34 protein-coding genes and 1 other RNA gene (1 of these 35 running past the window's edge) are annotated in these 40,657 nt (G+C 59.6%); 17 read left to right on the forward strand and 18 right to left on the reverse strand.

Annotated elements, in window-relative coordinates; all coding sequences use genetic code 11:
• Positions 1 to 508, reverse strand: the 5' portion of a protein-coding gene (locus ALO80_RS05760; protein WP_055008260.1) for an ABC transporter transmembrane domain-containing protein. The gene continues 1,262 nt to the left of window position 1, outside the view; the window shows 508 of its 1,770 coding nt (coding positions 1-508); it begins with the start codon at positions 506 to 508; the stop codon falls past the left edge of the window.
• Positions 509 to 795: 287 nt separating this feature from the next.
• Between ALO80_RS05760 and ALO80_RS31565 the strand changes: the two genes are divergently transcribed.
• Positions 796 to 966, forward strand: coding sequence for a PA1571 family protein (locus tag ALO80_RS31565; protein ID WP_003378668.1), 171 nt, complete (start codon positions 796 to 798; stop codon positions 964 to 966).
• Between the two features lie 75 nt (positions 967 to 1,041).
• On the opposite strand, the gene pdxB is transcribed toward ALO80_RS31565, so the two are convergent.
• The 4 genes from pdxB to dnaX form a co-directional block, all read right to left on the reverse strand.
• Positions 1,042 to 2,184, reverse strand: a complete 1,143-nt coding sequence (gene pdxB / locus ALO80_RS05770; RefSeq protein ID WP_055008261.1) for a 4-phosphoerythronate dehydrogenase PdxB — start codon at positions 2,182 to 2,184, stop codon at positions 1,042 to 1,044.
• A gap of 89 nt (positions 2,185 to 2,273) precedes the next feature.
• Positions 2,274 to 2,528, reverse strand: coding sequence for a sulfurtransferase TusA (gene tusA / locus ALO80_RS05775; RefSeq protein ID WP_055006227.1), 255 nt, complete (start codon positions 2,526 to 2,528; stop codon positions 2,274 to 2,276).
• A gap of 218 nt (positions 2,529 to 2,746) precedes the next feature.
• Complete coding sequence (locus ALO80_RS05780; protein WP_002552818.1) at positions 2,747 to 3,073, reverse strand: YbaB/EbfC family nucleoid-associated protein; 327 nt, start codon at positions 3,071 to 3,073, stop codon at positions 2,747 to 2,749.
• A gap of 61 nt (positions 3,074 to 3,134) precedes the next feature.
• Entirely contained in the window at positions 3,135 to 5,327 is a 2,193-nt protein-coding gene (gene dnaX / locus ALO80_RS05785) for a DNA polymerase III subunit gamma/tau (protein WP_055008262.1), read from the reverse strand.
• A 100-nt stretch (positions 5,328 to 5,427) separates the two neighbouring features.
• Here dnaX and ALO80_RS05790 point away from each other — a divergent pair, with 100 nt between their 5' ends.
• Together ALO80_RS05790 and acpA are read left to right on the forward strand one after the other, a co-directional pair.
• Positions 5,428 to 6,222, forward strand: a complete 795-nt coding sequence (locus ALO80_RS05790; protein WP_055008263.1) for a substrate-binding periplasmic protein — start codon at positions 5,428 to 5,430, stop codon at positions 6,220 to 6,222.
• Positions 6,223 to 6,315: 93 nt separating this feature from the next.
• Complete coding sequence (gene acpA, locus ALO80_RS05795; RefSeq protein WP_055008264.1) at positions 6,316 to 8,001, forward strand: acid phosphatase; 1,686 nt, start codon at positions 6,316 to 6,318, stop codon at positions 7,999 to 8,001.
• Positions 8,002 to 8,008: 7 nt separating this feature from the next.
• Here acpA and ALO80_RS05800 read toward each other — a convergent pair whose 3' ends face one another.
• A complete protein-coding gene (locus ALO80_RS05800) occupies positions 8,009 to 9,133 on the reverse strand; it encodes a mechanosensitive ion channel family protein (protein ID WP_055008265.1) in 1,125 nt (374 codons plus the stop codon).
• A gap of 332 nt (positions 9,134 to 9,465) precedes the next feature.
• Here ALO80_RS05800 and ALO80_RS05805 point away from each other — a divergent pair, with 332 nt between their 5' ends.
• Positions 9,466 to 10,119, forward strand: coding sequence for a type III effector HopAZ1 (locus ALO80_RS05805; RefSeq protein WP_055008266.1), 654 nt, complete (start codon positions 9,466 to 9,468; stop codon positions 10,117 to 10,119).
• Between the two features lie 181 nt (positions 10,120 to 10,300).
• Here the strand turns inward: ALO80_RS05805 and ffs are convergent.
• Positions 10,301 to 10,397: signal recognition particle sRNA small type (gene ffs / locus ALO80_RS29095), an RNA gene on the reverse strand.
• Positions 10,398 to 10,623: 226 nt separating this feature from the next.
• Here ffs and ALO80_RS05810 point away from each other — a divergent pair.
• A complete protein-coding gene (locus ALO80_RS05810; RefSeq protein ID WP_054985243.1) occupies positions 10,624 to 11,112 on the forward strand; it encodes a GNAT family N-acetyltransferase in 489 nt (162 codons plus the stop codon).
• A 61-nt stretch (positions 11,113 to 11,173) separates the two neighbouring features.
• Here ALO80_RS05810 and ALO80_RS05815 read toward each other — a convergent pair whose 3' ends face one another.
• The 5 genes from ALO80_RS05815 to ALO80_RS05835 form a co-directional block, all read right to left on the reverse strand.
• Positions 11,174 to 12,340: a zinc-binding metallopeptidase family protein gene (locus ALO80_RS05815; protein WP_055008285.1), complete on the reverse strand. Its 1,167-nt coding sequence runs from the start codon at positions 12,338 to 12,340 to the stop codon at positions 11,174 to 11,176.
• 712 nt (positions 12,341 to 13,052) lie between these two features.
• Positions 13,053 to 15,416 carry an NAD-dependent DNA ligase LigA gene (gene ligA / locus ALO80_RS05820; protein ID WP_055008267.1) on the reverse strand — a complete coding sequence of 788 codons (2,364 nt, stop codon included), beginning with the start codon at positions 15,414 to 15,416 and terminating at the stop codon, positions 13,053 to 13,055.
• A gap of 130 nt (positions 15,417 to 15,546) precedes the next feature.
• On the reverse strand, positions 15,547 to 16,416 hold the full coding sequence (gene zipA, locus ALO80_RS05825; protein WP_054985245.1) for a cell division protein ZipA: 870 nt from the start codon (positions 16,414 to 16,416) through the stop codon (positions 15,547 to 15,549).
• 250 nt (positions 16,417 to 16,666) lie between these two features.
• The gene (gene smc, locus ALO80_RS05830; protein ID WP_055008268.1) at positions 16,667 to 20,155 is read right to left on the reverse strand and encodes a chromosome segregation protein SMC; all 3,489 of its coding nucleotides are present in this window, start codon (positions 20,153 to 20,155) and stop codon (positions 16,667 to 16,669) included.
• Positions 20,156 to 20,159: 4 nt separating this feature from the next.
• The gene (locus ALO80_RS05835; RefSeq protein ID WP_054988466.1) at positions 20,160 to 20,819 is read right to left on the reverse strand and encodes a GntR family transcriptional regulator; all 660 of its coding nucleotides are present in this window, start codon (positions 20,817 to 20,819) and stop codon (positions 20,160 to 20,162) included.
• Positions 20,820 to 21,094: 275 nt separating this feature from the next.
• On the opposite strand from ALO80_RS05835, the gene xdhA reads away from it, so the two are divergent.
• The 4 genes from xdhA to guaD are packed head-to-tail and all read left to right on the forward strand — an operon-like array spanning position 21,095 to position 27,189.
• Entirely contained in the window at positions 21,095 to 22,549 is a 1,455-nt protein-coding gene (gene xdhA / locus ALO80_RS05840) for a xanthine dehydrogenase small subunit (RefSeq protein ID WP_055008269.1), read from the forward strand.
• Positions 22,542 to 25,013, forward strand: coding sequence for a xanthine dehydrogenase molybdopterin binding subunit (xdhB, locus tag ALO80_RS05845; protein ID WP_055008270.1), 2,472 nt, complete (start codon positions 22,542 to 22,544; stop codon positions 25,011 to 25,013). The genes xdhA and xdhB overlap by 8 nt, the downstream gene beginning before the upstream one ends.
• Positions 25,010 to 25,879 (forward strand): xanthine dehydrogenase accessory protein XdhC, encoded by an 870-nt coding sequence (gene xdhC / locus ALO80_RS05850; RefSeq protein WP_055008271.1) that lies wholly within the window; start codon positions 25,010 to 25,012, stop codon positions 25,877 to 25,879. Before xdhB ends, xdhC begins: the two co-directional genes overlap by 4 nt.
• Entirely contained in the window at positions 25,876 to 27,189 is a 1,314-nt protein-coding gene (gene guaD, locus ALO80_RS05855; protein WP_055008272.1) for a guanine deaminase, read from the forward strand. Before xdhC ends, guaD begins: the two co-directional genes overlap by 4 nt.
• Before the next feature lie 155 nt (positions 27,190 to 27,344).
• Here the strand turns inward: guaD and ALO80_RS05860 are convergent, their stop codons facing one another.
• Together ALO80_RS05860 and uraH are read right to left on the reverse strand one after the other, a co-directional pair.
• Positions 27,345 to 28,088, reverse strand: coding sequence for a GntR family transcriptional regulator (locus ALO80_RS05860; RefSeq protein WP_055008273.1), 744 nt, complete (start codon positions 28,086 to 28,088; stop codon positions 27,345 to 27,347).
• 111 nt (positions 28,089 to 28,199) lie between these two features.
• The gene (gene uraH, locus ALO80_RS05865) at positions 28,200 to 28,553 is read right to left on the reverse strand and encodes a hydroxyisourate hydrolase (RefSeq protein ID WP_054988472.1); all 354 of its coding nucleotides are present in this window, start codon (positions 28,551 to 28,553) and stop codon (positions 28,200 to 28,202) included.
• Between the two features lie 400 nt (positions 28,554 to 28,953).
• Between uraH and puuE the strand changes: the two genes are divergently transcribed.
• From puuE to ALO80_RS05900, 6 genes are all read left to right on the forward strand, one after another.
• Positions 28,954 to 29,883 carry an allantoinase PuuE gene (gene puuE / locus ALO80_RS05875; RefSeq protein WP_055008275.1) on the forward strand — a complete coding sequence of 310 codons (930 nt, stop codon included), beginning with the start codon at positions 28,954 to 28,956 and terminating at the stop codon, positions 29,881 to 29,883.
• Positions 29,880 to 30,395 (forward strand): 2-oxo-4-hydroxy-4-carboxy-5-ureidoimidazoline decarboxylase, encoded by a 516-nt coding sequence (gene uraD, locus ALO80_RS05880; protein ID WP_055008276.1) that lies wholly within the window; start codon positions 29,880 to 29,882, stop codon positions 30,393 to 30,395. Before puuE ends, uraD begins: the two co-directional genes overlap by 4 nt.
• 41 nt (positions 30,396 to 30,436) lie before the next feature.
• A complete protein-coding gene (gene alc / locus ALO80_RS05885; protein WP_055006241.1) occupies positions 30,437 to 31,432 on the forward strand; it encodes an allantoicase in 996 nt (331 codons plus the stop codon).
• Positions 31,433 to 31,641: 209 nt separating this feature from the next.
• Positions 31,642 to 32,154, forward strand: coding sequence for an ureidoglycolate lyase (locus tag ALO80_RS05890; protein ID WP_055008277.1), 513 nt, complete (start codon positions 31,642 to 31,644; stop codon positions 32,152 to 32,154).
• A gap of 5 nt (positions 32,155 to 32,159) precedes the next feature.
• On the forward strand, positions 32,160 to 33,434 hold the full coding sequence (locus ALO80_RS05895) for a urate hydroxylase PuuD (RefSeq protein ID WP_055008278.1): 1,275 nt from the start codon (positions 32,160 to 32,162) through the stop codon (positions 33,432 to 33,434).
• Between the two features lie 367 nt (positions 33,435 to 33,801).
• A complete protein-coding gene (locus ALO80_RS05900; RefSeq protein ID WP_054988478.1) occupies positions 33,802 to 34,587 on the forward strand; it encodes an outer membrane protein OmpK in 786 nt (261 codons plus the stop codon).
• A 79-nt stretch (positions 34,588 to 34,666) separates the two neighbouring features.
• Here the strand turns inward: ALO80_RS05900 and ALO80_RS05905 are convergent, their stop codons facing one another.
• Positions 34,667 to 35,575 carry a DUF808 domain-containing protein gene (locus ALO80_RS05905; protein WP_055008279.1) on the reverse strand — a complete coding sequence of 303 codons (909 nt, stop codon included), beginning with the start codon at positions 35,573 to 35,575 and terminating at the stop codon, positions 34,667 to 34,669.
• A gap of 145 nt (positions 35,576 to 35,720) precedes the next feature.
• On the reverse strand, positions 35,721 to 36,227 hold the full coding sequence (locus ALO80_RS05910; RefSeq protein ID WP_055008286.1) for an Lrp/AsnC family transcriptional regulator: 507 nt from the start codon (positions 36,225 to 36,227) through the stop codon (positions 35,721 to 35,723).
• A 186-nt stretch (positions 36,228 to 36,413) separates the two neighbouring features.
• Between ALO80_RS05910 and ALO80_RS05915 the strand changes: the two genes are divergently transcribed.
• The gene (locus ALO80_RS05915) at positions 36,414 to 37,430 is read left to right on the forward strand and encodes a 1-aminocyclopropane-1-carboxylate deaminase (protein ID WP_054988481.1); all 1,017 of its coding nucleotides are present in this window, start codon (positions 36,414 to 36,416) and stop codon (positions 37,428 to 37,430) included.
• Positions 37,431 to 37,481: 51 nt separating this feature from the next.
• Here the strand turns inward: ALO80_RS05915 and ALO80_RS05920 are convergent, their stop codons facing one another.
• Complete coding sequence (locus tag ALO80_RS05920; protein WP_055008280.1) at positions 37,482 to 38,336, reverse strand: LysR family transcriptional regulator; 855 nt, start codon at positions 38,334 to 38,336, stop codon at positions 37,482 to 37,484.
• 74 nt (positions 38,337 to 38,410) lie between these two features.
• On the opposite strand from ALO80_RS05920, the gene ALO80_RS05925 reads away from it, so the two are divergent.
• A complete protein-coding gene (locus ALO80_RS05925; protein WP_055008281.1) occupies positions 38,411 to 39,343 on the forward strand; it encodes a DMT family transporter in 933 nt (310 codons plus the stop codon).
• Positions 39,344 to 39,372: 29 nt separating this feature from the next.
• On the opposite strand, the gene ALO80_RS05930 is transcribed toward ALO80_RS05925, so the two are convergent.
• Positions 39,373 to 40,657 (reverse strand): methyl-accepting chemotaxis protein (locus ALO80_RS05930; protein WP_055008282.1); only part of this gene is annotated, 1,285 nt, incomplete at its 5' end.

Here is a 40,657-nt window from a genome sequence, read left to right on the forward strand (position 1 = left end):
TACTGGTGAGCTTGGGGTTGGTGATGAACAACAGCACAATGCCACCGATGACCATCAGTACATTGCGCAGGAACATCGACAACGACGAGCCGATCACCGACTGCAACAGCGTGGTGTCGGCGGTCAGTCGAGACTGGATTTCCGAACTGCGATTGTTTTCATAAAAGCCCGGATGCAGCTCTATCAGGTGATCGAAGACTTTCTTGCGCAGGTCGGCGACCACACGCTCGCCGATCCATGACACCAGATAGAAACGGGCGAACGTTCCGATAGCCAGGCCGACCGTCAAAAGCATGAAGAATCCGATCGAGCGTTCGAGCAGCTGCGGTGAGCGGGTCATGAAACCCTGATCGACCATCAGCTTGATCCCCTGGCCGATCGACAAAGTGATGCCCGCCGTGACGACCAGTGCCAACAATGCCCCGAACGCTGGCCAGCGATACGGTGCAATGAAACTCGCAGCGAGGCGGAGGGCCTGGCGGTGACGTCGGGTAATCCGTGAAATCATCAAAAATGAACCTGCCTGTCTGCACGATCTGTCTGAGTTGCGAAGCCTGCACCTGCAATGCATGGCGCGTTGTGCAGCATTTCGAGTGAACTTGCCACCGGTTTCAGAAGTCATGTTATGACTGCTTTACAGAGGCGGCTATAAGACATCGATCTAAGCGCCTGCTGGCAGAATCGCATCATTTCTGTTGCACTGGAAACGCGTTTGAGCGGCTGACAGAACCTGTCACGGACCGGTCATCAAGCGCGGTTAATTTAACGCCGTTACCTGATGAAAGGAGAAACACCATGAGCCTGCAAGAGCGCAGCAACGAAGTTCAAGTCGTTCGAGCCACGCCCAATCTGCCGGTTGGCGGTGCAATTCTCGACCAGCACGGGCAAGAAGTCCTGATCACTGAAGAAATGGTTCAGGCTGCCTGCCAGGAATGCGACAAGAACTGGGTAACCCCGGAAAAATAAAACCGAGCATTACCGAATGTGTTTTGAAACCCGACCCTGGCGTCGGGTTTTTTATGCCCAACGTATAGCGGCCTCTCAGACCAGCACCGCCCCCAGTGCGCGCACGAGTTGCGCCAGCGCCTGCGACTCACCTTCAAGACGGACCTTCAGCCCTTCGATTTCCCGACGTGGCGGGTAGTGTTTGCGCAGTGCATCGAAGGCCAGACGCTGACTGGCAGTATCGCCGGTCAGGCTGCGACGAAAATCCGCATCGTCACGGCGCGGGTCATACACACCTCGGCATACCATGTTCAACGCCCAGACGGGATCACAGGCAGCGTCAAGGCTGACCTGCGCCAGCCAGGGTTTCGGCAGCAGATCGTCCAGTTTTATCACCGCAGGCTGATCAAGAAAGGCGCACAGTGCCTGATAGATCTGCGCAGTGCCTCGCTGCCTGCCATCCAGGCTGTAGCCGGCGATGTGCGGCGTACCGAGAACACACAGGTCGGCCAGCGGAACGTTGACCTGCGGCTCGCCTTCCCACACATCCAGCACGGCCTGAAGGTCTTCTCGCTCAAGCAGCACGTCGTGCAACGCTGCGTTGTCGACCACCGCACCGCGGCTCGCGTTGATCAGCCAGGCACCCTGCCTGAGCTGACGCAAGCGGGCTTCGTCGAACAGGTGCCAGGTCGGCAACAAGCCGGTTTTGCTCAATGGCGTGTGCAGGCTGATGACATCACAGCGCTGCATGATCTCGTCAAGGCTGACGAAGTCACCGCCCTCGGCAGACTCACGTGGCGGGTCGCAGACCAGCACGTTCCAGCCCAGTGCTTTCAACACCGTGACCAGACGCCCACCCACCTGCCCCGCACCGACCACACCGTAAGTGCGCTGCGTGAGATCCGCACCTTCGATTTCCGCCAGGGTCAGCAGGCTGCCGAGCACGTAATCCACCACTCCGCGGGCATTGCAGCCCGGTGCACTGGCCCACTGGATACCGGCTTGCTGAAGCCAGTCCAGGTCCAGATGATCGGTGCCGATGGTGCAGGTTCCGACAAAGCGCACCGGGCTGCCTTCAAGCATCTCACGGGTCACCGGTGTCACGGAACGCACCAGCAGAATGTCGGCATCGGCCACCGCAGCGCGATCCATAGCGCGCCCCGGCAAGCGGTGAATTTCACCGAAACGGGAAAAAAAAGCGTCGAGCAGGGGGATATTTTCGTCGGCAACAATGCGCATGAAAGGCTCTCAGGGTCTGGCGAACAGGGACCGGTCCCCATCGGGAACAGGCGCGTCGTGAACCGGCGCGGGTTGCAGCGATGTGACAATCAATCAGGCTTTTTACGGATCCAGTACAGGAACGTGCCCTCTTCTGCCCGTTCCGCCACCAGCTCGTGCCCAAGGAAGACACAGAACTTCGGAATATCACGACGAGTGGAAGGATCGGTCGCGATCACTTTGAGCAGCCCGCCCGCAGGCAGATCACGCACCTTTTGGTGCAGCATCATCACCGGTTCCGGGCAAAACAGCCCGACAGCGTCCAGGACGGCGTCGACGGTGAGGTTTTCAGTGGGCTCAGACATGGGGCACTCCAGAGACGGGTGACGATTGTCGCTCAATTCAGTCGATCAGGCCAAACACTGATCGTTACCGAGCCGCGATGTTCGACCATTCAACGCGCGGGGTCATCCGTTCCTGACTGTTGCGTCTCCAGCCCTGAATGCTCAAGGACGACCAGCCAACCGTCAGACAGAAAAATGCCAGGCACATGGCCTGGCATCGATCATCACTCAGGCAATCGTCAGAACGGCAGTTTCATGCCCGGCGGCAGTTGCATGCCTGCGGTCATGGAAGCGGTCTTGTCCTGGCTGGCCTGCTCGATCTTGCGCACGGCGTCGTTGACGGCGGCGGCGATCAGGTCTTCCAGCACTTCCTTGTCTTCCTGCATCAGGCTGTCATCCAGATTGATGCGCTTGACGTCATGACGGCCAGTCATCACGACGCTCACCAGACCGGCACCCGATTGACCGGTGACTTCCGCGTTGGCCAGTTCTTCCTGCATCTTGGCCATTTTTTCCTGCATTTGCTGCGCCTGCTTCATCAGGCCAGCCATGCCACCTTTCATCATGGGATATCTCCTCGGAAATGGATGGTTCGTTTGCGTAGCGCCAATGGCGCCCTGTCTTCAGTTATTGAGCCTGCACCGCAGGCGCGTCCACGGGTTTGATCGTGTCTTCCCGGATTACCGCGCCGAACTGTTGCAGCATCTGCTGGATATACGGATCAGCCTGAATCGAGGCTTCGGCCTGGCGCTGACGCTCGGCACGCAACCGTGAAGCAGCCTGGGCCGGGGTTTCCTGCTCAGGCTTGATCAGTTCGATACTCAGATTGATCGTGCGTCCGTGGTACTGGTTCAACGCATCGTTCAAACGGCGCTGCTGGGTCGAGTTGAACAGCGCACTGTGTGCCGGGTCCAGGTGCAGCAGCCAGTCATCGCCATTGACTGCCATCAAGGTGCAATTGGCCGCAATGCTGCCGGTCATGCCGGAGATCGGCAGTTTGGGGAAGACTTCCAGCCAATCGGCAGCAAGGCCGGTGGCCGGTCTGGCGGCCGGAGCAGGTTCCGGCTCGACCGCCTCGAGCTCGACGACGCTCTCGTGTGCCAGTTCGTCCAGATAGCTGTAGGACGCCGGGTCTATGTCGATATCCGGCTCGACATAATCGTCGTCCGCCGGCGGCTCGTCATCACGCCTCATGGGGCCGGAATCAGAAGACATGGAATCCGTGTGCATGGACAGATACGCGGAATCCGGGATGGCTTCGAGCATCGCCGGGCTGACCTGCTGCACGGCAACCGGTTCCGGTTCTGGCTCCGCAGGCTCGGCCTCCGGTGCGGCTGGCACCGGGCTGGCGGGCGCGGGCGTCGGCATGGGCGTGAGGTCTGGCTGCTCGGAGACAGTCTCCAGCACCGGCTCTGCAAGGGGTTCTGTATCACGTGCAGATTCGGTGGTTTTTTCGGTAATCGATGGCTTCGGCTCATTCCACGGCAGATCGATGTCTTCGACCGGCTCAGGCCGGGCTTCTGACCTGGCTTGCGACGGTGCAGCAGACTGTATCGGAGCGGCTGCAGGCGGCAGTGCCTCGAAGGCCGGATCGGGCGCAGCCATTACCGGCGCCACTGAAACGGCGGGCGCTACCGATGCAACAGGTGTCGCATCGACCACTGCCTTTCGGGAATCAACCGTGGCCTGGCTGATCCCCACCGGCTTTAGCGCTTGCCTCGGCGCGTCATCGCTGTCGGCGGGGCGGAACGCCAGCATCCGCAACAGAACCATCTCGAACCCGCCACGCGGGTCCGGGGCCAGCGGCAGGTCACGGCGACCAATCAGGCCCATCTGGTAGTAAAACTGTACGTCTTCGGCGGGCAAGGCCTGGGCCAGCGCCAATACCCGGTCACGATCGCCATGACCGTTGTCGACACCTTCCGGCAACGCCTGGGCAATCGCCACACGGTGCAGGACATTAAGGATTTCCGAGAGCACGCCATTCCAGTCAGGCCCCTGCTCGGCCAGATGGCGTACGGCCTCCAGCACGCCGCGAGCATCGCCTTCCAGCAATGCAGTCAGCACATCGAATACCTGGCCGTGATCGAGCGTGCCGAGCATGGCGCGCACATCGGCAGCCATGACCTTGCCTTCACCGAAGGCAATGGCCTGATCGGTCAGGCTCATTGCATCACGCATCGAACCGTCAGCGGCACGCCCGAGCAGCCATAGCGCGTCGTCTTCGAACGGTACGTTCTCGACGCCCAGCACGTGGGTCAGGTGTTCGACCACGCGTTCGGGTGTCATGTTTTTCAGCGAGAACTGCAGGCAGCGGGACAGGATGGTCGCGGGCAGCTTCTGCGGATCAGTGGTGGCGAGAATGAACTTGACGTAGGGCGGAGGCTCTTCAAGCGTCTTGAGCAAGGCGTTGAACGAGTGGCTGGACAGCATGTGCACTTCGTCGATCAGGTAGACCTTGAAGCGCCCGCGACTCGGTGCGTACTGCACGTTATCCAGCAGTTCGCGCGTGTCTTCGACCTTGGTCCGGCTGGCGGCGTCGATTTCGATCAGGTCGACGAAACGGCCCTCGTCGATCTCTCTGCACACCGAGCAAGTGCCACAGGGCGTGGAGGTAATCCCGGTTTCGCAGTTCAGGCACTTGGCGATGATCCGCGCGATAGTGGTCTTGCCGACGCCCCGCGTGCCGGTGAACAGATAGGCGTGGTGCAGGCGCTGGCTGTCCAGCGCGTTGATCAGGGCCTTCAACACATGAGCCTGGCCGACCATTTCGCGGAACGAGCGCGGACGCCATTTACGTGCAAGAACCTGATAACTCATTTAAAACCGTCGCAACTGGTAAGCGGAAGACCGCCAATGCTAGCCGAGCAGGGGCAAAATTGCATCTGGTGTCCGTCTCTATTGTGGCTAAGCTGTGCAAATGAATCTATTGACGCGCTTTATCCAGGCTTTTGCGACACCACGGCTGCCTCACGCAGCCGTGGCGTGCATGCTATTGATATCGACGCCAACCGTCGAAGCGGCCAAGGATTCCCTGGACTTTGCGGTCAACGAAGGCTGGACCATGCCGATGATGCACATCACCGACTTTCGACCCGAATCCGGCATTCTGTTCGACATCATGCAAAGCCTTGCGCACCACATAGGCCTCGAAGCCCGCTACCACGTGATGCCGCGCCTGCGTATCCAGTCGGCGCTCGAACGCGGTGAAGTGGACATGCACTGCTACAGCGCCCAGGCGTGGTATCCCGACCTGTCCGGTGATTACCTCTGGAGCCTGCCGATTCTCTATCAGCGCGACTGGCTGGTCGCTTCCGCGGAAACGGCTGCCGGTCCATACCCCGAGCAGTTCGACAATGAGACCGTCGGCACGGTACTGGGCTACAACTACCCTGCCCTGCAGCATCTGTTCGACAACCATCAACTGATACGCGAAGACGCACGCACGCAGAACCAGACACTCGGCAAGCTGATGGCTGGACGCTACAACTACGCCGTGACCAACCAGTTGATCCTTGAATGGACCAATCGAAACCTGCCTGTGGGCAAGAAGCTCAAGCCTATATCACTGGTCGCCGAGCAGCCTGCGGCCTGTCTGGTACGCAACAACCCTGAACTTCCAGTGAGTAAAATTTTGCGCACATTGGTGCAAATGCGTCTGTCGGGTGAAATTCAGCAAATCATCGACCACTACACTGCGCCCATTACTCCTTGACCCTCCACTTAGGGTGTAGCAATAGCGTCATATTCCGTCGCTACCCTCCCTTGAAATCTTTGGTAATACATTAACCAGCGCGAGTATTTGGCGATGAGCGACAGACCAGACGACGAAGACACCAATAACAACCCCAGCCGCCGTCGTTTCCTGGGCGGGATGGCTGCCCTGGGTGCAGGCGTCACGCTGAGCAGCTACGTTTCGGCCCACGAAAAACCGCCTGCCGACAACGAAAGGCACCATCATCTTGCCGGACCGGCGCTGGACCGGGCTCTGCGCGAAAATGTGAAGACCATTGTGGTGATCTACGCCGAGAACCGCAGCTTCAACAACCTGTTCGGCGATTTCCCCGGGGTCGAAAAGCCACTCTCGTCGCTCAGGCCTTCCGAGTACGAGCAGCGCGACCGCGACGGCACGCTGTTGTCAAAACTGCCGCCAGCCTGGGGCGGCGTGCTGCAGGTCGGGCCACAAACGGTTGACGGCGTAACCTACCCGGTCGGCGAACAGTTCCAGAAAGACCTGCCCAACGCGCCCTTCCCGCTCAAGGGGCCAAACGGCGAAGACCTGCCGCTGAGCCTGGTGACTCGCGACCTGTGGCATGTCTTTTATCAGAACCAGATGCAGATCAACGACGGCCGGAATGATCGATTCGTGGCGTGGGCCGACGCTGGTGGCCTGACCATGGGTAACTACGCACAGACTCAGTATTCGCTGCGCCTGTGGGACGTCGCCACAGAGTTCGTGCTGTGCGACAACTTCTTTCAGGGTGCATTTGGCGGTTCGTTCCTCAACCACCAGTACCTGATTTCCGCCACTGCCCCTATCTACCCCAACGCGGCCGAATCACCGGCGAAATCCCAGATCGCAACCCTGCAGAGCTTCAACCCGCAGGATCCGCGCCTCAAGCCTCTCGACAAGTCGCCTGCCAGTGCGATGGAAGGGCCGCCACAGTTCGGCCCCAGCGCAATCACCCCGGATAACTACGCCGTCAACACCATGGCACCGCCGTACTGGCCTACCTGGTTGCGCGACCCGCAGAACCCCGATTACTCGAAACCGGATCTGCCCAACGTGCTGGTGCCGCAAAGCCACGAGCACATCGGTGACAAGCTGTCGAAAAGAAATGTCGACTGGGCATGGTACGCCGGTGCCTGGCAAGTCACGCTGGACGAGTTCAAGGATTCCACCGGTATCCCGAAGATCCCTAACTTTCAATACCACCACCAGCCGTTCAACTACTTCAAGCAGCAAGGCCCGCAGAACCCTGAAGAACGCAAAAAGCGCCTGCGTGACGGCGGTCTGGGTGACGAGTCAAGCACCAACCGCTTCCTCGCCGATGCCGAAGCAGGCAAGTTGCCCGCCGTGACCTTCTACAAACCCCAGGGCAACCTGAACATGCACGCCGGTTACGCAGACGTGGCGGCGGGCGACCGGCATATCGACCGGGTGATCAAGGTGCTGCGTAAAAGCCCGCAGTGGGACAACATGGTAATTGTGGTCACCGTGGACGAGAACGGTGGCTGGTGGGACCACGTCGCGCCTCCCAAAGGGGACCGTTTCGGCCCTGGCACGCGCATTCCGGCACTGGTAATTTCGCCGTTCGCCCGCAAAGGCAAGGTGGACCATACCGTTTATGACACGGCCTCGATCCTGCGCCTGATTACCCGTGTGCATGGCCTGGAAAAGCTCGACGGACTTAAGCGCCGCGACGACGCCATGATTGCGCGCGGACAGGTGCCCATGGGCGACCTGACCAACGCACTGCACTTCCCCGCCTGAGACTGCTTCAGGTACTCGCGTCGGCTGCTTCCAGTGCAGTCGGACGTGAGGTTTTCACCGGTGGCAGGGACGCCACATACACCGTGCGAGACGGGAACGCAAAGCGCACATCCAGCTCGGCGAACGCCTCCATGATCTTCAGATTGATCGCCTGCTGCACATCCATGTAGACGTTGTAGCTGGGGTCGAGAACGATGAAGACGGTCTCGAATTCCAGCGACGTCTCGCCAAAACCGCGAAAATGCGAGCGGTCGAAACGTGCCAGTTCCTGCGCATTGATGATCGCCTCGACTTTTTTTGGCACTTCCCGTATCTGATCGACAGAGCAGTCGTACGTAAGCCGGAATTCGAAGACAATGCGCCGCTCCTGCAGGCGTTTGTAGTTCTGGATCGTATTGTTGATCATGTCGGCGTTGGCCATCACGATCTGCTCGCCGCCCAGGCTGCGGATGCGCGTGGTCTTCAGGCCGACATGCTCGACCGTACCTGACAGCGCACCGACGACGATAAAATCTCCGACCTCGAAAGGCTTGTCCACGGCGATGGACAGCGAGGCAAATACATCCCCGAGAATATTCTGCACCGCCAGCGCAACCGCGATACCTCCCACCCCGAGGCTGGCGACAAACGCGGTGATGTTGACCCCGACGTTAGACAGCATCGCCATCACCACCGTGGCCCACAGCAATACTTTCGCGCCCCACAGGCTCAACGTGGCCAGCGCACTGCCCTGAAAGGTGCCGTTGGCATTATGGCGAATAAAGTAGCGTTGCAATGCCAGCGCAATCGCGCGGTTCGCCCACAACCCGACCTGCAGGGCGGCAACCACGAACCATAGACTGCTGACCCGCCCGAGCCAGCGTTCCGGCAGATCGAGCATGCCGACCCCGATGAGAATCGAGGCCAGCAGCAACAATGTATTACTGGTACCCGACAGCACCTGTACCACGATGTATCGCATATGAGTTGAGGGTGCATCCGCTCGCGAACGCATCTTTCTGAGCACGAATCCGATCACGCCTCTGACCAGGATAAAACTCAGGGTCGACGCGACGATGGCGAGTATCCAGTTAGCGAGCGAAATGCCCAGAAATTGCGAGTCTGTGAAAAATCTGATGATGTCCTGTTCCATCCGGCCCCCGGCTCCACTGCTGCGAGACGCCTGACCGAAAAGCCTGTGACACCCGCAGCGACTTGAATTGCCCCTTGCCGTAAAACGGTTTCAAGCGACGCGTAAGGGGTTAGGGGATGTGTGGGAGTGAGGGTTCAGTTTGATTTGGCTGCGGGCAGGACACTGGAAATCACACCACGCCCTCTCCTGGTTGCCGAGCTGGCCGGCATGGAACCATTCTTCTACTCATCGCCACTCAAAACCCTGCCGTGGCGGAGCCAGAACAACACTCGCCCAACTGGCCACAAGGCTACCCATGGTTAAAGATCACATCACCCCAGAGGAAAATATTCATGACCTTTAGCATCCGTGGCGGAGCCGGACCATCGACGTATTACACCCAACCCCAGCCCTTTGATGAGTTGAAGCTGGAACCCGAGAAAATTCAGCAAAAGACTGCAAAGCTCAAAGAGGAAGGATATTTCAGCGTTCGCATGTCGGAGCACACAAAGAGCTATTTGGTTGAGCAAAGCCGTCTCAGTAACCCTGCCTGGCGAAACGAAACCGTCGGTAAAGTCGTTGACCTGCGGACGACCGAGCATGAGCGTTCGGTAACGGCAGCCGCAAAAGACATCGCCGCCTCGCTCACGGGAAGAAAACAACAATTACGCCCCCACGAATTTCAACTGCGGCGCGCCGACAATCCGCGCTCGGAGCAATGGCATCAAGACAGAGCACCGATGAAGGTCATCTGCATCTCAGCGATAGAAGGCCGCGGCACAGAGTTCGTCACGTCGCCGGAGTCAAAAGCCGTGTTCACGAACGGGGAATATGCAGAAATGAACCCTGTGAGCGCTGAGGTGGTCGCACAAAAGACCAAAGAAGCCAAGCAAGACCGCTTCTATTTCTTTGCTGGCAAAGGCATTACCGAAGAAAGCATTCCCAAACTGGTACATCGCTCACCGAGTGAGACCGGCAGGTCCATATTCATGGCGCGATGGAAGTAAGGCAGTCCACACAGGATTAACCGCCGGGTTAGAGACATGCGGCGGTTTTATCTCCGTGCCGGGCAGACTGTTTTTACAGACGCACGAAGTTCTCGCCAGCGCAGGGCGCAGTCGAAACAGGAACAGGCTGTTGTTTTTACGAGCAGTCCCGTTTAAGAAAGGACCTTGAGACAGGTGGTGCCCCCACCAGCCACACCCCGGCACACAATGTTCCCGCTGTGGCTGCTCCCTTCCGGGCCTGACCAGGTTAACGGGTAATCGTTGCGGGGGGACCGATGGGGTCACCATAACGACGCTCACCAGTTGGCGAGCCGCGCCATTGTACCGGTCTGGCGCGAGTTTACAACCGTTGCTTCGGATAAAAATTTCGAGGAGGCTCAAGCACTTGTGTGCCGGGGCTCAAAGGCAAATGCGCATCGGTCATCGGTGGCGGAAATCCTCGAAAACCCCTCGTTCGATCCTGTACCCTGCCCGCCTTACCAATAATCAGCCGGCAGGTTGCTCATGCAGACTCGATTGGTCGACTACCACGACCTCAGCGCCCCTCAACGCCAGCAGCTCGGACACCTTGAGGTCACGCAGGAACAGACACAGTTCTCCGGCGACATTTACACTGCCCTCAACACCCTTTTGGTCAACCCCAATCCGAATGTCTGCGGTTTTGTACTGTTGGGTGATGACAGGCCTGTAGGGTTTTTCCTGCTCAAACGTGGGGACTGCCTGCCGCATTGGGCACAGGAGGATGGTTCGGCGACACTGCATGCCTTGCAGATCGATCATCGTGAACAGGGCAAGGGGCTGGGCAAGGCTTGCCTGCAGTCACTGCCGGCAGCGCTGCGCCTGAAATGGCCGGACATCAACCAATTGATGCTGTCGGTGGATGCAGACAACTCGGCTGCGATTGGGCTGTATGCAGGCCAGGGCTGGATCGATACCGGTGAAGCGTATCGCGGACGGATCGGTTTCGAGCGCAGGCTGGCCCTGAAGCTGTAAGCCTGTACGTGAGCAGCCACCTGACACGCCGCTGTGCGCATTGTGTCAGGCAGCGCCTGCATTACTGGGCCTGCAACACCTCGTCAGCCTTGCCACCGGCATCCTGAATCACCAGATGGATGAAGTGCAGTTTGGCGATCACCGCAGGAGGCAGCACGAACGGATAGAAGTCCGGTTGCCCCATACTGCGTGACAGCTCGTTGAGCATGCTGGCCAGTTCGATCCAGGCGTTGACGAACGACAGGAACGCCGGACCGCCGGGATGCTGCGGGTCGTAGAGCACTTCCAGCGGAAACGGCTGATAATCGAGTTCCATATCCCGGGCGCTCATGCCAAAACCCAGCGCAGTATCGACCGCATCCATCATGTGCAGGTAGTGAGCCCAGGTTTCGGCCCAGTCTTCCCACGGGTGCATGGTGGCGTAGGCACTGACGAAGCTTTCCTGCCAGTTGTCCGGCGCGCCGTTCTTGTAGTGGTGATCGAGTGCATCGGCGTAACTGGCGCGCTCGTCGCCGAACAGATTGCGGCAGGCGTCCTGCCAGTGAGTATTGGCAATAAGCCGATCCCAATAGTAATGGCCTACTTCATGACGGAAGTGGCCAAGCAAGGTGCGGTAGGGTTCGTGCAGTTGCACACGCATCGCTTCGCGGTGTGCGTCGTCGGCTTCTTCGATGTTCAGGGTGATCAGGCCATTGGCGTGGCCTGTGGTCGGTAAATTGCCTTCCAGATCGACACCGACAAAATCGAAGGCCAGGCCGGTTTCTTCGTCGACTGACTTGGGGATGACTTGCAGCCCCAGAGAAATCAGCTGCGCGACCAGACGCCGTTTGGCGGTCTCGACCTTGCGCCAGCGCTCACCGTTTTCGGCGATAGACAGATCGGGAATGGTGCGATTGAGGCTACACGCAACGCAGAACTCACTGGCGTTGTGCTCCGGAAACAGCCAGTTGCAGGCTGCCGGGGTATCGAGATTGGCGCAACGCCGATACAGACCGGCACCTGGCTCATCGCTCAGACGCCAGGTAGTGGGCTCAGGCCCGGCCTCAAGCGTCGCGATGCGCCCTTGCTCGGGCAGATAGCCCAACGCCGCCGAGCAGGCCAGGCATTGGGTATTGGGGAAAAACACCGACTGGCCGCAGGTGCACTGCCAGACCTTGCTGTTACGTTTGGATTCGCCGACAAATGGGGCGGTAATGCGTGAACTCAATTGCTCGAAAAAGCGATACATGGCGATCTCCCGTTGGCCTTGCATGGACTAGATCATGCCGACGCTTCAGGGGTTCAAAATATTATCGAGCAGCGGGGACGGATAGCATCGACAGCGTTTGCGCGGGCGAAAACGGTGCGTCGCACGCTGGTTGGGATGATCGTTCCGCACGCTCCAGCGTGGGAATGCAGTGCGTGACGCTCCGCGTCACAGATCTACGCCGCAGCATCACGCTCAAGAGCGGACGCAGAGCGTCCAGAACGGCATGCGACGCAGAGCGTCGCACGCTGGTTGAGATTATCGTTCCGCACGCTCCAGCGCAGGAATGCAGTGCGTGATGCTCCGCGTCACAGATCGGCGCTGCGCCATCACACTCAAGATCGGACGCAGAGCGTCCAGAACGGTATGCAACGCAGAGCGTCGCACGATAGTTGAGATTATCGTTCCGCACGCTCCAGCGTGGGAATGCAGTGCGTGACGCTCCGCGTCACAGATCTACGCCGCAGCATCACGCTCAAGAGCGGACGCAGAGCGTCCAGAACGGCATGCGACGCAGAGCGTCGCACGCTGGTTGAGATTATCGTTCCGCACGCCCCAGCGTGGGAATGCAGTGCGTGACGCTCCGCGTCACAGATTTGCGCTGCGCCATCACACTCAAGAGCGGACGCAGAGCGTCCAGAACGGCATGCGACGCAGAGCGTCGCACGATAATCAAGCGGAGCGTCGGCCTTCCTCAATCAACCGCCACGCCCAGCTCGGCCAGGCGTTTGAGCAGCGCATCTTCGTCCAGCACGGTCAGGCCCAGCTCGTTGGCCTTGGCCAGTTTCGAGCCGGCACCCGGCCCTGCAACCACGGTGTGGGTCTTGGCCGATACCGAGCCCGACACCTTGGCACCCAGGCTTTCGAGTTTTTCCTTGGCGACATCACGGCTCATGCGCTCCAGCGAACCGGTCAGCACCCAGGTCTGCCCGGCCAGTGGCAAGCCTTCGACGGTTTTTTTCTCACTGCGCCAGTGCATGCCGAAGTCCTTGAGCTGTGCTTCGATGGCGCGGGCGCGCTCGGCGTGCGTGCTGTCGTCGAAGAAATCACGTACCGACTTTGCCTGTTTCTCCGGCAGCGCCTGACGCATGTCCAGCCAGTCGGCGCTGATGACCGCCTCCAGCGTGCCAAACCTGTCCGCCAGTTTCTGAGCAGCGCCCGGCCCTACCGACGGAATGTGCAATTTGTCGATCAGCCCTTGCAGGGTGGTGCTGGCAGCAAACTCAGCCCCCAGTTCACCCTGATCCTGCAATTGCAGGCCACATTCGCCCAGCAGCGCATCGATGACGTTACGGTTGTGCTGGTCTTCAAAAAAGCTGTGAATCTCGTAAGCGACTTCCAGGCCCACATCCGGCAGGTACGTCAACACCTCCGGCAGCGCCTGTTTGACACGGTCCAGCGAGGCCAGCGAACGCGCCAGCACCTTGGCCGTTTCTTCTCCCACATCAGGAATACCCAAGGCATAGATGAAGCGCGCCAGGGTCGGCTGGCGGCTATCGGCTATCGCCTTGAGCAGCTTGTTGCTGGAGATTTCGGCAAAGCCTTCCAGGTCGATGATCTGCTCGTATTTCAGCTTGTACAGATCGGCGGGCGAACCGATGAGTTTTTCATCGACCAGTTGCTCGATGGTCTTGTCACCCAGCCCTTCGATGTCCATGGCGCGACGCGACACATAATGGATGATCGCCTGCTTGAGTTGCGCGCCACAGGCCAGACGCCCGACGCAGCGGTACACCGCCCCTTCGGAGACGGTTTCCTTGCCCTTGCTGCGTTTGATCAACTGCGTGCGCTCGACATGCGAGCCGCAGACCGGACAGGTCTGTGGGACCTGGACCGGCCTGGCGCTCTCGGGACGGCGCTCGGTGACAACCTGCACCACCTGCGGAATCACGTCACCGGCGCGGCGGATAATCACCGTATCGCCGATCATAAGGCCGAGCCGCGCCACTTCATCCATGTTGTGCAGCGTAGCGTTGGCGACCATGACGCCCGCCACCTTGACCGGCTTGAGACGCGCGACCGGTGTCACAGCGCCGGTACGGCCGACCTGGAATTCGACATCCAGCAGCTCGGTCAGCTCTTCCATGGCCGGGAATTTGTGGGCGATCGCCCAGCGCGGCTCACGGGCGCGGAAGCCCAGTTCGCGTTGCGCAGCCAGGTTATTGACCTTGAACACCACGCCGTCGATCTCGTAGCTCAGTGTCAGGCGCCGCTCGCCGATGTCGCGGTAATAGGCCAGACACTCGTCGACGCCATCAGCCAGTTTCAACTCGCGACTGACCGGCATTCCCCATTTTTTCAGTGTTTCAAGCACGCCGATGTGAGTATCGGCGATTTCTGCCGACGTCTGGCCCAGGCCGTAACAGCAGAACTCCAGCGGACGATTGGCGGTGATTTTCGAATCCAGCTGGCGCAGGCTGCCCGCTGCCGCATTGCGCGGGTTGGCGAAGGTCTTGCCGCCAATTTCCAGCTGGCTGGCGTTGAGGCGTTCGAAACCCGCCTTGGACATGAACACTTCGCCACGCACTTCCAGCACATCCGGCCAGCCCTTGCCCTTCAGCTTGAGCGGGATATTGCGCACGGTGCGCACATTGACACTGATGTCTTCGCCCGTCGTCCCGTCCCCGCGTGTCGCACCGCGCACCAGCGCACCGTCGCGATACAACAGGCTGACGGCCAGACCATCGAGCTTGGGCTCGCAGCTGTACTGCACCTTGCTGCCCTCGTCCAACAGGTCCCCGGCCGGCAGGTCCAGGCCCTCGGTCACCCGGCGGTCAAACTCGAGCATGTCGTTTTCTTCGAAAGCGTTGCCCAGGCTGAGCATCGGCATTTCGTGACGTACCTGCGTAAACGCCGACAAGGCGGCACTGCCGACCCGCTGTGTCGGTGAATCGGGGGTCACCAGGTGCGGGTTTTCTGCCTCGAGGGCCTTGAGTTCGTGAAACAGGCGGTCGTACTCGACATCCGGAATGCTTGGCTCATCCAGAACGTGGTAGCGATAGTTATGCTCATCCAGTTCTGCACGCAGTTCCAGGATTCGGGTTTCAACGGCCTTCATACGGTGTTCTCTCAAAAAGCAAAAGAGCAGCCGGGGCTGCTCATCTGTTGGTTCTGTTCTGTTGCGGCCCCGCCCCGCTTAAAAGCACGCCAGAGCGCGCTTTTCGTCGGGTATCTGCGCCAGAAAGCGCTTAACCGCGACGCTGGGTCAACGCTCGGCGCTCGAATTCAACGATGCGCTGACGGTAGTGCTCGATCGTCTGTGCAGTCATGACACTGCGCTGGTCATCCTTCAGTTCGCCATCAAGCTCGTGGGCCAGCTTGCGGGCTGCGGCAACCATCACGTCAAATGCCTGCTTGGGATGACGAGGGCCTGGCAAACCAAGAAAGAAGCTGACTGCACGAGTGCTGAAATGGTCGATGTCGTCCAGGTCGAACACGCCGGGCTTGACCGCATTGGCCATCGAAAACAGCACTTCGCCGTTGCCTGCCATGCTTTCGTGGCGGTGGAAAATATCCATCTCGCCAAAACGCAGGCCGCTTTCCAGGATGTTCTGCAGCAGTGCCGGGCCCTTGAACCCGCCTTCGCTGCGCGAGATCACGCTGATGACCAGTACTTCCTCGACCGGAGGCAGGTCCTTGTCTTCAGTAATGCGCTGGGCAGGCTTGTCGTCCGGGAAATCGTCGTCGCGCGCGGTGAACAGGCTCGGTCCGTCCAGGTCCAGATTCAGATCACCCTGCTGCGGTTCGTCCTTGCGTTTCTTGTCACTGCTGCCGCGTTTATCGCTGTTGCTGCGCTTGCCTTCACGCGGGCTTGCACTCATCGACGGCAGATCGTGCTCGTCGAGCTGCGGCTCCTTGTGAGTATCCAGCACACGGGGAGGCCCGAGCACTTCGGCGGTCGTGGCTTCCTCCTCATCCGGAAGATTGGAGAAGCTTCGATCCAGCCTGAATTTCAATTTACCCTTGCTGCCGCGCATACGGCGCCAGCCATCAAAGAGAATACCGGCAATGACTATTATGCCGATGACGATCAGCCACTCGCGCAGACCGATTTCCATGTAATCCAGTGCCTCTAATGAAGAAATCTGAAAATAAGGGCCTAAACCCCTTTAATACGTGGTGCCAAGTCCATGTTCTGACTGGCAATTTGCCCACGCGAAAATAAAAAGTGGTCACTAAACTAGCACGACCAAAGGTAACTTTACACCGTCTGTTACGTCTCTTCGCCGCCCAAAGTGCCATCTATTGCACAACCGTCACATTTTCAGGTCCTAGCGCAGCGATTTCCCCGGTCGATCCAGCGTTCAATCAGGCATCCACCAGCGCCATCGCCTGCTCTACATCCACCGCTACCAGCCGCGAACAGCCGGGCTCGTGCATCGTTACACCCATCAATTGATCAGCCATTTCCATGGCGATCTTGTTGTGGGTGATGTAGATGAACTGAACAGTTTGTGACATTTCTTTCACCAAACGTGCATAACGGCCCACGTTGGCGTCATCCAGCGGCGCATCCACCTCGTCAAGCATGCAAAACGGCGCAGGATTGAGTTTGAAAATGGCAAAAACCAGCGCCAGTGCAGTCAAGGCTTTTTCACCGCCCGACAGCAGATGAATGGTGCTGTTCTTCTTGCCGGGAGGACGCGCCATGATTGTCACCCCTGTATCGAGTAAATCTTCGCCCGTCAGTTCCAAATAAGCAGAGCCACCACCGAAAACTTTTGGGAAAAGTGCCTGAATTCCGCTATTTATCTGATCGAAGGTATCTTTGAAGCGGTTCCGGGTTTCCTTGTCGATCTTGCGAATGACGTTTTCCAGCGTGTCGAGCGCTTCTACCAGATCCGCATCCTGCTCATCCAGATAGCGTTTGCGCTCGGATTGCTGCTGGTACTCGTCGATGGCGGCGAGGTTGATTGCCCCGAGACGCTGAATACGCCCGGCGATGCTTTCCAGTTGCTGTTCGGCAGCCTGTTCGCTGGCCTCCGGAGTCAGCGTGGCGAGCACGCCATGCAGATCGTAGCCGTCTTCATGCAACTGATCCTGGAGAGCCTTGCGACGCACGGTCAGCGCCTGCCATTCGAGGCGCTGCTGCTCCAGCTGGCCGCGCAACAACTGCGATTGCTGCTCGGCCTGAGTGCGGCGCTTTTCGGCTTCACGCAATTCGCGGTCAGCGTCTTCGAGCGCGTTCTTGGCGATGCGCATTTCGTCATCGACCACCATTCGCCGCTCAAGCAATTCTTCGAGTTTGAGGCGCAACTCTTCAAGGGGGGCCTCGCCCTCCTCCAGGTTCAGGCTCAGTTGCTCGCGCTTCTCGGTAAGCCTTTCGGACTGCATGCGCAGGCGTTCCAGCGCCTGACGCGTCGAATCGTACTGCGCCTTGAGCGACCCCAGGCGTACCGCCAACTGATGGCTGTGGTCCTTGTGCTGGCGCGCATCCTGGCGCACTCGGTCCAGACGCTCGCGAAGCGCATCGCGTTGGGCCTGGAGCACCTCACGCTGCTCGGTATCCTGCGCCATCGCATCCAGTGCATCCTGCAACTGCAGGCGCGATTCGCCGAGGTGCTCGTGCTCGACAGCACGTTGTTCGCCCAGCTCGGCCAGCTCTTCGTCCAGACGGGAGCGACGCAGGGTCAACTGCTCGACCTTTACCTTGACGGCCGACAACTGCGCCTTCAGCTCACTTTGCTGGCGGGTTTCGTCCTGCACACGACGGCGCAGTTGTTCGCGAGCGTCTTCCTGCTGCGACTGTTGCTCACGCAAAACCAGCAACTGCTCTTCAAGTGTGGCCAGCGTCGCTTCGCGTTCATCACGTTCCAACCCCAGCCGTTGCAACTCCTGCCCGCGGGCCAGCACGCCGCTCTGCGCTTCGCTGGCGCGTCGTACGCGCAGAAAGTGCGGCCCTACCCAGTAACCGTCACGACTGACAAGGCTTTGCCCGGCACCGAGTTGCTTGCGTCGTGCCAGCGCCTCGTCCAGGTCGCCGACTGGAATCACCTGACCGAGCCAGGCCGACAGATCAACCGGACTGTCCACCTTCTCCAGCAGGCTACCCGGCATCCGCACAGTGTCGGTACCGGTGCTCAACAGGCGCAGGTCGCCTTGCTGGAAGTTCGCCAGATCGAGCCCGTCGAAGTCATCCACCAGTACGGCCTGCAAATCAGCGCCAAGCACAGTCTCCACCGCCAGTTCCCAGCCTGCTTCGACACTCAGTCCTTCGGCCAGCCGCGGGCGCTCGGCCAATTGCTGATCGCGCAGCCATTCGGCAATGCCGGTGTCAGGGTCGAGTGCGGCCTGTTGCAACGCTTCCAGGGAGGCCAGCCGGCCATTGAGACGTTGCAGCTCGCCTTGCGCCTGCTGTTGCGCCTGACTGGCGTGTTGCAGCGCATCACGCAATTGCTCCAGCCGCTCGACCGCCTGTTCTTCACCCAGATGCAGCTCTTCGAGGGTCATGTCACGGGCGGCAAGGTCTTCACCAAGCTCCAGAATGGCCGCATCTTCGGGGTCGGCGGCCAGCAACTGACGCTCTTCGGCCAGGCGCCGCTGACGCTCGGCCAGTCGTTCAATGCTCTGTTCCAGTTGCTGAATGCGCGACTGCTGGACCTGCGCCTGACGCTGCGGCTCGGCAGATTGCTGATTGAAGACGTCCCACTTCTCTTGCCAGCCCTGCATGGCCGCTTCGGCGTCCTCCAGCGCAACGGCCGACTCCTCGGCGGCCGCGCTGGTCATTTCCTGCTCGGGCTCAAGCATTTCCAGCTCTTCGCCGAGGGTGGCGAGTAGCGTGGTGTCGTGGCCAAGGTGAGATTCGGTTTCCTGGCGGGCGCGTTCGGCTTCGCGCAGGTCGTCCTGCAACTGGCGCAGGCGCTGCTGGCCGTGCTGGATGCTTTGCTCGACGCGGGCAATGTCGCCGCCTACCGAGTAGAAACGGCCCTGCACCAGATTGAAGCGTTCGGACAGATCATGATGCCCGTCGCGCAGCCTCTCGATACTGGCATCGGCGCTGCGCTGATCTGCCACCAGCGCCTCGAAACCGACTTCCTGATTGCCGATCACGGCCTCGCGCTGACCCACCAGATCATTCAAAGCCTGCCAGCGCAGCGCCGACAGTTGCGCCTTCAACTGCCGTTCTTCGGCTTTGTATTCCTGATACTTCTCGGCGGCCTGAGCCTGCCGGTGCAGACGCTCCAGCTGACGCTCGAGCTCTTCGCGCAAGTCAGTCAGACGTGCCAGATTTTCGTGGGTGCGGCGAATACGGTTTTCGGTTTCCCGACGCCGCTCCTTGTACTTGGAGATCCCGGCGGCTTCTTCGATAAAGTTGCGCAGGTCTTCAGGCTTGGCCTCGATCAGCTTGGAGATCATGCCCTGCTCGATGATCGAGTAGCTGCGCGGCCCCAGGCCGGTGCCGAGAAAGATATCGGTGATATCGCGACGGCGGCATTTGGTGCCGTTGAGGTAGTAGCTGTTCTGGCTGTCGCGCGTCACTTTGCGGCGAATCGAGATTTCCGCATAAGCCGCGTACTCGCCGACCAGGGTGCCATCGGAGTTGTCGAAGACCAGCTCGATACTCGCCTGGCTGACCGGCTTGCGGCTGGTGGAGCCATTGAAGATGACGTCGGTCATCGACTCGCCGCGCAGGTTCTTGGCCGAGCTTTCGCCCATGACCCAGCGTACCGCATCGATGATGTTGGATTTGCCACAACCGTTGGGACCGACAACAGCCGCCATGTTACTGGGGAAGTTCACCGTGGTGGGGTCGACGAAAGATTTGAACCCCGCCAGCTTGATGCACTTCAGGCGCATGCGGTCAGCCCGCTGCCAAAGCGGACAGCACAAGCTGACAGCTGCGCTGACAGTAGCTGACCAGCACAACGCGAGTCTTCTGCAGATCACGCGCGATCACGGCGGCAAGCAGATCGCCGAACAACGTCAGGTAATCGCTCATCTCTGCCTTGCGCTGCTCGAGCGCCAGGAAATAGCTACGGCTCATGGAGGGCTGCAGGTTCTCGACGGTTTCTTCAAGGTACGGGTTGTTAGCGAACGGATAGGCCGCGCGCATCACATTGAAGCTCTCTTCGACAAAGGCCTTGGCGTCCTGCTGTTCGAAACTGGCCTGCAGACGCTGCTGGATCTGCACGAACGGCGCGAGATCCGCCTCGGTCTTCCAGCGTTCGACCACCGCATTGGCCAGCAGAATATACAGCTCGCTCATCAGGCTGCACAGACTGGTCACGTTATGCGCATTGAGCACCGTAACCTGTGCGCCCCGACGCGGCAGGATCACCACCAGATGGCGGCGTTCCAGAATCAATAATGCTTCGCGCACGGAACCACGGCTGACGTTCAACGCCTGCGTGACTTTCTGCTCCTGGATACGCTCTCCAGGCTTAAGCTCACCGCGAATGATCCGCTCGGCAAGATGATGAGCGATTTGCTCAGCGAGGCTGTCCGGGGCCTTGAACGTCATGACTATCCTTCAAAAAAACCAGTTCTGCATGCAAGCCGCGGAGTGTATCGCAACCTGCATGGATGGCGCAGGGCCATAAACGCGGAAACTGGCACGAAATACGCAAAACCTTGAATTCACCCGTATGGGCGATCCAGGGACCAGGGGTCTTTGATCGGCAGATTGCTGAAAAACTCAATTTCCTGACTCTCAAGTCAGAAACAAATTGACCCAATAAGCAGAGCTGATAGATTCATCGACATGTCTGATGACAATAAATGTGAGGGATTTGCGCCGTGATTCAGTTCCTTTTGAACCAAGAGCTAAAAACCGAGCGCAGCCTGAATCCGAATATGACCGTGCTGACCTACCTGCGTGAGCAGGCACACAAGCCCGGTACCAAGGAAGGTTGCGCCAGCGGTGACTGTGGTGCCTGCACCGTCGTCGTCGGCGAGTTGCACAATGACGTTACCGGCAAGCAGACGCTGCGTTATCGCAGCCTCAATTCTTGCCTGACCTTCATGGCTTCCCTGCACGGCAAGCAATTGATCAGCGTCGAGGACCTCAAGCATCAGGGCCAGTTGCACAGTGTGCAAAAGGCAATGGTCGAGTGTCACGGCTCGCAATGTGGCTTCTGTACGCCGGGCTTTGTCATGTCGCTTTTTGCCCTGCAAAAGAACAGCAGCGACGCCGACGCGCATCAAACCCATGAAGCCCTTGCGGGTAATCTGTGCCGCTGCACCGGTTACCGCCCTATTCTGGCTGCTGCCGAGCAATCTTGCCGCCAGCGCCTGCCCGATCAGTTCGATCTGCGTCAGGCTCAGACCGTCGAGCGGCTGCGTGCAATTGCTCCACACACGCCAGGCGAGCTGAGTGACGGTGAAAAAAGCTGTTTCATTCCGCTGACGGTGGTTGATCTGGCGGACCTGTATGGCAGGTATCCGCAGGCCCGTTTGCTGGCAGGCGGCACCGATCTGGCGCTGGAAGTCACCCAGTTCCACAAGCCATTGCCCGTCATGATTTACGTCGGCCACATCGACGAGATGAAGGGCGTGGCCCGTTTCGACGACCGTCTGGAGATCGGTGCGGCAACCCCGTTGACCGATTGCTACGCAGCGCTAAACACCGAATACCCGGACTTCGGCGAGTTATTGCAGCGCTTCGCCTCGCTGCAGATCCGCAATCAGGGCACGCTGGGGGGCAATATCGGCAACGCTTCCCCCATCGGCGACTCCCCGCCTCTGCTGATCGCCCTTGGTGCGCAGGTCGTGCTGCGCAAGGGCAACCGCCAGCGCACCCTGGCGCTGGAAGACTATTTCATCGATTACAAAGTCACGGCCCGTCAGGAAAGCGAGTTCATCGAAAAGATCATCGTACCCACTGCCGACCCTCGGCAGACCTTTCGGGCCTATAAAATCTCCAAACGGCTGGATGACGATATCTCGGCGGTTTGTGCGGCTTTTCGCCTGAGAATGGAAGACGGTGTGATCCGCGAGGCGCGCATAGCGTTCGGTGGCATGGCGGCGATTCCCAAGCGCGCAAAGGCCTGCGAAAAGGCCTTGATCGGGCAGTCATGGAGCCACGCAACCGTGGAGCAGGCTTGCGCCGCTTTGAGCGAAGATTTCACACCGCTGTCGGACTTCCGTGCCAGCAAGGAGTACCGCCTGTTGAGCGCACAGAACCTGCTGCGCAAGTATTTCATCGAACTGCAGACGCCTGCCGTTGCAACGCGGGTGACTGACTATGTCTGAACATTCCCCATCCATGACCCAGGCCGAAATGCTTGCCGTGTTTCAGCAAGGTCTGAGCACTGGCGTTGGCCGCAGCGTCAAGCACGACAGCGCCGACAAGCACGTATCCGGCGAGGCGGTGTATATCGATGACCGCCTGGAGTTTCCCAATCAGTTGCATGTGTACGCACGTCTGTCCGACCGTGCCCACGCGCGAATCATCAGCATTGACACCACACCCTGCCATGCTTTCGACGGCGTACGCATTGCGATTACCCATGAGGATATTCCAGGGCTGAAAGACATCGGTCCGCTGCTGCCCGGCGACCCGCTGCTGGCCATCGACACGGTTGAATTCGTCGGCCAGCCGGTGCTCGCCGTGGCCGCGCGTGATCTGGATGTCGCACGACAGGCGGCAATGGCAGCGATCATCGAATACGAAGACCTGGAGCCGGTGCTGGATGTGGTTCAGGCGCTGCGGCAGAAACACTTCGTGCTCGACAGCCACACGCACAAGCGTGGTGATTCAGCGGCGGCTCTGCAACGTGCCACGCACCGCTTGCAGGGCAATCTGCACATCGGCGGCCAGGAACATTTTTATCTGGAAACGCAGATATCCTCGGTGATGCCGACCGAAGACGGCGGCATGATCGTCTATTGCTCGACCCAGAACCCCACGGAAATCCAGAAGCTGGTGGCCGAGGTACTGGGCGTGCCGATGAACCGGATCGTGGTCGACATGCGCCGCATGGGCGGCGGTTTTGGCGGCAAGGAGACCCAGGCGGCCAGCCCGGCATGCCTGTGCGCCGTTATTGCCCGACTCACCGGCCAGCCCACCAAGATGCGCCTGCAACGCTTCGAAGACATGCAGATGACCGGCAAACGCCACCCGTTCTACATCGAGTACGACGTGGGCTTCGACGACGACGGTCGCTTGCAGGGCATACAGCTGGATCTGGCCGGCAACTGTGGCTATTCGCCGGACCTCTCGGCGTCCATCGTCGACCGCGCCATGTTCCACGCCGACAACGCCTATTATCTGGGCGAAGCCACCGTCAACGGCCATCGCTGCAAGACACACACGGCTTCCAACACGGCCTACCGGGGCTTTGGCGGCCCGCAAGGCATGGTCGCCATCGAAGAGGTCATGGACTGCATCGCTCGCTTCCTCGGCAAAGACCCGCTGGCAGTGCGCAAAGCCAACTATTACGGCAAGACCGAGCGTAACGTCACGCACTATTACCAGACAGTCGAACACAACCTGCTGGAAGAGATGACCGCCGACCTGGAGCAGAGCAGTCAATATGCCGAACGCCGCGAAGCCATTCGTGCGTTCAACGCAAGCAGCCCGATTCTGAAAAAAGGCCTGGCACTCACGCCGGTCAAATTCGGCATATCCTTTACCGCCAGCTTCCTCAATCAGGCAGGGGCGCTGATCCACATCTACACCGACGGCAGCATCCACCTGAACCACGGCGGCACCGAGATGGGCCAGGGTTTGAACACCAAAGTCGCGCAGGTCGTGGCCGAAGTGTTTCAGGTGGACATCGACCGTATCCAGATCACTGCCACCAACACCGACAAGGTGCCGAACACCTCGCCCACGGCGGCCTCCAGCGGCACCGACCTGAACGGCAAGGCCGCCCAGAATGCCGCCGAAATCCTCAAGCAGCGGCTGGTGGAGTTTGCCGCCCGGCACTATCAGGTGGCGCAAACAGACGTCGAGTTCCGTAACGGTCACGTGCGGATCGGCGACAGGTTTCTGCCTTTCGCCGAGTTGGCACAACTGGCGTGGATGGGGCAGGTGTCACTGTCCAGCACGGGTTATTACAAGACGCCGAAGATCTTCTACGACCGCAGTCAGGCGCGTGGCCGACCGTTCTATTACTACGCGTTTGGCGCGGCCTGCGTCGAGGTCATCGTCGATACCCTGACAGGCGAATACAAAATGTTGCGTACTGACATCCTGCACGATGTCGGTGCCTCGCTGAACCCGGCCATCGACATCGGTCAGGTCGAAGGCGGCTACATTCAGGGCGCAGGCTGGTTGACCACCGAGGAACTGGTATGGAACGACAAGGGCAAACTGATGACCAGTGGTCCGGCGTCCTACAAGATCCCGGCGGTGGCAGACATGCCGCTCGATATGCGTATCAAGCTGGTGGAAAACCGCAAGAACCCGGAAGACACCGTGTTCCACTCCAAGGCTGTGGGCGAGCCGCCGTTCATGCTCGGCATCGCCGCGTGGTGCGCCATCAAGGATGCCGTGGCGAGCCTGGGTGACTACCGTCATCAGCCCGATATCGACGCCCCGGCGACACCGGAAAAAGTGTTGTGGGGCTGTGAGCAGATGCGTCGGAACAGCGCTGCGCGTTGCGCATCGAGCGCGCGCGCCGAGCCGGTTGTAGTTGCACTTCCCACTGTGGGAGCGGGCTTGCTTGCGAAGGCGTCCGTTGGCAACGATGCCGACAGGGAGCAGAAATGAACAACTGGATCAGCGCCCTGGCCGAGCTACAGGCCCGTGGAGAACCCGGCATCCTGGTGACCATTATCGAGGAACTGGGCTCGACGCCGCGCAACGCCGGCTCAAAGATGGTGGTCTGTGCCGAACGCATCCATGACACCATCGGCGGCGGCCATCTGGAATACAAAGCCATGGAAATCGCCCGCGAGATGCTTGCCAGCGGCTCCCGGCAGACGCGGCTGGAGCGCTTCAACCTGGGCGCGAGTCTGGGCCAGTGCTGCGGCGGCGTGAATGTGCTGCTGTTCGAACCGATGGGCGAGCCTGTCGCACAGATCGCGGTGTTCGGTGCCGGTCATGTCGGTCGTGCGCTGGTGCCGCTGCTGGCCAGCCTGCCCTGCCGGGTGCGCTGGATCGACGGCCGTGACAATGAATTCCCAGCGTCGATGCCCGAGGGCGTGTTGAAAGTCGTCACTGACGAGCCGGTCGACGAAGTCGCGCAACTGCCCGTCGGCACTTATTGCATCGTCATGACCCACAACCATCAACTTGATCTGGAACTGACCGCCGCCATCCTCAAGCGTGGCGACTTCGGCTATTTCGGGCTGATCGGCTCGAAAACCAAACGCGTCAAGTTCGAACACCGCTTGCTGGAACGCGGTTTCGACGCCAGCCTGCTGCAACGCATGCGCTGCCCGATGGGGCTGGCAGAAGTCAAAGGCAAGCTGCCCATTGAAATCGCAGTGTCCATCGCAGCCGAAATAATCGCCACTTACAATGTCAGTTTTGGCCAGCACAGCGCCAATGCCGAACCTATCGCCAGACTGCTGCCCGCATCGCGCCGCAGCCAGTCGCAATGGCCGCAGTCAGTCCCAACGAGAGTCCCATGAGTTCAGTTTCCCGCCGTACAGCCTACCGCGCCGCCATCGTTCATAGCATCGCCGACCCCGCCGAGCGGGAGGTCGATGCTTCTTATGAGTATTTCGCCGACGGCCTGCTGCTGGTCGAGGACGGCAAAATCGTGTCGGTGGGCCCTGCTGCCGATCTGCTCGACAGCCTCGACAACGACGTCGAGCTGATCGAGTATCCAGACGCCCTGATCACCCCGGGCTTCATTGACACCCATATCCACTTGCCGCAGACCGGCATGATCGGTGCCTACGGCGAACAGCTGCTGGACTGGCTCAACACTTACACCTTCCCCTGCGAAAGCCAGTTCGCCGACCCTGAGCATTCGGCGCAAGTGGCGGACATCTTCATCAAGGAGCTGTTGCGCAACGGTACGACCACAGCACTGGTCTTCGGCAGTGTGCATAAGGAGTCGGTCGAAGCTTTTTTCAGTGCGGCGCAGGCGCTTGATCTGCGCATGATCGCCGGCAAGGTGATGATGGACCGCAACGCGCCGGATTATCTGGTCGACACGCCGGAATCCGGCTATGCCGACAGCAAGGCGTTGATCGAGCGCTGGCATGGCAAGGGCCGCTTGAGTTATGCCGTAACGCCACGTTTTGCACCGACCAGCAGCCCGGCACAGCTGCGCCTCGCCGGGCAGCTGCTCACCGAATACCCTGGCCTGTACATGCAGACCCACCTTAGCGAAAACCTTCAGGAAATCGAGTGGGTCAAGGGGTTGTTCCCGGAGCGCGAGCACTACCTGGACGTCTACGATCACTTCAACCTGCTCGGCGAGCGCTCGGTATTCGCCCATGGCGTGCACCTGTGCGACGAGCAATGTGCGCGACTGGCGCAGACCGGCTCGGCGATTGCCTTCTGCCCGACGTCCAACCTGTTTCTGGGCAGCGGCCTGTTCAACCTGCCGATGGCCGAAAAGCACAAGATCAATGTCGGCCTGGGCACCGACGTAGGCGGCGGCACCAGTTTTTCGATCCTGCAAACCTTGAACGAAGCCTACAAGGTCATGCAAATGCAGGGTGCGCGGCTCAGCCCGTTCAAGTCACTGTATCTGGCGACATTGGGCGGTGCACGGGCACTGCGGCTGGAAGACAAGGTCGGCAGCCTCAAGCCTGGCAACGAGGCTGACTTTCTGGTGCTCGACTACAACGCCACCCCGCTGCTGTCGTACCGATTGAAGCAGGCCAAAGGCATCGAAGAAATCCTGTTTGTGCTGATGACGATCGGCGATGACCGGACCGTGAAACAAACCTGGTCGGGTGGACGGTTGGTGCATGAGCGTGGTTGAACCTGCGTTCCTGCACAGCTCTCGACCCTCACGTTCCAGCCTGGGGATGCGGCTCGCGACGCTCTGTCGCAAGAGGGCGTGAACCGTTCGGAACGGCATGACAATGGGGGCGTCGCACGATAGGCATTCACGATAGTTAAACTATCCGTGCAGCCTCAACGCCCCGGCTTTTTCCTGCTCATGACATGTGAAAACACTGCCTGCAAATCATCCGAGGCACTGTCTTCGTCGAGGTTGAGTTTGCTGTCGATGTGGTCCATGTGGTGCATCATCAGGTCGACGGCCAGCGCTGTATTACGCGACTCGATGGCGTCGATCAAGCGGGCGTGTTCGTCGTAGGAACAATGCGTGCGGTTGCCGGATTCATACTGGGCGATGATCAATGACGTCTGCGACACCAGGCTGCGCTGGAAGCTGATCAGCGGCGCATTTCTGGCGGCTACGGCCAGTTGCAGATGAAACTCTCCGGACAGGCGGATACCTGCGCCACGGTCACCACGGGCAAAGCTGTCGCGCTCATCGCTGACCAGTTGACGCAGGTCGGCCAGTTGCTCTTCAGTGGCGTGCTCGACCGCCAGTTCAGTGATTGCCTTCTCGACCATGCGCCGGGCAAAAAACACCTGACGCGCCTCTTCAACGCTGGGGCTGGCGACCACGGCCCCCCGGTTGGGGCGCAATAATACGACGCCCTCATGCCCGAGCCGCGACAAGGCGCGACGAATGATGGTGCGGCTGACACCAAAAATCTCGCCCAGCGCCTCCTCGCTCAATTTGGTACCAGGTGCCAGCCGCTGCTCCAGAATGGCATCGAAAACATGCTCGTAAACGATATCGTCCTGAGTAACGCTGCGGCTGGCGCTGCGCGGCTGTTTCTTGAGAGGCAGGGACTGGTCGTTCATGGGCACTCGTGCGCAGGTGGGTTACGGCGTCGGGACGGACGCATTGTACACAGGGCAAAACCGCAAACGCGCGCAAAAAAAAGCCCGCAGTGTGGGGCGGGCAAGAGGTATTCAGCTGCCCCGGTACGTCGAGTAGCTGTATGGCGAGATTAACAGCGGCACGTGAAAGTGCTCCTGACCTGCATCAATGCCGAAGCGCAGCACCACCTCATCCAGAAAAGCTGGCTCGTTCAGGACCACACCGCGTGCGCGGTAGTAATCGCCGGCCTTGAAGTGCAGTTGATAGACGCCGGAGCGATACGTGTCACCTTGCAATAAAGGCGCATCGCAGCGTCCGTCGCTGTTGGTGACCGCGCTGACAAGGTGCAGCAGTTGCTGATCTTCGACACGATACAACTCAATGCGGATGGCACTGCCTGGGCAACCGTGGGCGGAATCCAGTACGTGTGTGGTCAATTTCCCCAAAACTTCACTCCTCACCCTCAGCGATCTTGAAACAGTGCACCAATGGAGTGCTCTGTGCCGTGCGACTGCAACCGATTAAGACACTTTTGAAAAAACCTGTACACAATAAAGTCTTCGCTGAGCGACAGTCGATCCCTGCGCGGCTCTTCGGGCATTCAATTGACTGAAACGAAGGGAAGCAGAGGAAAAATATCAGATTTTTTCTGATTATCTGACTACTCAGGCAGGTTTCTTGCTTGCTTTGCGTGTACCAATGCACTTCAGCGAGGAAACCTACAGGGTTACCAGCCAGGGTTACAAGCTGAAAATAAAATTGTATACAATCTTCGCTTTGCAGTGCCGGCTTCGCCATCTGCACCGCACCTGTCTATTGCACATTACGCACAAAAGGAAGCTTGCAGTGAGCGCTGACTATCCACGCGACCTGATCGGTTACGGCAACAACCCGCCTCATCCACGCTGGCCGGGTGATGCGCGCATTGCCCTGTCCTTCGTGCTGAACTACGAGGAAGGTGGCGAGCGCAATATCCTGCATGGCGACAGGGAATCAGAGGCGTTTCTGTCCGAGATGGTGGCTGCGCAGCCATTGCAGGGCCAGCGCAACATGAGCATGGAGTCTCTGTACGAGTACGGCAGCCGTGCCGGTGTATGGCGCATTCTCAAGCTGTTCAGGCAGTTCGATATTCCTCTGACTGTCTTCGCCGTGGCCATGGCCGCCCAGCGTCATCCGGATGTGATCCGCGCCATGGTCACCGAAGGTCACGAGATCTGCAGCCACGGCTATCGCTGGATCGACTACCAGAACATGGACGAAGCCCAGGAGCGTGAGCACATGCGCCAGGCGATCCAGATCCTCACCGAGATCAGCGGCGAACGGCCGCTGGGCTGGTACACCGGTCGTACCGGCCCCAACACCCGGCGTCTGGTGATGGAGGAAGGCGGTTTTCTCTACGATTGCGACACCTATGACGACGACCTGCCGTACTGGGAGCCGAACAACCCGACCGGCAAGCCGCATCTGGTCATCCCCTACACGCTGGACACCAACGACATGCGCTTCACCCAGGTGCAGGGCTTCAACAACGGCGAGCAATTCTTTCAATACCTCAAAGACGCTTTCGACGTGCTGTATGCGGAGGGCGAAGACGCACCCAAGATGCTTTCCATCGGCCTGCATTGCCGCCTGATCGGGCGCCCTGCCCGCCTTGCCGCACTCAAGCGTTTCATTGAGTACGCCAAAGGCCATGAGCAGGTGTGGTTCACTCGACGTGTCGATATCGCCCGCCACTGGCACACTGAACATCCGTTTACCGGCAAGGCGGCACAATGAGCACGTTTCAGAAGCTGACGCCCTCGAGCCTGGACAGGGATGCATTCGTCGCAGCCTTTGCCGACATCTATGAGCATTCGCCGTGGGTCGCGCAACAGGTATTCGATCAGGGCACAAGCCATGAGCTGGATCAGGTCGAGGCCCTGCACGCCCGCATGAGCAGAATTCTGCTCGGGGCCACCCACGCACAACAACTGGCGCTGATCAACGCTCACCCGGACCTGGCCGGCAAGGCCGCCGTTCAGGGTGAGCTGACTCAGGCCAGTACCGATGAACAGGCCGGCGCCGGTATCCACCACTGCACGCCTGAAGAGTTTCAGCGTTTCACCGAGTTGAACGAGGCTTACAAGGCGCGTTTCGGCTTTCCGTTCATCATGGCGGTCAAGGGCAGCGACAGACATAAAATTCTGGCGGCGTTCGAGCAACGCATCCATCACTCGCCCGAGGCCGAGTTCGCTTGCGCCTTGGCCGAGATCAACAAAATCGCACTGTTTCGTCTACAGGCGCTTTGAGCGTCGCCGTTATCCACCTGTTCAGAAGGCAGACAAGAAGCATGAAAGTTTACGCCGCACCGTTCGAGAAGTTCGTGAACCTGGCCGACGCACGCCTGGGCACCAAAATCCTTTCGGTCACCGATGACTGGTTCGCCGACGCCAACCGGCTGTTCCAGCCGACCCCGGCGGTCTGGAAAGAAGGCGTGTTCGACGACAACGGCAAGTGGATGGACGGCTGGGAGTCGCGCCGCAAGCGTTTCGAAGGGTACGACAGCGCAGTGATTCGCCTCGGTGTGGCGGGAACGATCAAGGGTGTGGACATCGACACCTCGTTCTTCACCGGTAACTTCCCGCCGTCCGCGTCGCTGGAAGCGTGCTTCCTGGCTTCCGGCGAGCCGGATGAAAACACCGCCTGGACTGAGGTTCTGCCGTCCGTGGAATTGCAGGGCAACAGCCATCATTACCACGAGATCCATCACGATCAGGCGTTCAGCCATCTGCGCTTCAACATCTACCCCGACGGCGGTGTCGCGCGTCTGCGGGTCTATGGCGTGCCGCATCGCGACTGGTCGAAAGTCAGCGAAGACGAGCAGATCGACCTGGTCGCGGCACTCAACGGCGGCCGATCGGTTGCCTGCTCGGACGAACACTACGGCAGCATGAGCAACATCCTCAATCCTGGCCGGGGCGTGAATATGGGCGACGGCTGGGAGACAGCCCGCCGTCGTACACCGGGCAACGACTGGGTGATCGTGGCGCTGGGTCACAAGGGCGAGGTCGAGAAAGTCATCGTCGATACGCTGCACTTCAAGGGCAACTACCCGGACAGCTGTTCGATTCAGGGCGCTTTCGTCAAGGGCGGCACCGACAGTCAGATCGAAACCCAGAGCCTGTTCTGGCGCGAGTTGCTGCCCAGCCAGAAGCTGACCATGCATGCCGAACACGAGTTCGTCGAGCAGATCAACGCCATCGGCCCGATCACCCATATCCGCCTGAACGTTTTCCCGGACGGTGGCGTGAGCCGCCTGCGAGTGCTGGGCAAGGTGGCCAGATAACAACGCGCCGCAAGGCAACGGGCTATCGTTCCCACGCTCCGCGTGGGAATGCATTTCCGGAGGCTCTGCGTCCAGTCCTGATTGTGTGGCGCGGCGCAGAGTTGTGACGCAGAGCGTGACGAAATGCATGTCAACGCGGAGCGCTGGCGATAGTCATCAATACGAATGTGCAAACGACCCACCCTCAAAACCATTGAAGAAGAACCCGCATGCGCACACTGATAATCGAGCCACTGACCAAGGAAGCCTTTGCGCCATTCGGTGATGTGATCGAAACCGACGGCAGCGATCACTTCATGATCAATAACGGCTCGACCATGCGCTTTCATCGTCTGGCTGACGTGCAGACCGCGCACCCGGACGACAAGGCGATCATCAGCATCTTCCGCGCCGAGGCGCTGCAGATGCCGTTGACCATTGGCATGCTGGAGCGGCACCCGCTGGGCAGCCAGGCATTCATTCCGCTGCTCGGTAACCCTTTTCTGATCGTGGTCGCGCCCGTTGGCGATGCGCCCGAATCAGCGCTGACCCGCGCCTTTGTCTCCAACGGCAGGCAGGGTATCAATTACCACCGCGGCGTCTGGCACCACCCGGTGCTGACGATAGAAAAGCAGGATGACTTTCTGGTGGTTGACCGCAGTGGCGAAGGCAACAACTGCGACGAGCATTACTTTGCCGAGAGCCAGTTGCTGGTTCTCGACCCCCACCCACTGGAAGGGTAAAAACCGTGCTGGCACATATGATGGAATGGCTGAATCTGGGCGTGCGCTGGATTCACATGATCGTGGGCGTCGCCTGGATCGGCGCATCGTTCTACTTCGTCTGGCTGGAGAACAACCTCAACCGCAGCAATCCGCGTGACGGGTTGTCGGGGGACTTGTGGGCCATCCACGGTGGCGGTATTTACCACCTGGAGAAGTACAAGCTCGCGCCACCGACCATGCCGGAGAACCTGCACTGGTTCAAATGGGAAGCCTATTCCACCTGGCTGTCGGGCGTCGCGCTGTTGTGTGTGGTGTTCTACGCCAACCCGACGCTGTACCTGCTGGCACCGGGCAGCAGCCTGAGCGGTGCAGAAGGTGTGCACATCGGCCTGGGTTCGCTGTTTGTCGGCTGGTTCATCTACAGCTTCCTGTGCGACTCGCCGCTGGGTAAGCGCCCTGCACTGCTGGGCCTGATTCTTTTCCTGTTGCTGGTCGCGGCGGCTTACGGGTTCAGCAAGGTGTTCAGCGGTCGTGGTGCGTACCTGCACGTGGGCGCGATCATGGGCACCATCATGGTCGGCAACGTCTTCCGCATCATCATGCCGGCCCAGCGAGCGCTGGTCGCCGCCATCGCCGAGAACCGCACGCCGGACCCGAGCCTCCCAGCAAAGGGCCTGCTGCGTTCGCGGCACAACAACTACTTCACCCTGCCTGTGCTGTTCATCATGATCAGCAACCACTTTCCGAGCACTTACGGCAGTGAATACAACTGGCTGATTCTGGCGGGCATCGCCCTCCTGGCGGTGTTGGTACGCCACTATTTCAATACGCGGCATGACAGCCATCGATTCGCCTGGACCCTGCCGGTCGCCGCGCTGGGCATGCTCTGCCTGGCGTATGTCACCGGCCCTGCGCAACCACCGGCAAAAATCGTTTATCAACCGCTGCCCGGCACGGCAGTCGGTGGCCATCGGGCCGATGAAAAGCCCTTGGCACCCGCAGTTGCACCGGTCGAGGCAAAGCCTGCCGACAGCGGTGCGGACTTCGCCAAAGTGTACGAAGTGATCCAGCATCGCTGCACGGTGTGCCACTCGGCCACGCCGACCAGCCAGCTGTTCAGCGTTGCGCCTGCGGGGGTGATGTTCGATACGCCGGAACAGATCCGGCAACAGGCCCAGCGCATCAAGACGCAGGCCGTCACTTCGCCGATCATGCCGCTGGGCAATATCACCCAGATGACCCAGCAGGAGCGCGAACGGGTCGGAGCATGGATCGATCAGGGCGCACCTATCAACTGATAAAGGCAGCGCCGCGCCCCACTTTCGCTCCAGACGCCCTGCGCTGGAGCACTTGAGCCCGGCAGCGCGAGTCAGTATCCTCCGCCGCCGCTGCAAAACCGGACCCCCATTCCCCCGTACGTTGAATCTGACCTGACAGCCAACTAGCTGACTGAGCAGTCAGGACTCTCTCGACCCGGAAAAATGACTTGAAACCGACACGTTAGTGCCGGTTTGAGGATTACTTGAACTTTTTTCATTGATTGGCGCAGCTCTTGCTAACAACACAAAGCTGACCAGACAGACAAATTACTGCAACCACAGACAAGGCGTCACTCAGAGAACGCCGGTCTGAAAAAATCACGATCTATCTCAAGGGGCTCACCGAATGAACCGTACGTTTTCCAGCGTATTACTGGCCAGCAGTCTGCTGGCCGCCGCGCCAGCCATGGCCGGGGATATTTTCCAGTGGCAGAGCAACAGCCTGACCTACCTCAACGGGCGGGACTTTGCGGTCAATCCGGAAAACCAGCAGACGTTCACCTTTGAACATGCTGACAGCTGGAAGTACGGCGACAACTTCTTCTTCGTCGACAAGATCTTCTACAACGGCAAGAAAGATGCGACCGCCGGTGACAATACCTATTACGGTGAATTCTCGCCCCGCCTGTCGCTGGGCAAGATAACTGGCCAGAAGTTCGAGTTCGGCCCGATCACCGATGTGCTGATCGCTGCAACTTACGAGTTCGGCGAAGGCGATAACGAGTCGTACCTGATCGGCCCGGCGTTCGATTTGAAGATTCCGGGCTTCGATTACTTCCAGCTCAACTTCTACCAGCGTCAGACCGAAGGCAACCGTCCGGGCGATGGCGTCTGGCAGATCACCCCGGTCTGGTCCTACACCATTCCTGCGGGTAAATCCGATGTGCTGATCGACGGGTTCATGGACTGGGTGGTGGACAACGACAAGACGTCGCGTGGCACTTACCACTCCAACCTGCACTTCAACCCGCAGATCAAATATGACCTGGGCAAGGCGCTGAACTACCCGGAGCGTCAGCTGTACGTCGGTATCGAATACGATTACTGGACCAACAAATACGGCATCAAGGACAGCAGCGCCTTCGACACCGACCAGAACACCGCGAGCTTGCTCGTGAAGGTGTTCTTCTAAACGCCCCGGTTGTGACTCTCGTTCCCGCGCCCAGCGCGGGAATGCATTTCTGAAGCCTCTGCGCGACGTCCGCCTTCACTCACTCCCTGGCGGTTTTCCAGACCTTGCCAATCAACGTCACCACCAGCACCAGCACCGCTCCGGCAATGATTCCCGCGACCGCATCGATCAGGGTCGGAACAATCATCGACAGACCACCCACGGCACCCGCCGCCGCTTCAGTCACGCCTTCGACCCAATGATGAGCGAATGGCAAACCGTGGACCAGAATCCCGCCGCCGACCATGAACATGGCTGCAGTACCGACGATCGACAGCACTTTCATCAAGACCGGTGCCAGCCACAGCAAAGCGCCACCGATGTTCTGTGCCGCAGAACTTGCCGTCTTTTTCAGGTGCAGGCCCAGATCGTCCAGCTTGACGATACCCGCCACAAGGCCATAGACACCCACGGTAATCAGTACCGCGACGATAACCAGCACGCCGACCTGATCCATGAACGGTCTGGCCGACACCACGCCCAGCGCCAGAACGATAATTTCCGCCGAAAGAATGAAGTCCGTACGAATCGCGCCCTTGATGCGCTCTTTTTCGAACGCGACCATGTCCACCGATGCATCCGTGGTCGCCTGCTTGCGCTGGTCGTGCTCTTCGCCGGTGTCTGGATGCAGCCATTTATGGGCGATTTTCTCGAAGCCTTCGAAACACAGGAACGCACCGCCAATCATCAGCAAAGGCAGAATCGCCCAGGGTACGAAAGCGCTGATCAGCAACGCTGCAGGAACCAGAATGGCCTTGTTGAGCAGCGAACCTTTGGCCACAGCCCAGACAACCGGCAATTCACGATCCGCTGAAACACCGGTGACCTGTTGGGCATTGAGTGCCAGATCATCACCCAGCACACCCGCGGTTTTTTTGGTGGCCAGCGCCACGTCATCGAGCAGGGTCGCAATATCGTCAAGCAGGGTAAGCAAGCTTCCAGCAGCCAAAATGAAAATCCTTGAGCAAGTAAAAAAGCAAACGGCGCTTGGTGAACCACGCGCCAGGGTCAACCGTGTGGCGGCCAACAACTCTGACCTTCATCAGGCGTGAACGTTTGACGCTGCAAGCACCAGACAGGCCACGCCGAACTCTTCAGATGTGCAACTGAGTGGTCGACACCACCTGGCGCAACCCCATGAACGACCGAATCTGTCTGACACCGGGCAAGTACAGCAACTGTTCGGCGTGCAGGCGGTTGAAGCTCTGACTGTCCTTGGTGCGCAGCAACATGAAGTAGTCGAACTCGCCGGTGACGACATGAAACTCCATGCAGCCGGAAACCTTCTGCGCGGCGGCTTCGAATTGCGCGAATGAGTCCGGCGTCGAGCGGTCCAGTACGACCCCGATCAGCACCACCATGCCTGCATCCAGAACATCGCCATTGAGCAGCGCCACCACGCCCTTGATCACACCCGCCTCTTTCAGCCGCTCGACACGCCGCAAGCATGCAGGCGGACTCAGTTTGACCTTTTCGGCAAGTGCCACATTGGAAATGGACGCGTCGCGCTGCAGGGTCTTGAGAATGGCCCGGTCAATCCTGTCCAGCAGCGGGGCCACGTCGATTCCGGACTTTCGAGCGCGTTCATTTATTGCTTTCATCATTAAATTCACACACTAAAAGTTTGTTTGATTCAGTTCAGACTAACGTTTGTTTTGTAGATAGACAATTATTTGCAACCACGATAATGCGCCTATTTTCTATGATGGGAGCCATGCCGGGCAGCGCGATAAAGACATCGAGACCCACCTTCAACGCCCGGATCAACTTATCAATGGAGACCCGATATGAACCTGAGCAAGTTCAAGCGCTACCCTCTGACCTTCGGCCCCTCGCCCATTACTCCCCTGAAACGCTTGAGCGAGCATCTGGGCGGCAAGGTCGAGTTGTATGCCAAACGCGAAGATTGCAACAGCGGCCTGGCATTTGGCGGTAACAAGACTCGCAAACTGGAATACCTGGTGCCGGAAGCCCTCGAAGGCGGCTATGACACTCTGGTATCGATCGGCGGCATCCAGTCCAATCAGACGCGTCAAGTGGCGGCTGTGGCGGCGCATCTGGGCATGAAATGCGTGCTGGTTCAGGAAAACTGGGTCAACTACTCGGACGCCCTGTATGACCGGGTCGGCAATATCGAGATGTCGCGCATCATGGGCGCCGACGTACGCCTGGACTCGGCAGGCTTTGACATAGGCATCCGCCCGAGCTGGGAAAAGGCCATGGCCGATGTCGTGGAGAGCGGTGGCAAACCGTTTCCGATTCCGGCAGGTTGCTCGGAACACCCTTATGGCGGCCTGGGATTTGTGCGTTTTGCCGATGAAGTTCGTCAACAGGAAGAAGAACTGGGCTTCAAATTCGACTACATCGTGGTCTGCTCGGTGACGGGCAGCACACATGCCGGGATGCTGGTCGGCTTCGCTGCCGATGGCCGTGCGCAGCGGGTGATCGGTATCGACGCCTCGGCCAAGCCGGACAAAACCCGCGAGCAGGTCCTGCGCATTGCCCAGAACACTGCAAAACTGGTGGAACTGGGTCGCGACATCACCGCTGAAGACGTGGTGCTCGACACCCGCTACGCCTACCCCGAATACGGCCTGCCGAACGATGGCACCCTTGAAGCCATTCGCCTTTGCGCGCGCCTTGAGGGCGTGCTGACCGACCCGGTCTACGAAGGCAAATCCATGCACGGGATGATCGACATGGTGCGCAACGGCGAATTCCCCGAAGGCTCGAAAGTGCTCTACGCCCACCTCGGCGGCGTACCGGCGTTGAATGCCTACAGTTTTCTGTTCAAGGACGGTTGAGCCAAAAGTGCTCCTGCAGTCGATAGCATCCTTCGACTGCAGTACTTTCTGCTAAACCCGAAAATACTTCTGCAGCGCCTGCGCCAGCAAACTCACCGCCTCATCGGTCTGTGACGACGGCGAGCGCAGGAAAACGATTTCGTGCTCGGGTATCTCAGGCAGGTCATCGAGAATCTGCATGGCTTCCGTGACCCCGCTCCGATCGATCAGGCTGATCGCCAGGCCTGCTTCCACACAGGCTTTGATGGCTTGATTGGACGGGCTTTCGAGGACTACGCGGGTCTTGCGGCTGTTGGCTTTGAGTGACGCCATCATGGCTTCTCGGTAAGGACATTGAGCCGCGTGGATGGCCAGCGGCAACGGGTCCGTGGATGCCAGTACGCCCCTTGCCGGCCCGACCCAGACCGGCTTGGTCGATACCAGAAATTGCGTATCGGCACTCAGTTGCCCTTTGGGTTGCGCGATCACGGCTGTCTGCAACTTGCCGCGCGCAACCTGCTCGCGCAGGGCGTAGCTGGGTGCGGATTTCAATTCCAGCACCACATTGGGCCACGCGGCCGCGAACACTGGCAGGATGTCGCGAATGACATGCACAGCGTACTCATCCGGAACGCCCAGTGTGATGCGTCCGGCCAGATGAGTGCCTTGCAGATCCGCCAGCACCCGGTCATGCGTGGACAACAACTCTGTCGTCGACAACAGCAAGCGCTTGCCCAGCGCCGTCAGCGACACTGCCTGATTGTCCCGGTTGAGCAAGCGTCCGCCCGCCACGGCCTCAAGGCGCTGAATATGCATGCTCACCGCTGCAGGGCTTTTATGAAGTTGCTCGGCGGCTGCGGAAAACTTTCCTATTCGCGCCACCGCGTGAAAGGTGCGCAACAGCTCGATGTCTAGAATGGCGGTCATGGTTCAGTTTTAATGAATAACTCATGCAGTTAATTTTGATTTATTAGACTACGCCGGTTTCGTAACCTGTGTCCATGAACCCACACCTGTCGATTGCTCCAAACGTCTCGCGGCCTGCCTGGCATCAGGCCATTCCCCTTCCCCTGCTCGAAGCAGCGCTGATTCTGACCTGGAGTTCCGGCTTCGTCGGTGCGCGCTTTTCGCTTGAACACGCGCCGCCGCTGCTGGTGGTGTTCTGGCGCTGTGTGGTGGTCACCCTGATCCTGCTTCCCTTGGTCGCCAGGCAATTGAAAACGATCCCGCCTGCCACGCTGTTGAAAAATGCGGGTATCGGTCTGCTGGCCATGACCGGCTACGTCGCCGGTGTCACGCAAGGCATAGCAATGGGCGTACCCGCGGGGCTGGCTGCGCTGTTCGCCGATTTGTTGCCGATGGGCATGGCGCTGCTGGCTGCCGGGGTACTCGGCCAGCGACTTGTCTGGCAAATATGGGCGGGCCTGGGAGTGGGTCTGGTCGGTGTGGTACTGGTCACGTACAGCGCACTTGCGGTGGGAGATGCGCCGTTGTGGGCATATGGTCTGCCACTGCTGGGCATGCTGTCGCTGGCCATCGCGACGCTGTGGCAAAAACACGCGACGGCGACGCAACCCATGGACCTGCTCCCCAATCTGTGGCTGCAATGTCTTGTATCGAGCTTCGCGTTTGCCATCATCCAGGGAACACAGGGCAGCCTGGCCCCGATCCCCAGTACCGGTTTTGCGCTTAGCGTGATATGGACGGTGGGGCTGGCGACGCTTGGCGGCTACGGGCTTTACTGGGTGTGCCTGCGCCGCGCAACGGCTACCCGCGTCGCCAGCGTGCTGTACCTCAGCCCACCGGTGACCATGCTCTGGGCCTGGGCAATGTTCAATGAACCGTTGTCCTGGCAGATAGCGGCAGGCATGGCAGTGTCAGGCGTCGGGGTGTGGATGGTGGTCCGGGCGGAAGGGCGTCAGGTCACCTCGTGACGCTGTCACGAGGCGCCTGATGCCGGGGCTCAGATCCTGAAACGCGCAACCATGCTCTGCAAATCGCTACCCAGACGCGCCAGTTCTACAGTCGACGCTGCACTTTGCTCGGTGGCAGATGCGGATTGATCAGCGATGTCGCGTACGCTGAGCACGCTGCGGTTGATTTCGTCGGTCACTGCGCTCTGCTGCTCGGCAGCGGCAGAAATCTGCTGGCTCATCTGTTCGATCGTACCGATGGACTGATTGATCTCAACCAGCGCCTGCTCGGCCTGACGAGCCAGCACCACAGTACCTTCGGTGCGTTGCAGGCTCGCATCCATCAGGCCCGATGCGGCACCTGTGCCCTTTTGCAGGGCCTGGATCAGCGCTTCGATTTCGGTTGTGGAGTTCTGCGTACGCTGAGCCAGCGAGCGTACTTCGTCAGCCACCACCGCAAAACCGCGTCCCTGCTCGCCCGCCCGTGCGGCCTCGATGGCGGCGTTGAGCGCCAGCAGATTGGTCTGTTCGGCGACGGCCTTGATCACGTCAATCACGCTGCCGATCTTGCCGCTGTCTTCGGTCAGGCGCTGCATGGCTTCGCCCAGTTGCTTCACTTCACCGGCCAACTGGCCGATTTCGCGAGTGGCATGCTGCACCACACTGCTGCCGTGAGCGGCACGCTCGCTGGCCTGTTTGGCGGCCAGTGAAGCGTCTTCGGTGTTGCGCGCAACTTCCTGCACGGTAGACGCCATTTCGTTCATAGCGGTCGCCACCTGATCGACCTCGTTTTTTTGCAGAGTGACGCCCGCGCTGGTCTGTTCGCTGACAGCGGACAGTTGCTCGGCCGCCGTGGCGATCTGCGTCACACCGTTGCCAATGCCGCCGATCAGGCCGCGCAGTGAAACGGTCATATGCTGCATGGTGTTCTGCAACAGACCCAGTTCGTCCTGGCGGGTGGTGCTGGTGTCGTGAGTCAGATCACCGTCGGCGATCCGGCGCGCAGCAATCACGGTGTCGTTCAACGGCACGGTGATCTGACGGGTGATCAGGAACGCGGCGAAGATGCCGATCAGCAGCACCACCAGCGCCACACTCAGCAACTGAACAACGGCAGTGCCCTGTTCTTTTTTGGCGCTGACCACTTGCTGTGCCATCAAGTCGTCGGCCCGTGCAGCGGTGCCGATGGATTGCTGTTGCAGATTGCTACGAACCTGATCGGTTTGCTGCAGCATTTCCGAAATTGACGCCATCAGCACTTTGTACTGTTTCAGCGCGTTCAGTGCGGTGTCCACGGCAGCGTTCGCTTCATTGGGCAACTGGCTGCGCGCAGCC

The organism is Pseudomonas caricapapayae, assembly GCF_001400735.1.
GTDB classification, from domain to species: Bacteria; Pseudomonadota; Gammaproteobacteria; order Pseudomonadales; family Pseudomonadaceae; genus Aquipseudomonas; species Aquipseudomonas caricapapayae.

Coding starts and splice junctions, on each gene's coding strand:
- ALO80_RS31565 (WP_003378668.1), top strand. CDS start 796: ATGAGCCTGCAAGAGCGCAGCAACGAAGTTCAAGTCGTTCGAGCCACG.
- pdxB (WP_055008261.1), bottom strand. CDS start 2,184: ATGCGCATTGTTGCCGACGAAAATATCCCCCTGCTCGACGCTTTTTTT.
- tusA (WP_055006227.1), bottom strand. CDS start 2,528: ATGTCTGAGCCCACTGAAAACCTCACCGTCGACGCCGTCCTGGACGCT.
- ALO80_RS05780 (WP_002552818.1), bottom strand. CDS start 3,073: ATGATGAAAGGTGGCATGGCTGGCCTGATGAAGCAGGCGCAGCAAATG.
- dnaX (WP_055008262.1), bottom strand. CDS start 5,327: ATGAGTTATCAGGTTCTTGCACGTAAATGGCGTCCGCGCTCGTTCCGC.
- ALO80_RS05790 (WP_055008263.1), top strand. CDS start 5,428: ATGAATCTATTGACGCGCTTTATCCAGGCTTTTGCGACACCACGGCTG.
- acpA (WP_055008264.1), top strand. CDS start 6,316: ATGAGCGACAGACCAGACGACGAAGACACCAATAACAACCCCAGCCGC.
- ALO80_RS05800 (WP_055008265.1), bottom strand. CDS start 9,133: ATGGAACAGGACATCATCAGATTTTTCACAGACTCGCAATTTCTGGGC.
- ALO80_RS05805 (WP_055008266.1), top strand. CDS start 9,466: ATGACCTTTAGCATCCGTGGCGGAGCCGGACCATCGACGTATTACACC.
- ALO80_RS05810 (WP_054985243.1), top strand. CDS start 10,624: ATGCAGACTCGATTGGTCGACTACCACGACCTCAGCGCCCCTCAACGC.
- ALO80_RS05815 (WP_055008285.1), bottom strand. CDS start 12,340: ATGTATCGCTTTTTCGAGCAATTGAGTTCACGCATTACCGCCCCATTT.
- ligA (WP_055008267.1), bottom strand. CDS start 15,416: ATGAAGGCCGTTGAAACCCGAATCCTGGAACTGCGTGCAGAACTGGAT.
- zipA (WP_054985245.1), bottom strand. CDS start 16,416: ATGGAAATCGGTCTGCGCGAGTGGCTGATCGTCATCGGCATAATAGTC.
- smc (WP_055008268.1), bottom strand. CDS start 20,155: ATGCGCCTGAAGTGCATCAAGCTGGCGGGGTTCAAATCTTTCGTCGAC.
- ALO80_RS05835 (WP_054988466.1), bottom strand. CDS start 20,819: ATGACGTTCAAGGCCCCGGACAGCCTCGCTGAGCAAATCGCTCATCAT.
- xdhB (WP_055008270.1), top strand. CDS start 22,542: ATGTCTGAACATTCCCCATCCATGACCCAGGCCGAAATGCTTGCCGTG.
- xdhC (WP_055008271.1), top strand. CDS start 25,010: ATGAACAACTGGATCAGCGCCCTGGCCGAGCTACAGGCCCGTGGAGAA.
- guaD (WP_055008272.1), top strand. CDS start 25,876: ATGAGTTCAGTTTCCCGCCGTACAGCCTACCGCGCCGCCATCGTTCAT.
- ALO80_RS05860 (WP_055008273.1), bottom strand. CDS start 28,088: ATGAACGACCAGTCCCTGCCTCTCAAGAAACAGCCGCGCAGCGCCAGC.
- uraD (WP_055008276.1), top strand. CDS start 29,880: ATGAGCACGTTTCAGAAGCTGACGCCCTCGAGCCTGGACAGGGATGCA.
- alc (WP_055006241.1), top strand. CDS start 30,437: ATGAAAGTTTACGCCGCACCGTTCGAGAAGTTCGTGAACCTGGCCGAC.
- ALO80_RS05890 (WP_055008277.1), top strand. CDS start 31,642: ATGCGCACACTGATAATCGAGCCACTGACCAAGGAAGCCTTTGCGCCA.
- ALO80_RS05900 (WP_054988478.1), top strand. CDS start 33,802: ATGAACCGTACGTTTTCCAGCGTATTACTGGCCAGCAGTCTGCTGGCC.
- ALO80_RS05910 (WP_055008286.1), bottom strand. CDS start 36,227: ATGAAAGCAATAAATGAACGCGCTCGAAAGTCCGGAATCGACGTGGCC.
- ALO80_RS05915 (WP_054988481.1), top strand. CDS start 36,414: ATGAACCTGAGCAAGTTCAAGCGCTACCCTCTGACCTTCGGCCCCTCG.
- ALO80_RS05920 (WP_055008280.1), bottom strand. CDS start 38,336: ATGACCGCCATTCTAGACATCGAGCTGTTGCGCACCTTTCACGCGGTG.
- ALO80_RS05925 (WP_055008281.1), top strand. CDS start 38,411: ATGAACCCACACCTGTCGATTGCTCCAAACGTCTCGCGGCCTGCCTGG.